Annotated in this window: 54 protein-coding genes, 1 tRNA gene and 1 other RNA gene (1 of these 56 running past the window's edge); 27 read left to right on the plus strand and 29 right to left on the minus strand. The window is 66.4% G+C overall.

The genetic code is table 11. From position 1 onward, the window contains the following. Positions 1-799: 799 nt before the first annotated feature. Positions 800-5,338, minus strand: a complete 4,539-nt coding sequence (gene gltB / locus ACFDS3_RS05010; RefSeq protein ID WP_375261251.1) for a glutamate synthase large subunit — start codon at positions 5,336-5,338, stop codon at positions 800-802. A 271-nt stretch (positions 5,339-5,609) separates the two neighbouring features. Then, on the minus strand, positions 5,610-7,043 hold the full coding sequence (locus ACFDS3_RS05015) for an NAD(P)-dependent oxidoreductase (protein WP_375261252.1): 1,434 nt from the start codon (positions 7,041-7,043) through the stop codon (positions 5,610-5,612). A gap of 232 nt (positions 7,044-7,275) precedes the next feature. Here ACFDS3_RS05015 and ACFDS3_RS05020 point away from each other — a divergent pair, with 232 nt between their 5' ends. Continuing rightward, entirely contained in the window at positions 7,276-8,079 is an 804-nt protein-coding gene (locus ACFDS3_RS05020) for an undecaprenyl-diphosphate phosphatase (RefSeq protein ID WP_375261253.1), read from the plus strand. Positions 8,080-8,123: 44 nt separating this feature from the next. Further along, entirely contained in the window at positions 8,124-8,981 is an 858-nt protein-coding gene (locus ACFDS3_RS05025) for a D-amino-acid transaminase (RefSeq protein ID WP_375261254.1), read from the plus strand. A gap of 12 nt (positions 8,982-8,993) precedes the next feature. Here ACFDS3_RS05025 and ACFDS3_RS05030 read toward each other — a convergent pair whose 3' ends face one another. Together ACFDS3_RS05030 and ACFDS3_RS05035 are read right to left on the minus strand one after the other, a co-directional pair. Further along, a complete protein-coding gene (locus ACFDS3_RS05030; protein ID WP_375261255.1) occupies positions 8,994-9,365 on the minus strand; it encodes a hypothetical protein in 372 nt (123 codons plus the stop codon). Between the two features lie 70 nt (positions 9,366-9,435). After that, positions 9,436-9,963: a TlpA family protein disulfide reductase gene (locus ACFDS3_RS05035; protein ID WP_375261256.1), complete on the minus strand. Its 528-nt coding sequence runs from the start codon at positions 9,961-9,963 to the stop codon at positions 9,436-9,438. A gap of 25 nt (positions 9,964-9,988) precedes the next feature. Between ACFDS3_RS05035 and argH the strand changes: the two genes are divergently transcribed. Both argH and ACFDS3_RS05045 read left to right on the plus strand, forming a co-directional pair. Beyond that, on the plus strand, positions 9,989-11,386 hold the full coding sequence (argH, locus tag ACFDS3_RS05040; protein WP_375261257.1) for an argininosuccinate lyase: 1,398 nt from the start codon (positions 9,989-9,991) through the stop codon (positions 11,384-11,386). Beyond that, positions 11,383-11,541, plus strand: coding sequence for a hypothetical protein (locus tag ACFDS3_RS05045; RefSeq protein ID WP_375261258.1), 159 nt, complete (start codon positions 11,383-11,385; stop codon positions 11,539-11,541). Before argH ends, ACFDS3_RS05045 begins: the two co-directional genes overlap by 4 nt. Positions 11,542-11,545: 4 nt before the next feature. On the opposite strand, the gene ACFDS3_RS05050 is transcribed toward ACFDS3_RS05045, so the two are convergent. After that, on the minus strand, positions 11,546-12,007 hold the full coding sequence (locus ACFDS3_RS05050) for an Lrp/AsnC family transcriptional regulator (protein ID WP_375261259.1): 462 nt from the start codon (positions 12,005-12,007) through the stop codon (positions 11,546-11,548). Positions 12,008-12,141: 134 nt separating this feature from the next. Between ACFDS3_RS05050 and ald the strand changes: the two genes are divergently transcribed. The 3 genes from ald to ACFDS3_RS05065 all read left to right on the plus strand — a co-directional run bounded on the left by ald (position 12,142) and on the right by ACFDS3_RS05065 (position 15,196). Continuing rightward, positions 12,142-13,254 (plus strand): alanine dehydrogenase, encoded by a 1,113-nt coding sequence (ald, locus tag ACFDS3_RS05055; protein WP_375261260.1) that lies wholly within the window; start codon positions 12,142-12,144, stop codon positions 13,252-13,254. A gap of 512 nt (positions 13,255-13,766) precedes the next feature. Then, entirely contained in the window at positions 13,767-14,795 is a 1,029-nt protein-coding gene (locus ACFDS3_RS05060; RefSeq protein WP_375261261.1) for a hypothetical protein, read from the plus strand. Continuing rightward, positions 14,792-15,196 carry a hypothetical protein gene (locus ACFDS3_RS05065; protein WP_375261262.1) on the plus strand — a complete coding sequence of 135 codons (405 nt, stop codon included), beginning with the start codon at positions 14,792-14,794 and terminating at the stop codon, positions 15,194-15,196. Before ACFDS3_RS05060 ends, ACFDS3_RS05065 begins: the two co-directional genes overlap by 4 nt. Before the next feature lie 100 nt (positions 15,197-15,296). On the opposite strand, the gene ykgO is transcribed toward ACFDS3_RS05065, so the two are convergent. Then, a complete protein-coding gene (gene ykgO, locus ACFDS3_RS05070; RefSeq protein ID WP_085854111.1) occupies positions 15,297-15,422 on the minus strand; it encodes a type B 50S ribosomal protein L36 in 126 nt (41 codons plus the stop codon). Between the two features lie 88 nt (positions 15,423-15,510). Next, positions 15,511-15,585: transfer RNA gene (locus ACFDS3_RS05075), tRNA-Val, on the minus strand. Positions 15,586-15,731: 146 nt separating this feature from the next. Between ACFDS3_RS05075 and ACFDS3_RS05080 the strand changes: the two genes are divergently transcribed. After that, positions 15,732-16,607, plus strand: a complete 876-nt coding sequence (locus tag ACFDS3_RS05080) for an N-formylglutamate amidohydrolase (protein ID WP_375261263.1) — start codon at positions 15,732-15,734, stop codon at positions 16,605-16,607. Here ACFDS3_RS05080 and ACFDS3_RS05085 read toward each other — a convergent pair. After that, entirely contained in the window at positions 16,568-17,026 is a 459-nt protein-coding gene (locus ACFDS3_RS05085; RefSeq protein ID WP_375261264.1) for an NUDIX domain-containing protein, read from the minus strand. The two genes, ACFDS3_RS05080 and ACFDS3_RS05085, sit on opposite strands and share 40 nt — an antisense overlap. Positions 17,027-17,037: 11 nt before the next feature. On the opposite strand from ACFDS3_RS05085, the gene ACFDS3_RS05090 reads away from it, so the two are divergent. Next, complete coding sequence (locus tag ACFDS3_RS05090; protein ID WP_375261308.1) at positions 17,038-18,291, plus strand: DNA polymerase IV; 1,254 nt, start codon at positions 17,038-17,040, stop codon at positions 18,289-18,291. 3 nt (positions 18,292-18,294) lie between these two features. Here the strand turns inward: ACFDS3_RS05090 and ACFDS3_RS05095 are convergent, their stop codons facing one another. The 5 genes from ACFDS3_RS05095 to ACFDS3_RS05115 all read right to left on the minus strand — a co-directional run bounded on the left by ACFDS3_RS05095 (position 18,295) and on the right by ACFDS3_RS05115 (position 22,044). Further along, entirely contained in the window at positions 18,295-18,507 is a 213-nt protein-coding gene (locus tag ACFDS3_RS05095; protein WP_375261265.1) for a hypothetical protein, read from the minus strand. 104 nt (positions 18,508-18,611) lie between these two features. Further along, positions 18,612-20,390 (minus strand): acyl-CoA dehydrogenase C-terminal domain-containing protein, encoded by a 1,779-nt coding sequence (locus ACFDS3_RS05100; protein ID WP_375261266.1) that lies wholly within the window; start codon positions 20,388-20,390, stop codon positions 18,612-18,614. 22 nt (positions 20,391-20,412) lie between these two features. Next, a complete protein-coding gene (locus tag ACFDS3_RS05105; RefSeq protein WP_375261267.1) occupies positions 20,413-20,811 on the minus strand; it encodes a MerR family DNA-binding transcriptional regulator in 399 nt (132 codons plus the stop codon). 99 nt (positions 20,812-20,910) lie between these two features. Next, on the minus strand, positions 20,911-21,297 hold the full coding sequence (locus ACFDS3_RS05110) for a MerR family DNA-binding transcriptional regulator (RefSeq protein ID WP_375261268.1): 387 nt from the start codon (positions 21,295-21,297) through the stop codon (positions 20,911-20,913). 48 nt (positions 21,298-21,345) lie between these two features. Beyond that, a complete protein-coding gene (locus tag ACFDS3_RS05115) occupies positions 21,346-22,044 on the minus strand; it encodes an SDR family oxidoreductase (RefSeq protein WP_375261269.1) in 699 nt (232 codons plus the stop codon). Positions 22,045-22,147: 103 nt separating this feature from the next. Here ACFDS3_RS05115 and ACFDS3_RS05120 point away from each other — a divergent pair, with 103 nt between their 5' ends. From ACFDS3_RS05120 to ACFDS3_RS05130, 3 genes are read left to right on the plus strand one after another with little or no spacing between them, the layout of a single operon-like run. Then, entirely contained in the window at positions 22,148-22,579 is a 432-nt protein-coding gene (locus ACFDS3_RS05120) for a PaaI family thioesterase (protein WP_375261270.1), read from the plus strand. Continuing rightward, complete coding sequence (locus ACFDS3_RS05125; protein WP_375261271.1) at positions 22,576-23,091, plus strand: PaaI family thioesterase; 516 nt, start codon at positions 22,576-22,578, stop codon at positions 23,089-23,091. The genes ACFDS3_RS05120 and ACFDS3_RS05125 overlap by 4 nt, the downstream gene beginning before the upstream one ends. Continuing rightward, entirely contained in the window at positions 23,084-24,397 is a 1,314-nt protein-coding gene (locus ACFDS3_RS05130; RefSeq protein WP_375261272.1) for an MATE family efflux transporter, read from the plus strand. Before ACFDS3_RS05125 ends, ACFDS3_RS05130 begins: the two co-directional genes overlap by 8 nt. Positions 24,398-24,401: 4 nt before the next feature. Here ACFDS3_RS05130 and ACFDS3_RS05135 read toward each other — a convergent pair whose 3' ends face one another. After that, positions 24,402-25,442, minus strand: a complete 1,041-nt coding sequence (locus ACFDS3_RS05135; RefSeq protein ID WP_375261273.1) for a quinone-dependent dihydroorotate dehydrogenase — start codon at positions 25,440-25,442, stop codon at positions 24,402-24,404. Beyond that, the gene (locus tag ACFDS3_RS05140; RefSeq protein ID WP_375261274.1) at positions 25,439-25,777 is read right to left on the minus strand and encodes a DUF952 domain-containing protein; all 339 of its coding nucleotides are present in this window, start codon (positions 25,775-25,777) and stop codon (positions 25,439-25,441) included. Before ACFDS3_RS05140 ends, ACFDS3_RS05135 begins: the two co-directional genes overlap by 4 nt. Before the next feature lie 145 nt (positions 25,778-25,922). On the opposite strand from ACFDS3_RS05140, the gene ACFDS3_RS05145 reads away from it, so the two are divergent. Then, positions 25,923-27,488, plus strand: coding sequence for a bifunctional metallophosphatase/5'-nucleotidase (locus ACFDS3_RS05145; RefSeq protein ID WP_375261275.1), 1,566 nt, complete (start codon positions 25,923-25,925; stop codon positions 27,486-27,488). A gap of 36 nt (positions 27,489-27,524) precedes the next feature. Here ACFDS3_RS05145 and ACFDS3_RS05150 read toward each other — a convergent pair whose 3' ends face one another. The 3 genes from ACFDS3_RS05150 to ACFDS3_RS05160 form a co-directional block, all read right to left on the minus strand. After that, positions 27,525-27,995: a hypothetical protein gene (locus tag ACFDS3_RS05150; protein ID WP_375261276.1), complete on the minus strand. Its 471-nt coding sequence runs from the start codon at positions 27,993-27,995 to the stop codon at positions 27,525-27,527. A 64-nt stretch (positions 27,996-28,059) separates the two neighbouring features. Next, positions 28,060-28,869 carry a hypothetical protein gene (locus tag ACFDS3_RS05155; protein WP_375261277.1) on the minus strand — a complete coding sequence of 270 codons (810 nt, stop codon included), beginning with the start codon at positions 28,867-28,869 and terminating at the stop codon, positions 28,060-28,062. 97 nt (positions 28,870-28,966) lie between these two features. Continuing rightward, entirely contained in the window at positions 28,967-30,199 is a 1,233-nt protein-coding gene (locus ACFDS3_RS05160; protein ID WP_375261278.1) for an MFS transporter, read from the minus strand. A 97-nt stretch (positions 30,200-30,296) separates the two neighbouring features. Here ACFDS3_RS05160 and ACFDS3_RS05165 point away from each other — a divergent pair, with 97 nt between their 5' ends. Continuing rightward, a complete protein-coding gene (locus tag ACFDS3_RS05165) occupies positions 30,297-30,977 on the plus strand; it encodes an SOS response-associated peptidase (protein WP_375261279.1) in 681 nt (226 codons plus the stop codon). Here ACFDS3_RS05165 and truA read toward each other — a convergent pair. Next, positions 30,950-31,720 carry a tRNA pseudouridine(38-40) synthase TruA gene (gene truA / locus ACFDS3_RS05170; protein WP_375261280.1) on the minus strand — a complete coding sequence of 257 codons (771 nt, stop codon included), beginning with the start codon at positions 31,718-31,720 and terminating at the stop codon, positions 30,950-30,952. The two genes, ACFDS3_RS05165 and truA, sit on opposite strands and share 28 nt — an antisense overlap. A gap of 9 nt (positions 31,721-31,729) precedes the next feature. Further along, a complete protein-coding gene (locus ACFDS3_RS05175; protein ID WP_375261281.1) occupies positions 31,730-33,082 on the minus strand; it encodes an MATE family efflux transporter in 1,353 nt (450 codons plus the stop codon). A 210-nt stretch (positions 33,083-33,292) separates the two neighbouring features. Here ACFDS3_RS05175 and ileS point away from each other — a divergent pair, with 210 nt between their 5' ends. The 4 genes from ileS to ACFDS3_RS05195 all read left to right on the plus strand — a co-directional run bounded on the left by ileS (position 33,293) and on the right by ACFDS3_RS05195 (position 38,842). Continuing rightward, positions 33,293-36,292, plus strand: a complete 3,000-nt coding sequence (gene ileS / locus ACFDS3_RS05180; RefSeq protein ID WP_375261282.1) for an isoleucine--tRNA ligase — start codon at positions 33,293-33,295, stop codon at positions 36,290-36,292. Between the two features lie 79 nt (positions 36,293-36,371). After that, complete coding sequence (locus ACFDS3_RS05185; RefSeq protein ID WP_375261283.1) at positions 36,372-36,842, plus strand: DUF1203 domain-containing protein; 471 nt, start codon at positions 36,372-36,374, stop codon at positions 36,840-36,842. 63 nt (positions 36,843-36,905) lie between these two features. Then, entirely contained in the window at positions 36,906-38,459 is a 1,554-nt protein-coding gene (locus ACFDS3_RS05190; protein WP_375261284.1) for an AMP-binding protein, read from the plus strand. Then, positions 38,456-38,842, plus strand: a complete 387-nt coding sequence (locus tag ACFDS3_RS05195) for a VOC family protein (protein ID WP_375261309.1) — start codon at positions 38,456-38,458, stop codon at positions 38,840-38,842. The genes ACFDS3_RS05190 and ACFDS3_RS05195 overlap by 4 nt, the downstream gene beginning before the upstream one ends. 3 nt (positions 38,843-38,845) lie before the next feature. On the opposite strand, the gene ACFDS3_RS05200 is transcribed toward ACFDS3_RS05195, so the two are convergent. Genes ACFDS3_RS05200 through nudC form a run of 3 tightly spaced genes read right to left on the minus strand, consistent with a single transcriptional unit; the run spans position 38,846 to position 41,031 of the window. After that, entirely contained in the window at positions 38,846-39,541 is a 696-nt protein-coding gene (locus ACFDS3_RS05200; protein WP_375261285.1) for a CDP-alcohol phosphatidyltransferase family protein, read from the minus strand. A 43-nt stretch (positions 39,542-39,584) separates the two neighbouring features. Further along, positions 39,585-40,034: an SRPBCC family protein gene (locus tag ACFDS3_RS05205; protein ID WP_375261286.1), complete on the minus strand. Its 450-nt coding sequence runs from the start codon at positions 40,032-40,034 to the stop codon at positions 39,585-39,587. A gap of 34 nt (positions 40,035-40,068) precedes the next feature. Further along, positions 40,069-41,031: an NAD(+) diphosphatase gene (gene nudC / locus ACFDS3_RS05210; protein WP_375261287.1), complete on the minus strand. Its 963-nt coding sequence runs from the start codon at positions 41,029-41,031 to the stop codon at positions 40,069-40,071. Positions 41,032-41,180: 149 nt separating this feature from the next. On the opposite strand from nudC, the gene ACFDS3_RS05215 reads away from it, so the two are divergent. Both ACFDS3_RS05215 and ffs read left to right on the plus strand, forming a co-directional pair. Next, positions 41,181-42,971, plus strand: a complete 1,791-nt coding sequence (locus ACFDS3_RS05215; RefSeq protein ID WP_375261288.1) for a 5'-nucleotidase C-terminal domain-containing protein — start codon at positions 41,181-41,183, stop codon at positions 42,969-42,971. Positions 42,972-43,003: 32 nt separating this feature from the next. Then, positions 43,004-43,100, plus strand: an RNA gene (gene ffs / locus ACFDS3_RS05220) — signal recognition particle sRNA small type. An 18-nt stretch (positions 43,101-43,118) separates the two neighbouring features. Here ffs and rnhA read toward each other — a convergent pair. The 5 genes from rnhA to ACFDS3_RS05245 form a co-directional block, all read right to left on the minus strand. Next, positions 43,119-43,577 carry a ribonuclease HI gene (gene rnhA, locus ACFDS3_RS05225; protein WP_375261289.1) on the minus strand — a complete coding sequence of 153 codons (459 nt, stop codon included), beginning with the start codon at positions 43,575-43,577 and terminating at the stop codon, positions 43,119-43,121. Between the two features lie 4 nt (positions 43,578-43,581). Next, on the minus strand, positions 43,582-44,034 hold the full coding sequence (locus tag ACFDS3_RS05230) for a DUF3429 domain-containing protein (protein WP_375261290.1): 453 nt from the start codon (positions 44,032-44,034) through the stop codon (positions 43,582-43,584). Between the two features lie 94 nt (positions 44,035-44,128). After that, positions 44,129-45,079, minus strand: a complete 951-nt coding sequence (gene ispH / locus ACFDS3_RS05235; protein WP_375261291.1) for a 4-hydroxy-3-methylbut-2-enyl diphosphate reductase — start codon at positions 45,077-45,079, stop codon at positions 44,129-44,131. 200 nt (positions 45,080-45,279) lie between these two features. Further along, on the minus strand, positions 45,280-45,687 hold the full coding sequence (locus ACFDS3_RS05240; RefSeq protein ID WP_375261292.1) for a YqaA family protein: 408 nt from the start codon (positions 45,685-45,687) through the stop codon (positions 45,280-45,282). Positions 45,688-45,727: 40 nt separating this feature from the next. Next, the gene (locus ACFDS3_RS05245) at positions 45,728-46,291 is read right to left on the minus strand and encodes an NYN domain-containing protein (protein ID WP_375261293.1); all 564 of its coding nucleotides are present in this window, start codon (positions 46,289-46,291) and stop codon (positions 45,728-45,730) included. Positions 46,292-46,362: 71 nt separating this feature from the next. Here ACFDS3_RS05245 and folK point away from each other — a divergent pair, with 71 nt between their 5' ends. From folK to ACFDS3_RS05270, 5 genes are all read left to right on the plus strand, one after another. After that, complete coding sequence (gene folK / locus ACFDS3_RS05250) at positions 46,363-46,983, plus strand: 2-amino-4-hydroxy-6-hydroxymethyldihydropteridine diphosphokinase (RefSeq protein ID WP_375261294.1); 621 nt, start codon at positions 46,363-46,365, stop codon at positions 46,981-46,983. A 108-nt stretch (positions 46,984-47,091) separates the two neighbouring features. Next, positions 47,092-47,445: a DNA-directed RNA polymerase subunit omega gene (gene rpoZ, locus ACFDS3_RS05255; RefSeq protein ID WP_375261295.1), complete on the plus strand. Its 354-nt coding sequence runs from the start codon at positions 47,092-47,094 to the stop codon at positions 47,443-47,445. A 6-nt stretch (positions 47,446-47,451) separates the two neighbouring features. Beyond that, positions 47,452-49,593 carry a RelA/SpoT family protein gene (locus tag ACFDS3_RS05260; protein ID WP_375261296.1) on the plus strand — a complete coding sequence of 714 codons (2,142 nt, stop codon included), beginning with the start codon at positions 47,452-47,454 and terminating at the stop codon, positions 49,591-49,593. Position 49,594: 1 nt separating this feature from the next. After that, complete coding sequence (locus ACFDS3_RS05265; protein WP_375261297.1) at positions 49,595-50,233, plus strand: DUF2062 domain-containing protein; 639 nt, start codon at positions 49,595-49,597, stop codon at positions 50,231-50,233. Next, entirely contained in the window at positions 50,230-50,976 is a 747-nt protein-coding gene (locus ACFDS3_RS05270; protein WP_375261298.1) for a pyridoxine 5'-phosphate synthase, read from the plus strand. Before ACFDS3_RS05265 ends, ACFDS3_RS05270 begins: the two co-directional genes overlap by 4 nt. A gap of 128 nt (positions 50,977-51,104) precedes the next feature. Here ACFDS3_RS05270 and ACFDS3_RS05275 read toward each other — a convergent pair whose 3' ends face one another. After that, on the minus strand, positions 51,105-52,841 hold the full coding sequence (locus tag ACFDS3_RS05275; protein WP_375261299.1) for a trypsin-like peptidase domain-containing protein: 1,737 nt from the start codon (positions 52,839-52,841) through the stop codon (positions 51,105-51,107). Between the two features lie 167 nt (positions 52,842-53,008). Here ACFDS3_RS05275 and ACFDS3_RS05280 point away from each other — a divergent pair, with 167 nt between their 5' ends. Together ACFDS3_RS05280 and ACFDS3_RS05285 are read left to right on the plus strand one after the other, a co-directional pair. Then, positions 53,009-53,932 carry a glycine--tRNA ligase subunit alpha gene (locus tag ACFDS3_RS05280; RefSeq protein WP_375261300.1) on the plus strand — a complete coding sequence of 308 codons (924 nt, stop codon included), beginning with the start codon at positions 53,009-53,011 and terminating at the stop codon, positions 53,930-53,932. Then, positions 53,932-54,218, plus strand: the 5' portion of a protein-coding gene (locus tag ACFDS3_RS05285) for a DUF6446 family protein (RefSeq protein WP_375261301.1). The gene runs 211 nt beyond the window's last position; 287 of the gene's 498 nt are visible here — the first part of the coding sequence; the start codon lies at positions 53,932-53,934; its stop codon lies beyond the right edge, outside the window. The genes ACFDS3_RS05280 and ACFDS3_RS05285 overlap by 1 nt, the downstream gene beginning before the upstream one ends.

The raw sequence follows: 54,218 nt of genomic DNA on the forward strand, positions 1-54,218 counted from the left end.
GAAGATCTGGCCTCCCCTACCGCGACATCTACCGGCATATCGACTTCTACCACGATCGGGTCAGGAGCAATCGGATCAGGAGCAATCGGATGGAGCCGCGCGCCGATGGAAAGACGCCAGCGATGCGCATCGGCCTCGCACGGGGCCGCGTGCATGAAAGGGATCTGCTATAGAAGGGGCGAGCTTCACTTGGCGTTTTCCGGATCGCCTCAAAGCAGCGAGACAGTCAAGGTATCGCGATGCCCCTCGCAACAAAGAAGCAAAGCCCAGCGTGCGCCATCATGGCGACCACCCAAGATCGCATCCGCTGATCCCGATCTAGGGGTCTCACAATCTCCTTCGCAGCCACCGTCAAGGCCACAAGGCCTGAAACAGCAAGCAGATACTTCGTTACAGCGGGTAGGATGCTGATCGTGCAGCTGAAGATGCCGCGCGCATCTCCGGTGGGATTCCAGCACGGGCCGTAGAGAGATTGGCGAACCCAAATGCCGAGAAGGTCTATGGCAAGAAGCGGCACGGGCCATGCGATAGTCGCTATTATTCGGCGTATTCTGCTTCTTTGCCTCGCAGCGGAGTCCGTTCATTGCATGCAATACCGGATTCGGACCTGGTCCCACCCGGCGCTCGGCGCGAAGCAGCGGACAGCAAGCGGTCCCGAAGCCGGAAGTGTCAGGAAGATCGGTGCAGTCGTATCCGGTCGTGACCACAAAGGAAGAAGCCCGCAGGGTCCCCGCGGGCTTCGACACTTGACGTCAGGGGCTGGAGCCGCAGGACGCCCTTTTTGCTCATTCGGCCGGAATCATTCGGCGGGAATCGCCGCCTCTTCGATCCCGATAGGATGCTCCAGCTTGCCCAGCATTTCCTTCGGGCAGACCTGGACGAATTTGCCCAGCTCGACCTCCCAGTTCTGCAAGAGGCTTGCCGCGCGGCGCGATCCGGTCTCGTCGTGGTGACGCTCGATCAGGCCCTTCAGAAGGTCGCAGTAGTGATCCGTCCCGACAGAGCAGGTCACCAGCGTCTCCTTGTTCATCAGCACCTCGGCGCGTCCCTCGGGGTCGTAAAGGAACGCCATGCCGCCGGTCATGCCGGCGCCGAAATTGGCGCCGATCTCGCCCAGGATCACCGCGATGCCGCCGGTCATGTATTCGCAGCCGTTCGACCCGCAGCCTTCGATCACCGTCCGCGCGCCCGAGTTGCGGACGGCGAACCGCTCGCCCGCGCGGCCGGCCGCGAAGAGGTAGCCGTCGGTCGCACCATAAAGCACGGTGTTGCCGATGATGGTGTTCGCCGCCGCGTCGAGCGGGCTGACCATCGGCGGGCGGACCACGATGATGCCGCCCGACAGGCCCTTGCCGACATAGTCGTTGGCATCGCCCGACACCTCGATCTTGAGGCCCGGAGCGGCAAAGGCCCCCAGCGACTGACCCGCGCTGCCGGTCAGCTTTATGTGCAGGTGGTCGGGCTGCAGCTTGTTGCGCATCCCGAACTTCTGGACGATGTGGCTCGACGTGCGGGTGCCCACGGTGCGATGCGTGTTCTGCACCGCGTAGGACAGCTGCATCTTCTCGCCGTCCTGCAGGAACCGCTGCGCGTCGCGCACGATCTCGGCGTCCAGCGTCTCGTCCGGCTCGTTGCGCGGCTGGTTGTGGTCGTAGCGGATGTCCCCCGTCTCGTCGACCGTGACCAGAAGCGGGTTCAGGTCCAGGTCGTCCAGATGCGCCGACCCGCGGCTGACCTGGGACAGCAGATCCGCCCGGCCGATCACCTCGTGCAGGCTGCGCGCGCCGATCTCGGCGAGGATTTCCCGCACCTCCTGCGCGTAGAAGGTGATGAGGTTCACCACCTTCTCGGCCGTGCCCGTGAACTTCTCGCGCAGCGCGTCGTCCTGCGTGCAGACGCCGACGGGGCAGGTGTTCGACTGGCACTGGCGGACCATGATGCAGCCCATGGCGATTAGGGCGGCGGTGCCGATCCCGAACTCCTCGGCGCCCATCATCGCGGCCATGACGATGTCGCGGCCCGTGCGCAGGCCGCCATCCGTGCGCAGCGTCACGCGGCTGCGCAGGTCGTTCATCGCCAGAACCTGGTGCGCCTCGGTCAGGCCCATCTCCCACGGCAGGCCCGCATACTTGATCGACGTGGCAGGGCTGGCACCCGTGCCGCCATTGTGCCCCGAGATCAGGATGATGTCGGCCTTGGCCTTCGCCACGCCGGCGGCAATCGTGCCGACGCCGCTCGACGCGACCAGCTTCACCGTCACCTTGGCCTTGGGGTTGATCTGCTTGAGGTCGTAGATCAGCTGCGCCAGGTCTTCGATCGAGTAGATGTCGTGGTGCGGCGGCGGCGAGATCAGCGTCACGCCGGGCGTCGAATGCCGCAGCTTCGCGATCAACTGCGTCACCTTCATCCCCGGAAGCTGGCCCCCCTCACCGGGCTTGGCGCCCTGGGCCACCTTGATCTCAAGCTCTTCGCACGCCAGCAGGTATTCCGCCGTGACGCCGAAGCGCCCCGAGGCGACCTGCTTGATCTTGGCTGACCGGTTGTCGCCGTTCGAGTCGGGCGTGAAATCGTCGGGCGACTCGCCGCCCTCGCCCGAATCCGACTTGGCGCCGATCCGGTTCATCGCGATCGACAGCGTCCGGTGCGCCTCGGGCGACAGGGCGCCAAGCGACATGCCCGGCGTCACGAACCGCTTGCGGATCGAGGTGATCGACTCGACTTCCTCCAGCGGCACTGGCGCGCCGAGCGGCTTGAAGTCCATCAGGTCGCGCAGGTGGATCGGCTTCGCGCTCTGCATCTTGGCCGAGTACTGCTTCCACATCTGGAAGCTGCCCTTGTTGCAGGCCATCTGCAGCATGTGCATCGACGTCGATTCCCACGCATGGGTCTCGCCCGTGCGGCGTGCCTTGTAGAAGCCGCCGATGGGCAGCACGTCGCGCCCGCCGCGGAAGCCCCGCGCGTGGACCTCTTCGGCCTTCATCTGGATGCCGTTCACGCCGATGCCGCTGATGCGGCTGTGCATCCCGGGGAAGAACTCGGCGCACATGGCGCGCGACAGCCCCACCGCCTCGAAGTTCAGGCCGCCCCGATAGCTCGAGATCACGCTGATCCCCATCTTCGACATGATCTTTAGCAGACCTTGGTCGATCGCCCGGCGGTACCGCGCCACGGCTTCCGTCAGCGAGCAATCCAGCAGTCCTCGCGCGATGCGGTCGGCCAGCGTATCCTCGGCGAGGTAGGCGTTCACCGTGGTCGCGCCGCAGCCGATCAGCACCGCGAAGTAATGCGGATCGATGCACTCGGACGAGCGCACGTTGATCGAGCAGAACGTCCGCAGCCCCTGCCGCGTCAGCCAGCTATGCACGGCGCTGGTGGCGAGGATCATCGGCATCGCGACGCGGCTCTCGCTCACGCCCTGGTCGGTCAGCACGATATGCCCCGCACCGGACCGCACCGCGTCCTCGGCGGCGTCACGAATACGGTCGAGCCCCTCGCGCAGCGTCCCAAAGCCGCGGCCGGGCTCGAACGTGCAGTCGATCTCGACCATGGGCGCGTTGAACGCCTCGACCATCCGGTCGAATTGCGCATTCCCGACAAACGGCGAATCAAGCACCAGGATCTCGGTCTGCGCGGACGATTCGTCCAGCACGTTTTTCAGGTTCCCGAACCGGGTCTTCAGGCTCATCACCCGGAACTCGCGCAACGAATCGATCGGCGGGTTCGTCACCTGCGAAAAGTTCTGGCGGAAGAAGTGCGACAGCGGCCGGTAGGTCTCGGACAGTACGGCCGAGGGCGTGTCGTCGCCCATCGACGCCAGCGTCTCCTTCCCGTCCTCGGCCATCGGCGCCAGGATCTGCTCGATCTCTTCGAGCGTATAGCCCGCCGCGATCTGCCGGCGCTTCAGGTCGACGCCGTCGAACAGCGGCCGCTCGTCCACCTTCGCCAGTTCGGCGTCCAGCTCGTTGATCTTGCCGACCCACTCGCCGAAGGGCTGCGACGCCGCCAGCCGGTCCTTGATCTGGGCATCGTGATAAAGCGCACCGTCCTGGATATCCACGGCCAGCATCTGCCCCGGACCCAGCGCGCCCTTCTCGACGACCTTCGACTCGTCGACCGGGACCATCCCGGCCTCGGACCCCGCGATCACCAGCCCGTCGCCGGTCACGACATAGCGCATCGGACGCAGCCCGTTCCGGTCGAGGCCGGCGCACACCCAGCGCCCGTCGGTCATCGCAAGCGCGGCCGGGCCGTCCCACGGCTCCATCACCGAGTTGCAGTAGGAATACATGTCCCGCCACGCCTCGGGCAGCTCCTCGGCCTGCTTCGACCACGACTCGGGCACCAGAACCGTCTTCGCCATCGGCGCCGACCGGCCCGAGCGCACCAGAACCTCGAACACCGAATCCAGCGCCGCCGAGTCGCTCGACCCCTGCGGCACGATCGGCTTGATGTCCTCGGCCAGCTCTCCGAACGTGGCGGATGCCATGCGGATCTCGTGGCTCTTCATCCAGTTGGTGTTGCCCTTCAGCGTGTTGATCTCGCCGTTATGGGCCAACATGCGGAAGGGCTGGGCCAGCCACCATTGCGGGAAGGTGTTGGTCGAATAGCGCTGGTGATAGATCGCGAACGCGCTCTCGAACCGTTCGTCCAGAAGGTCGGGATAGAACTCGGCCACGTCCTGCGCCAGGAACATCCCCTTGTAGATGATCGACCGGCAGGACAGCGAGCAGATGTAAAGCTGCCCCACGCCCGCGGCGGCGGCGGCCTTTTCGATCCGGCGGCGGATGACGTAAAGCTCGCGCTCGAACGTCTCTTCATCGACGCCCTTGCAGTTCGAGATCAGGATCTGCTCGATCTCGGGGCGCGTCGCATTGGCCTTCGATCCAAGGCAGGCCGTGTCCACGGGGACGTGCCGCCAGCCGTAGATGAAATAGCCCATCCGCAGGATCTCGGATTCCACGATGGTCCGGCAGGTCTCCTGCGCGCCGAAGTTCGTGCGCGGCAGGAACACCTGGCCCACGGCAAGCTGCTGGCCCTCGATCGGGGCGTGGCCGGTGCGGGCGATCATGTCCTCGAAGAAGGCGCGCGGGATCTGCACGTGGATGCCGGCGCCGTCGCCGGTGCGGCCGTCCGCGTCCACGGCGCCCCGGTGCCAGACCGACTTCAGCGCGGCGATGCCCTTTTCGACGACGCGCCGTTGGCGCGATCCGTCGATCGACACGACCAGCCCCACGCCGCAGGACGAATGCTCGTCCTCGGGGCTATAAAGCGCATTTTCGGCCATGTAGGCGCGCTTGGCTTCCTCGCGGGCAACCCATTCGGCATCGTACTTGGTCATCGCGACATTTCCTTCAGCGGGGAAGGCCGGGCGGTGCGCCCCTCCTTCGTCGATTTCGGTCAAATGCTCCCGGAAGGACCGGGGGCGGGTGCCCCACAAGGTCGTCGGCGGGGGCGGATCATCCTCGCGCGGAAAGGTCACGGTCCGCGACCTTTCCCCTTTCTTACCGTACGCCGGGGGCCAAGCCCTCCGACGCGATGTCTCACAGTTCTCTTACACGATTCTCACGTCGTTCCGACGCATTTCACACGCCGTTCCGACGCCGGCCGGTTTACTCGGCCGCTACGGCCGCGGCCCCCGCGAACTGCGCCATGATCGCCTGCGCGGCCTCGCGTCCATCCCGGATCGCCCAGACCACCAGCGAGGCGCCCCGCTGGATGTCGCCGCAGGCATAGACGCCGGGCAGCGAGGTCTCGTGCGTCTGGAAATCGGCCAGCACGGTGCCCCAGCGGGTCACTTCCAGCCCCTCCACGCCCCAGAGCTTGGGCAGGTCCTCGGGCTCGAACCCGAGCGCCTTGATCACGAGGTCGGCCTCTTCGATATACTCCGAGCCTTCGATGATCTCGGGCACCTGCCGTCCCGTCGCGTCGGGCTGACCCAGCCGCATCCGGCTGACCATCACGCCCTCGATCGTCTCGCCGGTGAAGCCCTTGGGGGCGGACAGCCAGACGAACTCGACACCCTCTTCCTCGGCGTTCTGCACCTCGCGCTGCGAGCCCGGCATGTTCGTCCGGTCCCGGCGGTACAGGCACTTCACGCTGGTCGCACCCTGCCGGATCGCGGTGCGCAGGCAGTCCATCGCGGTGTCGCCACCGCCAAGCACGACGACCTTCTTGCCCGCGGCGTTCAGCTCTCCGTTTTCCATCTCGGGCACGGAATCGCCAAAGCTCTGGCGGTTCGATGCGGTCAGGTAGTCGATCGCGCGCACGATCCCCTTCGCGCCAACGCCCGGCGCCTGCAGGTCGCGCGACTTGTAGACGCCGGTGGCGATCAGCACCGCATCATGGGCCTGCCGCACCTCGTCCCACGAGATGTCGCTGCCCACGTTGCAGTTCATCCGGAAGGTCACGCCGCCATCCTCGAGCCACTTGACCCGCCGCTCGACCACGTCCTTCTCCAGCTTGAAGCCGGGGATGCCGTAGGTCATCAGTCCGCCCGCGCGGTCGTAGCGGTCATAGACCGTGACCTGCACCCCCTGGAGCCGCAGCATGTGCGCCGCCGACAGTCCGCCGGGGCCCGCGCCGATGATGCCCACGCTCTCGGGCCGCTCGCCGGCATTGGCGATCGGCTTGACCCAGCCCTGCTCCCACGCATTGTCGGTGATGTATTTCTCGACCGCGCCAATGGTGACGGTGCCGTGGCCCGCCTGCTCGATGACGCAGTTGCCTTCGCACAGGCGGTCCTGCGGACAGATCCGGCCGCAGACCTCGGGGAAGGTGTTGTTCTCCTGCGCCAGAAGATACGCCTCTTCCAGCCGCCCTTCGGCCGTCATCCGCAGCCAGTCGGGGATGTTGTGGTTCACGGGGCAATGCGCCTGGCAATACGGAACGCCGCACTGGCTGCACCGCCCGGCCTGGTCGCCGGCCTTCTCGTCCGAGAACTCGGCATAGATCTCGTCGAAGTCGCCCTTGCGATCCTCGGCAGAGCGTTTGTCCGGCATCGACCGCGCGATGGTCGTGAATTTAAGCATCTTCTCGTTAGCCAAGGCGCATCCCTCCTGTGACGTGCCTCCCCTACACCGGAATCATCTTTCATAAAAGGGGTGAAATCGCATTTATGACAGCAGCATTGCCCTAAATACTTGACGGCAAGGCGAGCCGGTCGGAGTCCGGGGGCTCTCGGCAGGATAATATGGCCGAAACGGGACATTCTTCGAGATTCCCATGATGTAAGCACCAGCTTATACGGGCCGCGAACATCCCTCGGAGCGCGCTCAAATGCCTCTTCTCTATCTCGTCATTGTCGCCATCGTGCAGGGCATCACCGAGTTCCTGCCGATCTCGTCCTCCGGTCACCTCGTGCTGCTTCCGGCGCTGACCGGGCACGTCGACCAGGGCCTTCTGATCGACGTCGCCGCACATGTCGGCACCCTCGCAGCGGTCGTCCTCTTCTTCTGGGCAGACGTGCGCGCTGCCGTTGCGGGCATACCGTCGCTGCTGCGGGGGCGCATTCATGATCAGGGCGCCTGGCTCACGTTGTGCCTGATCATTGCCACCATTCCTGTCATCATCGCGGGCTTGATCCTGAAGGTCACCGGCCTGTCGGATCTGATGCGCTCTGTCGCGCTGATCGGGTGGACATCCATCATCTTCGGTATCCTGCTGTGGGTCCTCGATCAGCGTGGGGCCGAGGTGCGCACTGCGCCGGAGTGGACGCTCAAGCACGCGCTGATCATGGGGATGTGGCAGATGCTCGCGCTGGTCCCCGGCACCTCACGCTCGGGCATCACCATCACCGGCGGGCGCGGCCTTGGCTACACGCGCACCGACGCGGCGCGGCTGTCGATGCTGATGTCGATCCCGACGATCATAGCCAGCGCTACGCTTCTGTCGCTCGACCTCATAAGCGCGCCCAGTGAAGCGGTGATCCGCGATGCTGCCGTTGTCGCAATTCTGTCGCTGCTCTCGGCGCTTGTTGCGCTGAAGCTGATGTTTCGCCTTCTGAAAAGCGTCAGCTTCACGCCCTACGTCGTCTACCGCTTGATCCTGGGCGCCGGCCTGTTGATCTGGGCCTATACTTGACCGCGGCGGGGGGCTAAACCGCCCTCCGTAAAAGGAGGCCGCTCATGTCCCGCACCGTATATGTCAACGGCGAGTACCTGCCCGAGGAAGACGCCACGATCAGCGTCTTCGACCGGGGCTTCCTGTTCGCCGACGGTGTCTATGAGGTCACGAGCGTCCTCGAAGGCAAGCTGATCGACTTCGACGGTCACGCCGTTCGGCTCGAGCGGAGCCTGGGCGAACTAGAAATGCCCATGCCCATGAGCCGCGACGAGCTGCTCGAGATTCACCGACGTCTCGTTGCCGAGAACGGGATCGAGGATGGCATGGTCTACCTCCAGGTTACGCGCGGCGCCGCGGACCGCGATTTTGCCTATCCGCCCGAGGGCACGCGACAGACCGTCGTGCTCTTCACCCAGTCGAAGCCGGGGCTGGCGGACAGTCCTGTCGCCAAGGCGGGGATCAAGGTCGTTACGCTGCCCGATCTTCGCTGGGACCGGCGGGATATAAAGACGGTGCAGCTTCTCTATCCATCCATGGGCAAGATGGCGGCCAAGGCGCAGGGCGCCGACGATGCCTGGATGGTCGAGGAGGGGGTGGTCACCGAAGGCACCTCGAACAACGCGTACATCGTCAAGGGCGGGGTGATCGTGACCCGAAACCTGGGCCCCGAGATCCTGCACGGCATCACACGCGCCGCGGTTCTGCGTTTCGCCCGCGAGGCGCAGATGAAGGTGGAAGAGCGTGCCTTTACCGTCGAAGAGGCGAAGGCCGCTGACGAAGCGTTCGTAACCTCGGCCACGACCTTCGTGACGCCGGTGGTCGAGATCGACGGTGTTCCGGTGGGGCAGGGAGCGCCAGGCCCGGTGGCGCAGCGCCTGCGCGAAATCTATCTTGAGGAAAGTCGCAAGGCCGCCGTCTGAGGTCGAGGCGGCCTAGCTTTCGGCGATCTTGTCGTGCCAGGTCGCGGCGTCAGCCGGGCTGAGTTTTACCGTCACGCGCGGCACGTCGATGTCGCCCAGATGGATGTTCAAGCCGTCTGAGCCGATGTCGGTCTCGGCCTTGTCGAGGCGCCGCGCGACCCTCCCGCGCCGGCAGATCAGACCGCAACCCCAGTCCGTCTCCACCAGTGCCGTGCGCCCGTCCTCGCCAATGATCGATGCGCGGACCCGGTCGCCGGGATAGACGGCGCGCCACGCATCGCGGGCCGAGTCGGCCGTGTTCAGCGGGCCCTGCCGCCAGCGGCGGAAGGCCGTGATGCCGCTAAAGGCAGCTGCGGCGACGAGAAGAGTGGCAGAAGGTTCCATGAAAGCCCGCAATAGCAAGGGTGCGCGCAGACATGGCGTGCCCGTGCGCGGCTTTCAAGTGCCCGCGCGGCTACTGCCCGAGCGCCTCGATCACGGCCGCGGCCTCGGGGCTGTCCCATTCCGCGCCGCCGGTCAGGCGGGCGACCTCGCGCCCCTCGGCGTCGATCAGTACCGTGACCGGCAGGCCGAGGACGGCCATCTGGCGCGCCTCGCTCTGGTTCGGGTCCAGAAGGATCGGCAGCGCCTCGATGCCCGTTTCATCGAAGAACCGCTCGATCCCGTCGATCGAGTTGCGCCCCGTCGCGACCGTCACAACCTCGGCTGTGCCGGCCTTCTGGATCGCGTCGAGCGCCGGCATTTCTTCGCGGCAGGGGGCACACCATGTCGCCCAGAAGTTCAGGAGGACCGGTTTGCCCGCATATTCGGCCAGCGCAACGCTGTCGCCTTCGGGCGTCTCGAAGGTCAAGGGCGGCACGTCTTGCGGCGTGTCGTGGACCACCAGCTTGCGCATGTCGCCCGACAGTTCGACCCCCGACAGGTCGGCGGCATTTGCAGCGCTGCCAAGCGCCAGATAAAGAACGGCGGCAAGTAGTCTCATCTGCATCCTCCGCGAAAGGTCGTCCATGTCCGATTCCGACAGCACCTCGAACGCCATGTGGGGCGGCCGCTTCGCCGGCGGTCCCGACCAGATCATGGAGGCGATCAACGCCTCGATCGGCTTCGACCAGCGGTTGGCAGCCCAGGACGTCGCGGGCTCTCGGGCCCATGCGGCGATGTTGGCCGCGCAGGGCATTATCACCGATAAAGATGCCGAGGCGATACGGGAAGGGCTGCTCACCGTCTTGTCAGAGATCGAGGGCGGGACGTTCAAGTTTTCGGCGGCGCTGGAAGACATCCACATGAACGTCGAGGCCCGCCTGATCGCGCTGATCGGCGACGCGGGCCGCCGCCTGCACACGGGCCGCTCGCGCAACGACCAGGTCGCAACCGACTTCCGCCTGTGGGTGCGCGACCAGTGCGACGCCGCCATCGCCGGCATCGCGGCGCTGCAAACGGAGCTGGTGGGGCAGGCCGAGCAGGGGGCCGACTGGGTGATGCCCGGCTTCACCCACCTGCAGACCGCCCAGCCTGTGACCTGGGGCCACCATATGCTGGCCTATGTCGAGATGCTGTCGCGCGACCTGTCCCGCTTCGAGGATGCGCGGAAGCGCATGAACGAATCCCCCCTCGGCGCGGCGGCGCTTGCGGGCACGTCCTTCCCCATCGACCGCCACGCCACGGCCGAGGCACTGGGTTTCGACCGTCCCTGCGCCAATTCGCTCGACGCGGTCAGCGACCGGGACTTCGCGCTCGACTTCCTGTCGGCGGCGTCGATCTGCGCGATGCACCTGAGCCGCCTCAGCGAAGAACTGGTGATCTGGTCCTCGGCCCAGTTCCGCTTCGTGGCCATGTCCGACCGCTTCTCGACCGGCTCGTCCATCATGCCGCAGAAGAAGAACCCCGACGCGGCCGAGCTGATCCGTGCCAAGATCGGCCGGATCTTCGGAGCGCAGTCGGCGCTGCTGATGGTGATGAAGGGACTGCCGCTCGCCTATTCCAAGGACATGCAGGAGGACAAGGAGCAGGTCTTCGACGCCGCCGATACGCTGATGCTGTCGCTGGCCGCGATGACGGGGATGATCGGCGACATGGCTGCGAACCCCGACGCCTTGCGCGCCGCCGCCGGGCACGGCTTCTCGACCGCCACCGACTTGGCCGACTGGCTGGTGCGCGAGGCGGGGCTGCCGTTCCGCGATGCCCACCACGTCACCGGCACGCTCGTCGCGAAGGCCGAGGCCAAGGGCTGCGATCTGCCCGACCTGAGCCTCGCGGAAATGCGGGAGGTTCATCCCGCCCTGACCGAAGGCGTGTTCGACGTCTTGGGCGTGGACAATTCCGTCGCCTCACGCAAATCCTTCGGCGGCACCGCGCCCGATAACGTGCGAACCCAGATCGCCGCCTGGAAGGAGCGCCTCGCATGACCCGCCTCGCCCCGGCACTACTCCTGTTGCTTGCGGCCTGTGGGGAAAGTGGCTTGCCCGAGCCCCGAAGCGACGAGGTCCGGGTGACTGGCACCGGCGTTACGGTCGACATCTCGGGCACTGCCGAGATAGGTGTTTCGGGCTCTTACGATTGAGCTGCTAGACCGGCAGTTCGGTCGTCTCGCGCACACGCCGCAGGGAAAAGCTGGACTGCATCTTCGCCACCCCCGGCAGTTTCGCCAGATGGCGACGGTGCAGGCTTGCAAAGTCCTCGCTATCGGCGACCACGACCTTCAACAGATAATCTGCGCTGCCGGCGGTCATGTGACACTCCAGCACTTCGGGGATCTGGCATACGGCCAGTTCGAAAGCGTCGAACGCCTTCTCGGTCTGGCCGGCCAGCGTGATCTCGACAAAGACCGTGACTTGCCGCCCGACCGCATCGCGGTCGAGGAGGGCGACGTACCCGGCGATAATGCCCTCCCGCTCGAGCCGCGCAACCCGGCGGTGGCAAGCCGAGGGACTGAGAGATACCGCCTCGGACAAGTCCGCGTTCGACAGCCGCCCCTTCCGCTGGAGCGCCCGCAGAAGGCGCCGATCCGTCGCGTCCAGCTCGATCATCGTGCAAGCGTCTCCTGGCTGATCGCCCATTCTTCGAAACATCTGCCGATTTGTCGGCCGTGGTGGGCGAAATATCAACCGATTTGCGCCAGCCCGGCGCTACGCTTCGGCCAAAGCTAAGCAAGGAGCGCGCAATGAAGATCGGATGCCCTACCGAGATCAAACCTCAGGAGTTTCGCGTGGGCCTGACGCCCGTCGCCGCGGCCGAGGCGGTCGCCCACGGGCACGAGGTGCTGATCGAAGCTGGCGCCGGTGACGGCGCAGGATATGCCGATGCCGATTACGAGGCCGCCGGCGCCCGCATCGTCCAGACCGCCGAAGAGGTTTTCTCGCAGGCCGAGATGATCGTGAAGGTGAAGGAGCCGCAACCGGGCGAGCGCAAGATGCTCTCCGAGGGGCAGCTTCTGTTTACCTACCTGCACCTCGCGCCGGACCGTGCACAGACCGACGATCTGCTGGCCTCGGGCGCGACGTGCATCGCCTACGAGACCGTGACCGACGCACGCGGTGGACTGCCGCTGCTCGCGCCGATGTCCGAGGTTGCCGGGCGGCTTGCGCCGCAGATGGGCGCCTACACGCTGCAGAAGGCCAATGGCGGCCGGGGCGTGCTGATGGGTGGCGTGCCAGGCGTGGCGCCGGCGCGCGTGGTCGTCATCGGCGGTGGCGTCGTCGGGACGCAGGCCGCCCGCGTTGCGGCGGGAATGGGAGCGGACGTAACTGTGCTGGACATGTCGCTTCCGCGGCTGCGCTACCTCGACGACACTTTCGCGGGTCTCTTCAAGACGGGCTATGCCTCGCGCACCGTCACTGCGGAACTGGTGGCGCGAGCCGAGATGGTGATCGGCGCGGTGCTGATTCCCGGCGCAGCGGCGCCCAAGCTCGTCACCCGCGAGGAACTGTCCTCGATGCATCCGGGCGCCGTGCTGGTGGACGTGGCCATCGACCAGGGCGGGTGCTTCGAAACCGCGAAGCCGACCACTCATCAGGATCCGAGCTTCGAGGTCGACGGCATCATGCATTACTGTGTGGCGAACATGCCCGGCGCGGTGCCGCGCACCTCGACCCAAGCGCTGTCGAACGCCACGATGCCGTTCATGCTGTCCTTGGCGGATCAGGGCTGGCAGGGCGCTTGCCGCGCCGATCCGCACCTTGCTGCCGGTCTGAACGTCCACGCCGGACGTCTGACGAATCGTGCGGTGGGGCAGGCGCAGAATCGCGAGGCGGTCGACCCGGCGGCTGTTCTCTGACTGGCGCGGGGGCAGGAGTCGCATTCTGCCCCCGATGCGACCGATAGCCGATGCGACAAAAGAAAAAGGCCATCCCGGAAAGGCAAGCCCCTTACCAGATGCGTTTTAGAAGATTCTTCGGTTGGCCAGACTCTGGCCAACCTTCCACTTAAAAAGGCCAGCTTGACGCAACCTCACGACGGAGGTGTCAGGTGAAGTCTGTCCTGCAAAAATCTGCGACAGCCGGAAAGCGGCGCGTTCCATTCCCATTTTTTCGGGGTGGATGTGAACCTTCGTCGTAACGCCCAATGCGCCCAGTTCGGCGTTGATCCGGACCCGCGGGACGGCCGAGGGCTCAATCTGTCTGCTGTCAACGCCAATTTCCCTCGTGGGAAAGTGATTGGCACGGGGGACAAGAAAGCCTTCACCTGTCGCTCTTGCGGACAAGAGTCCGTGCTCAAGGACAACTGCGCTACTGTCGAAGAATACACGCGCCTGAGGCGTTCGCAACGCCCTGGTGGCGCGGGTAGATCGTGCCGGATCGCCGGATCGCCGGATCGCCGGATGCGTCTGCCGCGGGAAGCCCGCTGACGATCGACCGGAACCCTACCGCAAGGTCGGCAGGACCTCAGCCCGGCCATCAGCGTTTCCTTTGCAAGCAGTGCGGCTCAACATTCACCGTCGGACATCCCGCACGGAACCACCGCCGACAGTCGAAGAACGGCCAAGTCCTGAAGCTCCTCGTGAATGGCAATTGCCTGTCGCAGATCTCGCAAATTTCCGACCTCGCACCCCGGGATGTAGACCGAAAGCTGGACTTCATCTACGCCCGCATCCGGGAGTTCACCGCGCGCCGCGAGGGCGATCTCCGCGGCGTTGACTGGGAGCGTTACAGCCGTCGTTTTGCCACAGACGGCCAGACCCTGAGCCTTAACTGGCCAAATCGCAAGACGCGCGCCTCGGTGGCGGTGCAGCATCTCTGTACCGCGCACGCGAACTCGGGATACATCGTCCTGGGCCTTCTCCAGTTCGATCCCAGCGGCGATATTGAGCAGGTCGAGATCGACATGGCGATTAACGGAGACGCCAAGAAAGCGCGCTGCTTCCGACGCGGCGGTCGTTTATGGACCGCCACCGAATTCAAGGAGCTCCTCGACGACATCACCGCCGGCGTGGCGGTCGATCCGGAGATCGCGACCGAGGTCTATATGGGTCTTCAACTCCCGCACGAAGGGGGCCTCGTGCGCCAGGCCATTCAGCAGTACGCTCACGCCCTGATGCTCCGGCGAATGACTTCGAAATCGGACTGCCGATTCTACTTCGTCCAGAATCAGGATGCCGGCCTCAGCAAAGCGTTTCTGGCGGCCTTCGCCCCCGAAGTTCAGGCCGGTCGTGTCGATGTCGCCACCGTGGTCTTCGACAAGTATCAGGTGAACGATGTCCGAGAGGTGTTGTGGGCGCAAGGGCGCCGGGACCTGCGCAACGATTTGGAGCTTTCTGCCCACCAGCTCAACTGCTGCCCGAGAAGGTCTTCAACGAGGAGATCGACCGGGAGATCGTGAAGCGCCTTGCCGGCCATCGGCTCGGCACACCGTTCGTCTGGCCCTACCACACGAAGTCGGAGCCTTCGCGGGTCGTCGACCTGAAGACCGATCGGCCTGAACTGACCACCGAACGATGCGCAAGGCTGATTCGGCTCGCGACTTTGCGTAGTGTCGATAGCTACTTCCGCAAGATTCGCAGCAATGTCCGCCCCGCATCCCGTCCAGTGGCGACGCCAATCAGCAACGGCCTGACCCGGGATCGCTATTTCCTCTACAAGCCGGAGATCCTGACCAGGATCGTCGAGATCTACCGCTTTCACCACAACTGGATGGGCACGCGGCAGACGAAGCAGACGCCGGCGATGAAGCTCGGGATCGCAAAGGGGCGGATCTATGAGAGGGATCTCTTCGGCGATTGAACGAGAAAGCGCGCCGCCGAGGCGACGCGCAATCTACAACACATCTGGTAAGGAGCTTGCCGGAAAGGACGGCCTTTTTCAATCCAAGGTCGCAAAGACCTCAGCCCTGGCGGGCTTTGAACCGGCGCTGCGTCTTGTTGATGACGTAGACACGGCCCTTGCGGCGCACAACGCGGCAATCGCGGTGGCGGGTCTTCAGCGAACGAAGCGAATTACGAACCTTCATCGCTTTCTCCCATCTGTCGCGGCGCGGGGCTCGCGCCTTCGGTTGCGGTTCTGCCCCGGACTGATCCGGGGCGGTGAATTCTGTGGCGTGGTGGGCGATACTGGGATCGAACCAGTGACCCCTTCGATGTCAACGAAGTGCTCTACCGCTGAGCTAATCGCCCTTCCGCCAAGTCCCGACCCCTGAGGCCACAGGCGCCGTAACACCTCTGAGCGGAAGCCGGTTCCGCATCGGTGCGCGGTCTATAAAAGGTCGCGCCGGGCTGTTCAAGAGCTTTCCTCACCCCATCTTCCATGCGAGGAGGCGAAGATGAAAAGCGATGTAATAAGTGAGCGTGCCTACGACCTGCACCTGCCCGAGCGGCGGAGCACGGCGCTTGTCTTTGCATCACCCCATTCGGGGCGCGACTATTGCGGTGATTTCGTCCACCAGTCAATTCTGCCGGCCCAGCACCTGCGGTCTTCCGAGGACGCTTTCGTGGACAAGTTGTTCCACGTTGCCACCGACCACGGGGCGCCGCTGCTTGCCGCGCGGATGCCGCGGGCGTGGCTTGACGTGAATCGCTCCGTGGATGAACTCGACCCTGCGCTGATCGAGGGACAGCGTCGCGGTCCGCACAATCCGCGGGTCGCCTCCGGGCTTGGCGTCATCCCCCGCGTCGTCGCGGGCGGGCGGCCGATCTATTCGGGAAAGCTGTCCCAGTCCGAGGTGCGCGCCCGGCTCAGGGATGGCTGGCATCCTTATCACACCGCCTTGCGCCGTCTCGTCGACGACAGCGTATCCGCGTTCGGCCGCTCGATCCTTATCGATTGTCATTCCATGCCGCACGAGGCGCTCGATTATATCTCGGTCGGACGGAAGCGTCCCGACATCGTTCTGGGCGACCGATTCGGCGCTGCCGCGTCGAGCGAGGTCAGCGATCTGGTCGAGGGCGAATTCACGCGCGCGGGCTTTACCGTCTCGCGCAACGCGCCTTTTGCCGGCGCCTTCATCGCGCAGCATTACGGCCGCCCACGCGCGAATCGTCACGTCATCCAAGTCGAGATCGACCGCGCCGCCTACATGGACGAGGCGACACTGGTGCCGCATTCGGGCTACGAGGATGTCAAGGCGCGGATCTCCGAGGTCGTCGAGCGTCTCTGCGCCTACGGCCAGCGCGGAGGCGCGTCGGTCGCGGCCGAGTGACGACGCTCGCGCTCTCCCAGGAAACGCGCCAGCCGGTCCCGTAGCGCCGGAATGGCGTCCGTGCGCAGCAGGAACTCAGTGACCGGCATCAGGGCAAGCGCCTGACCCTCGTCGCCCAGCCGCATGGCTGCCTCGGTGAGGCCCGGCCATTCCGCGCCGAAGAACACGCGGTCACCGTACAAGGCCCGGTGGATGATCCGATCCGGTGACAGCACCAGCCCCGTCTCTTCCCGCGTCTCGCGGATGACGCAGGCCTCGGGCGTCTCGTCCCCGTCGCGCCCGCCGCCGGGCAGGTCCCACATGTCGGGCCACGGGATTCCGGGATCGTTGTCCCGCTTCAGCGTCACCAGCCGGTCGCCCGCCAGGATCGCCACCTTGGCGCCGTTGAAATCATCTATCACCGGAAGGCTGCCTCGCATACATGATGTCCATGCCCTCGATGTGTTGTGATTGCCTGACGACCTTTGAGGCGGGCGCCCGCTGTCCCGCCTGCCGGTCGCCGCGCACCCGTAGCCACCCCGAGCTTTTCGACCTGTCCATCGCCCACATGGATTGTGACGCCTTCTATGCAAGCGTCGAAAAGCGCGACAACCCCGACCTGCGCGACAAGCCGGTGATCGTGGGCGGCGGATCGCGCGGCGTCGTGACCACCGCTTGTTACATCGCTCGGATCAAGGGGGTCCGGTCGGCCATGCCGATGTTCCAGGCGCTCAAGCTCTGCCCCGAGGCGACGGTCGTGAAGCCGCGCTTCGAGGTGTATTCCCAGGTTTCGCGCCAGGTTCGTGCGATGATGGAGGAGCTGACGCCCGCGGTGGAACCCCTGTCGCTCGACGAGGCGTTCATGGATCTCACCGGCACCGCCCGCCTGCACGGGGCGCCGCCGGCCGTGATGCTCGCCCGGCTGGTGCGGCGGATGCAGGACGAGCTGGGAATCTCGGGCTCGGTCGGGCTGTCGCACAACAAGTTCTTGGCCAAACTCGCCTCGGACCTTGAAAAACCGCGCGGTTTTTCGGTGATCGGCGCTGCCGAGAAGATGGACTTTCTGGCCGAAAAGCCGGTGTCGCTGATCTGGGGCGTGGGCGAGGTGACGCGGAAGAGCCTTGAGAAGGCCGGCATCCGCACCTTCACCGACTTGCGCCGCTGGGAGAAGCGCGACCTCGAGGCGCGGTTCGGTGGGATGGGCGGGCGGCTCTGGCATCTCGCGCGGGGCGAGGATGTGCGGCGGGTCAAGGCGAATACGCCGGTGAAGGGGGTGTCGAACGAGACGACGTTCGGCGTGGATACGGGCGATCCCGACATCCTCGACGGGCATATCTGGCGCATGGCCGACAAGGTTGCGGGGCGCCTGAAGGCAAAGGGGGTCGCCGGCCGGATCGTGACGCTGAAGCTGAAGCGCGCTGACCACCGCATCCTCACTCGCCGCACCAGCCTGTCCGAGCCGACGCAGATCGCCGACCGCGTCTACCGCACGGCCCGCGCGCTCTTTGATCCAGTAGTGGGGCAGGGGCCGTTCCGCCTGGTCGGCGTCGGAGTCAGCGACCTTGCCGACGCGGATGGGGCGGACCAGGCGGGCGACCTTCTTGACCCGCAGGCGCTTGCCCGCGCGGGGGCCGAGCGGGCGACGGACGCGATACGCGCGCGATTTGGTGCGGACGCGATCGTGAAGGGGCGGGCGCTTCGATAAGCGTCAGCGCTTGCGGGCCTCAAGCTCTGAATTGAACAGCCGCAGCCGCGCGGTCAGGTTGTCGCCATTCGTGACGCTGTCGAAATGCTCGAAGAGGAAAGATAGCGCTTCGCCCTCGTCCAGACCGGCTTCGGTCGAGAAGCGGCGCAGGCGGCGATAGCCATCCTCGGTCATGGCGACGTTGAACCGCCGGGTCAGGCGAAATCTCTTGGGCATCGCGGCCCCTTTCGCGGTCTGGCTGCTTGGGAGGCAGCATAGCGAGAGCTGTCCTGTGGACGGAAGGTGCACCCGGGAACCCGAAGGCCCCCGGACGAGAGGGATCAGAACTGCTCGACGTCCAGCGCCATGACCGGGGCGGCGCCGCTTTCGATGCGGGCGCGGTGCATCCCGGTCGCGGGCAGCTGGCGCGCCATGTAGTAGCGCCCCGTGGCGATCTTGGTGTCGTAGAAGGCTGCGTTGCCGGTGCCGTTCGCCTTGGCGACATAAGCGGCCTTGGCCATCTGCGCCCACATGTAGCCGAGGCAGACGTGGCCGAAGAGGTGCATGAAGTCATACGACCCCGACAGCGCCTCGTTCGGGTTCTTCATGCCGTTCTGCATGAAATACGTAGCCGCGCCCTGAAGATCCTTGGACGCCGCCTTCAGCGGATCCAGGAACCCTTCCTTCAGCGCCGCGTCCCCCTCGTTCTCCTTGATGTAGCTTTTTATCAGCTCAAAGAAGCCCATGACGGTCTTGCCGCCGTTCAGCCCCAGCTTGCGGCCCACGAGGTCGAGCGACTGGATGCCATTCGTCCCCTCGTAGATCATGGTGATCCGGGCGTCGCGGACGAACTGCTCGAGCCCCCATTCGGTCGTGAAGCCCGACCCGCCAAGGGTCTGCTGCGCCAGGACGGTCGTTTCAAATCCCTTGTCCGTCAGGAAGCCCTTGAGCACCGGCGTCAGCAGCGACACCAGCGCCTCGGACTCGGCATCGCCCGACCGCTGCGACCGGTCGATCAACTGCGCGCCCCACAGGGCGAAGGCACGGGCACCCTCGGTGAAGGCCTTCTGGTCCATCAGGTTCCGGCGCACGTCGGGGTGCACGATGATCGGGTCAGCCACACCGCCGGGGTTCTTGGCACCCGTCACGTCACGTCCCTGCACGCGGTCCTTCGCGAAGGCCAGCGCATTCTGGTAGGCGACGGCGCCCTGGCTATAGCCCTGCACGCCGACGCCAAGCCGCGCCTCGTTCATCATGGTGAACATCGCGCGCATGCCCTTGTGCATCTCGCCGATCAGGAAGCCCGTCGCACCGTCGTAGTTCATCACGCAGGTGGCGTTGCCGTGGATGCCCATCTTGGACTCGAGGCCGCCGCAGCTGACGGCGTTGCGCTCGCCCAGCGAGCCGTCCTCGTTGACCATGAACTTCGGCACGATGAACAGCGAGATTCCCTTCACCCCGTCCGGGCCGCCGGGAATCTTGGCCAGAACCAGGTGGATGATGTTGTCCGTCATGTCGTGCTCGCCGGCCGAGATCCAGATCTTCTGGCCGGAGATCTTGTAGGTTCCGTCATCCTGCGGCTCGGCCTTGGTGCGGATCAGGCCCAGGTCGGTACCGCACTGCGGCTCGGTCAGGTTCATCGTGCCCGACCAAGTGCCCTCGACCATCTTCGGGAGGTAGGTCCGCTTCTGCTCGTCCGTCCCGTGGGTGTAGATCGCGTTATAGGCGCCGTGGGACAGGCCTTGGTACATGTTGAACGCCATGTTGGCCGAGACAAAGATCTCGCCCACGCAGGAGTTCAACAGGTGCGGCATGCCTTGGCCGCCATACTCGGGGTCGCAGTCCAGACCGATCCAGCCACCCTCGCACACCTTGTCATAGGCCGCCTTGAAGCCTTCGGGCGTGCGGACCACGCCGTTTTCCAAGCGGCAGCCTTGCTCGTCCCCGACCTTGTTCAGCGGGTGCAGCACGTCCGACGCGAGCTTTCCAGCCTCTTCGAGGACGGCCTTGGTGAAGTCGGGCTCGAGTTCGTCGAAGCCCGGCACGCCCGAGGTCGAGATCTGCAGCACGTCGTGCAGGATGAACTGCATGTCGTCGACGGGCGCGGTGTAGGTGGTCATCGTTGGGTCCTCCCGGATGTGGTCAGGCTGCCGAGCTTTCGGGCTGGTCTTCGGTCAGCGATTGTTCGACGAGGCCGATCTCGCGCTCGAGATCAGCGATCGCGTCCGACAGCGCTTCGCGCTCTGCCCGCAGCTCTTCGAGGCGGCGCCGCGCGATCTCTTGCGTCTTCTCAAGCTGGATGCGGCGCTGTGGGCCGGGGCCGTAGAGGTCCAGCAGTTGACGGATTTCTTCCAGGCTGAACCCGTAGCGCTTGCCGCGCAGGATCAGCTTGAGCCGTGCACGATCACGGTGGGTGAACAGCCGCTTCTGACCTTCACGAACCGGCGACAGAAGTTCCTTGGATTCGTAGAACCGCAACGTGCGCGGAGTAACGTCGAAGGTGTCGCACATCTCGCGAATGGTCATGAATCGTTCCGTCATTCTCGCCCTCTGAGACTAGCAGCAGCGTCACAGATGAAAGACGGGATCGGGCGATTCAAGCTGGCCTTGGGGTGCCGCGCGGGAAACGTAGCGTCAGAATTACCCGGTTCGTTCCCCAAGGGAACGCGCGACCTCGTCGCGGGTCTCGCGCAGCTCGTCGACGGCCGAGCGCAGCTGGTCAAGCTGCGTCTGAAGTTCGACGATCTGGCGATCGGCCAGGTCGACCCAGGCCTGCATCTGCGCCTCGGTCCCCATCTGGTCGTAGATCAGCAGCCACTGGCGGATGTCCTCGAGGCTGAAGCCCCAGCGCCGCCCGCGCAGGATCAGGGTCATCCGCGCAACCTCGCGCGGGGTGTAGTAGCGTGCGCGACCCTCGCGGATGGGGGACAGCAGCTCGATATACTCGTAGTACCGCAGGGTCCGCGGGGTGACGTCGAACTTCGCGCACATCTCCTTGAAGGACAGGAGTTTTTCGCTTTCCGTCATGGAAGCTCCTTTTGCGCGCCCACACTAGCGGAAACGCCCCGGGGGAGCCTAGTGGGCGATCTCGGCCGCAAGACTGCGGGCACTTTCCGCCGCACGATCCTCGGATCGGGCGATGGCCGGGGTCCTCCGGTCGTAAATCTCCGTTTCGAGACAGTCGAGCATGAAATGCGCAAGATCCGAATGACGTGTCCGGATCAGATCAGGAGCGATCACGTTCGGCGTGATCGTGTAGTCCTGCGTGAGCTCGCCCTCCATCAGCCACCCCGGCCGCACCGCCGTCCACCTGACGGTCGATTGGCGCAGGATCTGCTCCATCTCGCCCATCTGGTCGAAGATCGGGCTGAGCGCCGCGCGCGCGGCAACGCGGAACAGCAGCGGGCCGCGGTCGAGCGTCTCGACGAAACTGGCCGAGATGACCACGAGGCGGTCGATGCCCGTGTCCTTCATGGCGGCCACATAGCGGCGCGCGCTTTCGGTATAAAGCGGCGGCGGGTTCAGCGCGGTGCGGGCGGTGAAGGGCAGCCCGATGCACGAGAGGATCGCATCGCAGCCCTCGGTCGCGGGGGCGAGGTCGTCCTCGAGCACGTTGGCGGTCACCGCTTCGACCCCCTCCGGCAGGTCGGGGTTCTCCGGCCACGACAGCTCGAGCGCACGCACTCGGTATCCGCGCGCGACTGCCTGTTGCACCGCTTGGCGGCCCGTTGCGCCCTTGGCGCCGAAGATCGCGATTTTCTTTATCTCAGCCATGCCCGTCGAACGAACTGGCCAGCGGTTACGTTCCCGTGCTCCGCGAGGCCTTGTCCCCTTCGTGACGGTCGGTCAAAACCACCGGCAACCGAAGGAGCGCGCCATGTCCATCCCTCCCGAGCAGATTGCCCGCCAGTTTATCGGGGCGATTCCCCATGCCCGCGCGCTGGGCATGACCATCGAAGAGATCGGCGACGGCACATGCGTGATCTCGATGCCCTACGACGAGAAGCTGATCGGCGACCCGCGGACTGGCGTGATCCACGGCGGCGCGATTTCCGCGCTGATGGACACCTGTTCCGGCGCCGCGGTGATGAGCCATCCGGCCGGGGCGATGGCGACCGCGACACTGGACCTCCGGATCGACTACATGCGCGCGGCCACGCCGCTGCAGACGGTTCGCGCTAGGGCCGAAGTCTACCACGTCACTCGGTCGGTCGCCTTCATCCGGGCGCGGGCCTATGACGACCAGGAGGACCCGCCTGTCGCGACGGCCGCCGGAGCCTTCACCATCGACGGGGGGAACCGCACATGAGCCGTTCGCGTCCCGAGCCCGTGCAGGTCATCAAGCAGCGGCGCGACGCTGCCCTGGAAGCGCTCGTCGGCGGCATCCCCTATATCCGTTACCTCGGCATCCGGTTCGAGCGCCGGGGGGACGAGCTGACCGGCATCCTGCCCTTCGATGAAAAGCTGATCGGAAACCCGACGCTGCCTGCGCTGCACGGCGGCGTGACGGCCGCCTTCCTCGAAACGACGGCCGTGCTGTCGCTGGCATGGTCGCGGCTGTGGGACGAGGTCGAAAGCGGTCGCCTCGGCCCGGAGTCGATGACGCCCGAGGGCATGCCGCGCATGCCCAAGACCGTGGACTTCACCATCGATTACCTGCGCTCGGGCCTGCCGCGTGACGCCTATGCACGCGCCCGCGTGGTCCGGTCGGGGCGACGCTTTGCCTCGGTCCAGGTCGAAGGGTGGCAGGACAATCGCGACCGGCTCTACGCTTCGGCGACCGGGCATTTCGTCATGCCCCGGACCGGGATGGATGGCTGAGCCGCGCCCCGTCACCCACCGCCGCATCCTTGCGGTGGCGGGACCCATCGTCCTGTCGAACGCAACGGTTCCGATCCTCGGGGCCGTGGATACCGGCGTGGTCGGCCAGATGGGCGAGGCTGCCCCGATCGGCGCGGTCGGCGTGGGCGCGATCATCCTGACGGCGCTCTACTGGGTGTTCGGCTTCCTGCGCATGGGAACGACGGGCTTCGCCAGCCAGGCGCTGGGCCGCGAGGACATGGACGAGGGCGCCGCGATCCTGACCCGCGGTCTCGCCATTGGACTGGCCGGGGGGCTGGCCATCATTGCATTGCAATGGCCCCTGTTCGCGGGCGCCTTCCTGGTGTCGCCCGCCAGCCACGAGGTTGAAGCCCTCGCCCGGCAATACATGGGCCTGCGCGTCTGGTCCGCGCCCGCGCTGATCTCGCTCTACGCGATCACCGGCTGGCTTATCGCGGCCGAGCGCACACGGGGCGTCTTTGCCATTCAGGTGCTGATGAACGGCCTGAACATCGTCCTCGACCTGTGGTTCGTCCTTGGCCTCGGCTGGGGCGTGCGCGGGGTCGCGGCGGCCACGTTCATCGCGGAATGGTCGGGCCTTGCGCTAGGGCTGTGGCTTTGCCGGGATGCCTTCGGGGGGACAGCCTGGCGCGACATGGGGCGCGTGCTCGACCCCGCCAAGCTGCGGCGGTTCGCGCAGGTGAACGGCGATATCCTGATCCGCTCGCTGCTGTTGCAGGCGATCTTCGTCTCTTTCCTGCTTGCCGGCGCCCGGTTCGGGGACGTGAAGCTCGCCGCCAACCAGATCCTCCTGCAGTTCCTCGAGATCACGGCCTTCGCCATGGACGGCTTCGCCTTCGCGGCAGAGGCCATCGTGGGATCGGCCCTTGGACGGGGGCGGCGGGACCTGTTCCGGCGGGGGGCGGCGCTCGCCTCGCTATGGGGAGCGGTCACGGGGTTGTTCCTGGCGGTCCTCTTCCTGACGACGGGGGGCTGGATCATCGATGTGATGACGACCGCGCCGCTTGTGCGCGAAGAGGCGCGCGCCTACCTGCCTTACATGATCGCCGCACCCATCTTCGGCTGCGCGGCCTGGATGCTCGACGGCATCTTCATCGGCGCGACCCGGACGGGCGACATGCGCAACATGATGGGACTGAGCTTCGCGATCTATGTCGTGGCCGCGCTGCTCCTGGTCCCGATTTTCGACAATCACGGCCTCTGGATCGCGTTCCTCGTGAGTTTCATCGCGCGGGGGGTGACGCTTGGCCTGAGATACCCCGGGCTCGAACGCTCGATCGGCTAGAGCGTCAGGTCCAGCGGTCTCGGTCCAGCCCGACCGCCTGAGCCGTGATCAGCCCGTCCTGCAGCAGCAGGTCGTCCAGTTCGCGCGCAATCTGCGCAGCAATCGCTACGCCATGATACACCATCGCGGTGTAAAGCTGCACGGCGCTGGCTCCGGCGCGGATCTTGGCATAGGCCTCGGCGGCCGAAGACACGCCGCCGACTCCGATCAACGGAAGGGGGGACAGCGCTGACAGCTTGGCCAGCACCCGTGTGCTTCGTTCGAACAAAGGCGCGCCGGACAGGCCGCCTGTCTGGTCGCGGTAGGGCGAGCGCAGCCCTTCGCGCGAAAGAGTCGTGTTCGTGGCGACGATCCCCGCGATGCCGACCTCGGTCGCGACACCAGCGATGTCCGCCAGCGCCTGGTCGTCAAGGTCGGGCGCGATCTTGAGGAAAATCGGCAAGCCGCGCTCGTTCGCCTCCATCACGCCGTTCAGCAGCCCGCGCAGCGCCTCGGCCCCCTGCAGGTCGCGCAGCTTTTCCGTGTTCGGGGACGAGACATTTACTGTGGCAAAGTCGATGAACGGCGCGGCGCGGCGCAGGACGGCGGCGAAGTCGGCCGCCCGGTCCGGCGAGTCCTTGTTCGCGCCGAGATTCAGGCCGCGGGGCACGGCGCTGCGCGTCCGCTCGAGGCGGCGGGCGATGACCTCGATCCCGGCATTGTTGAAACCAAAGCGGTTGATCGCCGCGTGATCCTCGGTCAGCCGGTAGAGGCGCGGTCGCGGATTTCCCTCCTGCGGCCGTGGCGTTGCTGCGCCGACCTCCAGGAACCCGAATCCCGTGCGCGCCAGCGGGCGCACTGCCTCGGCGTTCTTGTCGAATCCGGCGGCGAGCCCGATCGGGTTGGACAGCGTCATCCCGGCAAGTGTCGTGCGCAGCCGCGAGGACGTGACGGGGCCGGGCAGGGGCACGAGCCCCGCCCGCAACGCCCGCAGCGCAAGCCCGTGCGCCCGTTCGGGGTCCAGCCGGCGCAGCGCGGCAAGGCCAAGGCGTTCGGACAGGCTCATTCGTCGCCGAGCGCCATGGTGTCCACGCCCTCGCGCGGAAGCTCCCGGTGCCAGACCACCTCGTCCAGCGACAGGGGGCGATAGAGGTGGGGATAGTTCTGGCCGTTCGCCGCCTGCTCCCATTTCAGGTCGCCATCCTGCAGGGCGTCGGCTTCGACCGCTGCAAGGATCAGGCCGTGCTCGCCCTGGAAGTGCTTTGCCAGCGTGCCGCCAAGCTGGTCCTTGGTCGAGAAGTGGATGAATCCGTCGCGCTGGTCGTCGGCGGAGCCCACGGTTTTGCCGGCGCGATCCAGTTCGGCCCATTCGGCAGCCCGGAATACCTTGTAAATGCGCATATCGGTCTCTCCTCTGGGTTCCTTGAGGGGCATATAGCTTTGCCGCGTGCGGGGGAAAATGGGTCATCGCCGTGTCACGCATTCCGGTTTTGACAGGCGCCGGAGACCGGCGCACTCTCGCGGCGCGTCATACAAGGAGAACCGCATGACCATGCGTCTTTTCACGGCCACCGCCGTCGCCGCGCTCTGCGCCGGCGCAGCGCAGGCCGACTATTCCCTCACCATCCTGCACACGAACGACTTCCACGACCGGTTCGAACCGATCTCGGCCTACGATTCGACCTGTTCGCTCGAGGACAACGAGGCCGGGGAGTGCTTCGGCGGCATCGCGCGGATGGTCACCGCCGTCAACGAAGCGCGCGAGAGCGCCGACAACGATGTGCTGCTGCTCGACGCGGGCGATCAGTTCCAGGGGTCGCTGTTTTTCACCGAATATGCCGGCGACCTTGCCGCCGAATTCATGAACCAGCTCGGCTATGACGCGATGGCCGTGGGCAACCACGAGTTCGACAATGACCCCGAGGGGCTGGCCCCGTTCGCCGCGAAGGTCGACTTCCCGATTCTCTCGGGCAATATCGACGTCAGCCGGAACAACCAGCTGGCCGGCGAGGTCGACGCGTCTGCTGTGCTCGAACCTGGCGACCAGCGGATCGGTGTCGTGTCGGTCCTGGCCGAGGACACCACCGAAACCTCGTCACCCGGCGAGACTGTCGTCTTCTCGTCCACCGTGGATGCGGCGCAGGCCGAGATCGACCGCCTGACCGGCGAGGGCGTGAACAAGATCATCCTGCTGACCCATGTGGGCCTGCCCGAGGACAAGCGCCTGGCCGAGGAACTGACGGGCGTCGACCTCATCATCGGTGGCCACAGCCATTCGCTGCTTGGCGACATGGAAGGCGCCGAAGGCCCGTATCCAACCGTGGTGAACGAGGTTCCGATCTTCACCGCCTCTGCTTACGGCAAGTACCTGGGCGAGATCGATGTGACCTTCGACGACGAGGGCAACGTGACCGAGATCGGCGGCCAGCCCCGCCTTCTCGACGCGAGCGTGGCCGAGGACGAAGAGGCCAAGGCGCGCGTGGCCGAACTGGCCGAGCCGCTGGAAGAACTGCGCCAGACAGTCGTGGCCGAGGCCACCGCGCCGATCGAAGGCTCTCGCGAGGTCTGCCGCGCCGAGGAGTGCGAGATGGGCAACCTCGTGGCCGACGCCATGCTTGCGCGCGTGGCCGATCAGGGCATCCAGGTCGCGCTCCAGAACGGTGGTGGTCTGCGCGCGTCGATCGACGAGGGCGAGGTCACGATGGGCGAGGTGCTGACAGTCCTGCCTTTCCAGAACACGCTTTCGACGTTCCAGGTTACGGGCGAGACGCTGATCGCTGCGCTCGAGAACGGGGTGAGCCAGATGGAGGAAGGCGCGGGCCGCTTCCCGCAGGTGGCGGGCATGTCCTTCACCGTCGACCCTTCGGCCGAGGCCGGCAGCCGCGTCTCGGACGTGATGGTCGGTGGTGAGCCGATCGATCCGCAGGCGACCTATGGCGTGGCGTCGAACAACTATGTCCGCAACGGCGGCGACGGCTATTCGATGTTCGTCGATGCCAAGAACGCCTATGATTTCGGGCCGGACGTGGCCGTGGTGACGGCGGACTATCTTGCCGAGAACATGCCCTACGACCCCTATATCGACGGCCGCATCACCATCGCTGGCGAGTAACGCCAGACGCTCGCCCGGAAGTGATCCGGGCGGGCGTTACTCCATCCCGCGCCGGCAGCGCCGCAGCGCGCCAAGGTGCTGATCGGACTCGCCAAAGACCGTTCCCGCCACATCCAGCCGCTTCCGCGAGACCGGCATGAAGATGAACTGCGCACCGGCGCCGTCGTTGACGCGACGGGTCAGGACCGCGATCCGGGACGTGGTTCCGGTGATGGACGCGATCTCGAACATCTCGCCTTCCGCGATCACGTAATACGGCGTCAGGTGGTACGCCCCAAGCGTGCCGATGCAGGTGCCGTTCGCGTCGGCCTTCCACAGCCCCGTCACCGACTCGTAAGCCTGCCGCAGGACCGATGGGTCCGGCGCGGCAACGTTCGGCCTGGGGGCAAGCTGCTGTACCGGGGCTGCGCCGCTGCCGCCGCCGCATTCGGCCCCGACGCACAGGCCGCCGGCCTGGGCAAGCGAGGCGGTCATCAGCGTGAAGATCGTGACGGCGAGGCGCAACATGGCGAACCCTGGGCAAGGAGCTTTCCCGCACCCTGCACCGATGATCCTTAACTGAGTGTTGACCTCAGCAGGGCGACAGGGTGGCCGAAATGCTGTCCCCCCCGGCGACCATCCCGTTGATCTTTGCGCCGGCGCCAGAAGGGGTCACCGTGAACGTCGCCGGAGCGCCGTCCGATCGAAGGGCCTGCACTCCGATCCGGTCCGGCGAGCCGGAGTAGTTCACCACGTCGTAGCTTTCGCCGGCGGCCATGATGCGGCCTTCGGACAGCCGCCAGTCGCAGGCACCGGCGCCGGACGCCCAGGCGCCCGAGAAGCGCGCGGCGAACGCGTCCTCGGCGCTCGTCTCTGCGGTGACGTCGGGACCTGTTCCGATCTCGGCCGACGAATCGCCAAGTGCTTGCCGCAGATCTTCGGCGCTGGGGCCGAACTCGACGGCGTCGCTTTGCGGCTCCTCGTCGAGCGGGCGCGAAGTGATTGCGTCATCGCGGCGCGTGTCCTCGATCGTGGGGGGCGAGAACTGCTGCGCCGTCTCAAGGCAGCGCCTCAGGCTGACTGCGATGCCGCTGCCCGTGACGTCGAGCATGCCGCTCCGCGGTACCAGGTTCAGCGGGACCCGTGCGCCGGAGCCGAGGCTGACAAGATCCACCCGCACCCCCCCCGCCCCGCCGCCGATCCCCAGAAGGTCGAACCGGCTCTGGCCGGCGCGCACGCTGCCCGGGCGGAAGGACCACGTGTCGGTCGGGTTGGCGCAGCTCTTGCCGGGCTCGGCCCACTCGCCCTGAATATCGGCATAGGTACTGCGGGCCTGCGCCAGCACGTCCTGCGCGGCGGCGGTCGTTGCGACAAGGCAGAAGGCGAGGGCAAGACGAAGCATCGGTAGAGCCTTGATTGGTGACACCGAGCCCATATAGGACGGCCGGCCCCAGATCACGAGCCCTTCGATCACGCTGCTGCGACCGGCCGAAGCTGGCCTAGCTGGTGACGAGCTCGTCGGCCAGCACGGCGGTCTGCGGCGTTGTGGCGCGCGCGCTCCCGGTGGGGACGAAGGTGGTCTTTTCCTCGGCGGCGCGGCTCGTCAGGATGCGCAGGACTGCGAAGCCCACGATCAGCACGTGCGACGCAAGGGTCACCACGAACAGGGCGCGGGGCGCGTATTGCATCATGCCCCAGCCCGCCGAAAGCGGCCCGATGATCGAGCCCAGGCCGAACACCAGCAACAGCCCGCCCGAGACGCGAATGGCGGCGCCCTCTCCGGCGTGGTCGTTGGCATGGGCCACGATCACCGGGTACATCGCGAAGATCGCACCGCCCAGGAAGGCCGCGAGCACGAGGTTCGGCCACGCGGCAGTGGGCTGAAGGAAGAAAAACGCGAGGTCGGCGCACAGGGCAACCAGGGCAATCCCCACGAGGACGATGCGGCGATCCATCTTGTCCGACAGGATGCCCACCGGGATCTGCGCGATCGCGCCGGCCAGGATCGGCACGGACGAGAACAGCGCGATCGTGTCCAGCCGCAAGCCGATCCTGTCGGCAAAGACGGGCGCCATCGCTCCGAACGAGGCGTTTGACACGCCCACGAAGAACACGGCGAACACCGCCACGGGCGAGTTGCGCCACAATCCCGGCAGGTCCAGTCGCACCTGCACCAGCGCGTCCGGGTTGCTCGACGTCGAAACGGCCGTGGGAACCAGCGACAGGGCGTAGAAGATGCCGGCCGCCGCAAAAAGCACGAAGCCGGCCGGATCGCCGACGATCAGCATAAGCTGTCCCGCAGTCGACGCGACAAGGTTGACCATCGTGTAGACGCCAAAGACCCGGCCCCGCGTCTCGGCCGGTGACTTGTCGGCGAGCCAGCTTTCCACGATCATCGCAGCCCCTGCAAAGCAGAACCCGCAGAGTCCCCGCAGCAAGATCCAGGCAACCGGCGTCACGTAGATGGCGCTGGCCAACACGCTGATCGCGGCAACCGCCGCAAGGGCGGAGAAGGCGCGGACGTGGCCGACGCGGCTCACCAAGCTTGAGGTGAACATGCAGCCCAGGACGTAGCCGACGGCCCACCCTGTGCCGAGCAGGCCGAGCGACAGCGCTGTGAAGCCTTCGATCCCGCCGCGGATGGGCAGGATCAGGCCGTTGATGCCCCCCGCGAACAGAAGGCATGCAGACCCGAGAAGAAGGGCGCTGACGGGAAGGATCTGTCGAAGCATGTGGTTCTGCCGGGGCGGTGGAATGGGAGGGGGCTTAGGCGGGCGCGGTCAAGCGATCAAGATTGTCTGTCCGTGCGGCGGCATTATCTCGCCGGGCATGTGCGGACGCTTTGCCATCACCCTGCCCACCGACGCCATGGGCCGCCTGTTTGATGCCGAGCCGGCGAACGACCTGCCGCCGGTGCTGAACTACAACGTCTGTCCCACGAATGCGATCCATGCCGTTATGCAGGACGGAGGGCGTCGCCGGCTGCAGGGGATGCGGTGGGGATTCCTCCCCCACTGGGCGAAGTCGCAGACCGATGGCCCGCCCCTGATCAACGCGCGCGCCGAGACGGTCGCCGAGAAGCCCGCCTTCGGCGAGGCGATCCGCCAGCGCCGCTGCCTGATCCCCGCCGACGGGTTCTACGAATGGACGAAGGATACCGATGGCAACCGGCTGCCGTGGTTCATCCGGCCGCAAGGCGGCGGGCCGATGGTCTTTGCCGGCCTTTGGCAGGATTGGGAGCGGGAGGGCACCCGCATCCGCTCCTGCGCGATCGTCACCTGCGCAGCCGAGGGCGCGCCTGCCGAACTGCACAACCGTATCCCGGTGATCCTGCGCCCCGAGGATTGGGCCCTGTGGCTGGGCGAAGAGGGCAAGGGCGCAGCCCGCCTGATGCGTCCGACCCAGCAGGTCGCGTGGCATCGGGTGGGGACCGAGGTGAATTCGAACCGTGCGGCGGGGGAGGGGCTGGTTGCGCCGCTGCGTCAGTCGGCGAATGGATCTTCGGGATAGGTCACGTGCGTCAGGTAGAGCCCCTCGGGTGGGGCCACGGGGCCGCAGGCGGCGCGCTCGCGCGCTTCGAGGGCGCGCGTGACGTCGTCGGCGCTCCACGCGCCGCGACCGACGCGTTCCAGCGTGCCGACGAAACTGCGCACCTGGTTGTGCAGGAAGGACCGTGCTTCCACGTGAAACATGTAGTGCGTGCCGCCGGGAACGGGGTGCGACTCGACCTCCAGCCGATCGAGCGTCTTCACGGGCGAGTCCGCCTGGCACTGGACCGAGCGGAACGTCGTGAAGTCGTGCCGGCCAAGAAGCCGGTCCGCCCCGGCCTGCATCGCCGCGGCGTCGAGCGTCTGGCGCACCCACCAGCTTTTCCCGCGGTCGTGGACCAGCGGCGCACGGCGGATCGTCAGCCGGTACAAGTACCGCCGCCCGCGGGCCGAGAACCGCGCGTGCCAATCCGGGGCGACTTCGGCGCAGGCCGTGATGGCGACCGGCTGAGGCTTCAGGTGGTGGTTCAGCGCCTCGGACAGGCGGAACGGGTCCCAGTCTTTCGCAAGGTCGGCATGAGCCACCTGTCCCGTCGCATGCACGCCGGCATCCGTGCGTCCCGCGGCGGCGATCGAGGGCACGTCCCAATCTAACCGGGCAAGGGCGGTCTCGACCGCGCCCTGAACCGACGGCTGGTCCTTCTGGCGCTGCCAGCCGGCGAAGGGCGCGCCGTCATATTCGATGCGAAAGGCATAGCGGGGCATGGTCGGGACCTACGGCCTCGACGGGTCCGCGGCAAGGCGGGTGCGGCGCCAGAACCGCGTCTGCAACGTGACCGCGGCGACGGTCAGCCCTCCGGCCATGCCGAGCCAGACCCCCACACCGCCAAGGCCGGCCGGGAAACCCAGCAGCCACGCCAGCGGCATCCCGATCACCCAGTACGAGATTCCCGCAAGCCACATCGGCACCCGCGTGTCCTGCAATCCACGAAGGAAGCCCATGGCCATCACCTGCGCCGCGTCGGCAAGCTGGAACAGCGCAGCCGCCGCGAGAAGGCCGCGGCCAAGGGCCAGCACGGCTTCGCGTGCAGGCTCGTCCCGCCCGAGGAAGAGGTCGATCAACGGGTCGGGCAGGAACACCAGCGCGGCCAGCGTCGGCAGGGCCACGCAGCACGACAGCATCAGCGCGGCAAGTGCGCCCTTGCGCAGGCCAGCCGGATCATTGCGGCCGACGGCGTTGCCGGCGCGGATCGTGGCGGCCTGGCTGAGGCCCAGATGCGCCATGAAGATGATCGAGATGATCTGCATCGCGATGCCGTGCGCGGCAAGCGGCACGGTCCCGAGCCAGCCCATCAGGACGGTCGCGCCCGAGAACAGTGCCGCTTCGGCAAGGGTGGCGGTGCCGATGGGCCAGCCGAGGTGAAAGACGCGGGACAACGCCTGCGAGTCGGGCTTCCAGATGTTGCGGAAGAGGTCATGCTCGGGCGTGGCGACCGCCGCGTGGACCGCGAGCGCAAGAAAGGCCACCGTGGTCGAGATCACCGAACCGATCGCGGCGCCCGTGACGCCGAGTTCGGGAAAGCCGAATGCGCCGAAGATCAGGACGTAGTTGATCGCGGCGTTCAGCGCGAACGCGGCGGCCATGGCCCAGAACTGCGCCCGCGTCCGCCCGAGGCCGGACAGGTAGGCGCGGATCACCATGAGGCCGAGGGCCGGAAAGATCGACAGACCCTGGATCGACAGGTAACGCGCGGCTGTCTCGGCGGTGGCGGGCTCTTGGCCCAGTGCCACGAAAAGCGGACCTGCGAGCAGGAAGACCGGCAGGACGACGGCTCCGAAACCGGCGGATAGCCAGAACGCCATGCGGGTCACGCGCCGGATTTCGGTGCTGTGGCCGCGTGCCTCGGCCTCGGCGATGACGGGGGTCACCGACCAGCCAAACCCCGCCCCGAAGAGCAGCGCGATGGAAAACAGGGTCGAGCCCAGCACCTGCCCGGCCAGCGCTGCGACGTCGTAGCGCCCGAGCATCGCCGTATCGGTCAGCTGGATAGCCATCTGCGCCATCAGGCTGCCGATCAGGGGCAGCCCCAGGGCGATGATCCGGTTGATGTGCTGGGTCCAGGTCATGCGCAGCCCTTAGTCGCGGCGGGCGCATCCGGCAATGGCACCTTGTCGACACGGGGTCTCTCTGGCAAGAGAGGCTGCGATATGGCCCGGACTTCAAACATACGGCGAATTACCGGCCCGGCGCGGCCCTGAGCCCGCCGGGACTGAGGCGCCGACACTTCGCGCCGCCATGATGCTGCCCCTGACCTGATAGATACGGGATCGTTCCCCATGTGCGCCGACACGCCTGAAACCCCCGATTATAAAGACACCCTGAACCTGCCGCAGACCGACTTTCCGATGCGGGCCGGTCTGCCCAAGCGCGAGCCCGAGTGGCTGAAGCGCTGGGAAGAGATTGGCGTCTACGACCGCCTGCGCCAGAAGGAGGGCCGCCCGCCCTTCACGCTGCACGACGGCCCGCCCTACGCGAACGGCAACCTTCACATCGGCCACGCGCTGAACAAGACGATCAAGGACATGGTCGTCCGCTCGCACCAGATGATGGGGCATGACAGCCGCTACATCCCCGGCTGGGACTGCCACGGCCTGCCGATCGAATGGAAGATCGAAGAGCAGTATCGCGCCAAGGGGCAGGACAAGGATGCCGTGGACGTGGTCGAGTTCCGGCGCGAATGCCGCGACTTCGCCGCAGGCTGGGTCGATGTCCAGCGCGAGGAGTTCAAGCGCCTCGGCGTCACCGGCGCCTGGGATCGTCCCTACCTGACGATGGACTTCCACGCCGAGCGCGTGATCGCCGAGGAATTCCAGAAGTTCCTGATGAACGGCGTGCTTTACCAGGGCTCGAAGCCGGTCATGTGGTCTCCGGTCGAGAAGACCGCGCTGGCCGAGGCCGAGGTCGAGTACCACGACAAGGAGAGCTTCACGATCTGGGTGAAGTTCCGCGTCTCTGATTTCGAGCTGCCCGAAGCGCAGATGTCCGACGAAGAGCTCGGCCCGAACGAGCGCGAGGCGATCGCCGCCGCGCAGGAAGAGGCCCGCACTGCCTTGGCCGGTGCCCATGTCGTCATCTGGACCACCACGCCTTGGACGATCCCGTCGAACAAGGCCGTCGTGTACGGCTCGGACTACGACTACGGGCTCTACGAGATTCTTGAAACGCCCGAGGAATGCTGGGCCAAGCCGGGCGAGCGCTACATCCTTGCCGACAAGCTCGCCGCAGACACCTTCGCACGCGCGCGGCTGGAAGAGGGCCAGTGGCGCCGCCTGCGGAACGTGACGCAGGTGCAGCTTGGTGCGCTGACGCTTGCCCATCCCCTGGCCGGGGCCGAGGGCGGAAACGGCGAATGGGACGAGCCGCGCGACTTTCGCGCCGCCTCGTTCGTCACCGATGAAGAGGGCACCGGCTTCGTCCACTGTGCGCCGTCGCACGGGATGGACGAGTTCGAGCTTTACCGCGAGCTTGGCATGCTGCCGCAGGTCATCACCTACAACGTCGAAGAGGATGGCAGCTTTCGTGCGGATCTGCCCTTCTTCGGCGGGAAACGCATCCTGAAGGAGAACGGCAAGGAAGGCGACGCGAACAAGGCGGTCATCGACAAGCTGACCGAGGTGGGCGGGCTGCTGGCGCGCGGCAAGATCCGCCACTCGTACCCGCATTCCTGGCGGTCGAAGGCGCCGCTGATCTACCGCAACACGCCGCAATGGTTCGCCGCCATCGACCGCGAGGTCGGCGACGGGCGGGACCAGTACGGCAAGACGATCCGCAAGCGCGCGCTGCGTTCGATCGACGAGCTGGTGACCTGGACGCCCAAGGGTGGGCGCAACCGCCTTCATTCGATGGTCGAGGCGCGGCCGGACTGGGTGCTGTCGCGACAGCGGGCGTGGGGCGTGCCGCTTACCTGCTTCGTGAAGACGGGTGCCAAGCCGACCGATCCCGACTTCCTGCTGCGCGATCCGGCCGTGAACGCCCGCATCCTCGAGGCGTTCGAGGCCGAGGGCGCCGATGCCTGGTATGCCGAGGGCGCCAAGGCACGATTCCTCGGCACCGACCACGACCACGACCACGATGAGTGGGAGCAGGTCTTCGACATCCTCGACGTGTGGTTCGACTCGGGCAGCACTCACGCCTTCGTCCTGCGCGACCGCGAGGACGGGACCGAGGACGGCATCGCGGACGTCTATCTCGAAGGGACCGACCAGCACCGCGGGTGGTTCCACTCGTCGCTGTTGCAGGCCTGCGGCACGATGGGCCGCGCGCCCTACCGTAACGTGGTGACGCACGGCTTCACGCTCGACGCCAAGGGCAACAAGATGTCCAAGTCGGTGGGCAACACCGTCGCGCCGCAGAAGGTCGTGGATCAGTATGGTGCGGATATCCTGCGCCTGTGGGTCGCGCAGTCGGACTATACCGGCGACTTGCGCATCGGGGACGAGATCCTCAAAGGGGTGGCCGACAGCTATCGCCGCCTGCGCAACACCCTGCGCTTCATGCTGGGCAACCTGCCCGCCGAAGTGCCGGACGTCGCGGTCGAGGACATGCCCGAGCTGGAGCGTTGGGTGCTTCACCGCCTCGCCGAACTGGACGACACGGTGCGCGCCCGCTACCGCGCCTTCGACTTTCAGGAGGTGTTCCAGGCCGTCTTCACCTTCGCCACGGTGGACCTGTCTTCGTTCTACTTCGATATCCGCAAGGACGCGCTTTACTGCGATCCCGCCGACTCGATTCGCCGGCAGTCGGCCGAGAAGGTGCTGGACCTGCTGTTCCACCGGATCGTCACCTGGCTGGCCCCGATCCTCGTCTTCACGATGGAGGAAGTCTGGCTCGAGCGTTTCCCGGGCGAGGACAGCTCGGTCCACCTGCAGGACATGCCGGATACGCCCGCGGGCTGGCGGGACGAGGCGCTTGCCGCCACGTGGTCCGAGGTCCGTCAGGCCCGGCGCGTCGTGACAGCCGCGCTCGAGGTGCAGCGGCGCGACAAGACGATCGGCGCGTCTCTCGAAGCCGCTCCGACCGTCCATGTGGCGACGGACGAACTGGCGCAGGCGCTGGGACAGGTGGCCTTCGACGATGTCTGCATCACCAGCGACATCAGTGTGACCACCGACCCCGCCCCGTCCGAGGCGTTCCGCCTGCCTGAGGTCGAAGGCGTCGCGGTCGTCTTCGAGAAGGCCGAAGGCGAGAAGTGCCAGCGCTGCTGGAAGGTGCTGCCAGACGTCGGCACGCACGCCCATCCGGCGGTCTGCAGCCGCTGCGATTCGGCGCTCGACTAGGCCGATTGCGCGCGATCCGGGTCGCCGGTTCGCGCGGGGTCTCCGATCTTGGGGTGACATTGCCTCACGGAGACCCATCATGACCTTCCAGATCGTGGCGCTGCCTTACGCGCCCTTCGCCTCCCTGTTCACCCGGCCCGAGACCGAACTTGCCCGGTATCGCGCCCGCCGCTTGATGGCGGACTCCCGGCCGGGATATCCCTGCCGCGTCAGTCTCAGCGACGCCGAAATCGGCGAAACCCTGATCCTCGTGAACTACACGCATCTGGGCGGTGCGACCCCCTATGCGGCGAACCACGCGATCTACGTCCGTTCCGGCGCGGCCCGCGCCTGCCCGAAGCCGGGCGAAGTGCCGGACATGCTGACCAGCCGCCTGCTCAGCGTCCGCGGCTTCGACGCGGACGGGTTGTTGCAGCATGCCGAGGTGAAGGAGGGCGCGGCCCTCGCCCCGGTGCTGGAGGACGTCCTGTCCGATACCGGGATCGCCCATGCCGACATCCATTTCGCCGGGCCAGGGTGCTTTGGCGCGCGTGCGATGCGGGTGGCCTGATCCCTACCGGCAGGCCCGATTCGTGCTACGCTATGCGCGGATCAGACCTTCGGAGGAGACAGCATGACCGTATACCGCAGCCCGCATGATGACATCGAGATCCCCCCGATCTCGATCACCGAGCAGCTGTTCCAGGGGCTCGACCTCGAACCGGGCGGCGTCGTCCTGGTGGACGGGCCCTCGGGACGCGAGCTGACGGCGGGGGCGCTGAAAAATCAGATCCGCCGCTTCGCCGGTGGTCTGACCGCGCGCGGTTACGGGGCGGGGACGGTTGTGGCCATGATGGCGCCGAACATCCCCGAATACGCGACCGTGTTTCACGGTGTCGCCTGGGCCGGGGGCACGGTCACCACGATCAACCCGGTCTACACGGCGCACGAGGTGCGCAAGCAGCTGGACGACAGCGCGGCGAAGGTCCTGGTCGTGCCCTCAGTGTTTCTCGACACGGCGCGGAAGGCGGCCGAGGGCGGGACGGTCGAACTGATCGTGGTGATCGACGGGGCCGAAGGCGAGACGTCGCTGGCTGACGTGATGGGCGATCCGCTCGAGTCGCAGGCGATGGTGGATCCAGCCACCCATGTCGTCGCGCTGCCCTATTCCTCGGGCACGACCGGACTGCCGAAGGGCGTGATGCTTAGCCATCGTAACCTTGTGGCGAACGTCGCCCAGATGCGGCAGGCGCAGCCGCTGACGCCCGAGGATTGCACGATCGCCTTCCTGCCGTTCTTCCACATCTACGGCATGACGGTGCTGATGAACTGTTACCTGTCCGCAGGCGCTAAGCTCGTGACCATGCCGCGCTTCGACCTCGAGATGTTCCTGCGCCTCATCGCGGACCACAAGCCGCGGCGGCTTTACGTCGTGCCGCCGGTGGCGCTGGGCCTCGCCAAGCACCCGCTGGTCGAGCAGTTCGACGTCTCGTCCGTGGAGCAGGTCTTCTCGGGCGCAGCGCCTCTGGGTGGCGAGATTGGCGACCAATGCGCCGCACGGATGAGCGCGGTGATGACCCAAGGCTACGGCATGACAGAGCTTTCGCCCGTCAGCCACACCACCCCGCGCGCCGCCCCGCGATCCGGCTCGTCCGGGGTGCTCGTGCCGAACTGCGAGGCGAAGGTGGTCGATCCCGGAACGCTGGAAGAGAAGGGGCCGGGCGAGGAAGGCGAGCTGTGGGTGAAGGGTCCGAACGTGATGCTGGGCTACCTCAACAACGCTGAGGCTACCCGCGACGCAATCACGATGGACGGCTGGCTGCGCACCGGCGATCTCGCCGTGGTCGATGCAGACGGCTACCTGTTCGTTCGCGAGCGCGTGAAGGAGCTGATCAAGTTCAAGGGGTTCCAGGTCGCGCCGGCCGAGCTTGAGGCCGAGCTTTGCAGTCATCCCGGGATCGCGGACGCCGCCGTGCTGGGCCGGAAGGATGACGAGGCGGGCGAGGTGCCCGTGGGGTTCATCGTCAAGGCGGCCGGCGTGGACCTCAGCGAGGACGAGGTCAGGGAACACATGCGGGGGCGGCTTGCGAGCTACAAGCAGCTTGCCGAGGTGCATTTCGTGAACGAGGTGCCGAAATCCGCAAGCGGCAAGATCCTGCGCCGCCTCCTGAGGGACCGGATTGACTGACGCTCGCGGTCGCGGATGTGGATCGCGCCGCCCGGTTCTACCGCGACCTCCTCGGGCTGCACCTGCGTGCGCTGTGGCCCGAGGGCGCGTATCTGGAGGCTGGCACGCTCTGGCTCTGCCTGTCGCATGATCCGGCGGCGTCGGCTCAAGCCCGGGGTGACTACACACATATCGCTTTCGACGTCGCGCCCGACGCGTTCGACAGGCTTGCGGAAGCTGTCGCGAAAGCCGCACCGATCTGGCGCGAGAACTGGTCCGAAGGCCGGTCGCTCTACGTCCTCGATCCCGACGGGCACAAGATCGAGCTGCATGCCGGAACGCTGGAGTCGCGCCTGAACGCTTACCGGCACGACCCGTCCAAGGGCGTCACGGTCTTCGACTGATCCCTAAGAGTCGTCGCCGTACATCACCTGCTGCACGATGCCGACCACGGTCAGGTAGGTCGAGGTCACGATCAGCCCGATCTCGACCGGGCGCCACGGGTGGAAGTCCTGCCATGCCGCGGCAAGGGCCAGGGCGACCCACACCAGCGCGATGGGCAGGGACAGGGCGCGCCACCGCTTCGTGCGAACGGGGTGGATGAATTTCAGCGGCAGGAACATCGCGATCGCCAGAAGGATCGTGACGATCATGATGGTCCACCAGCGCGGCTCGACCGCGAAGAACACGAGCACCGCCATGTTCCAGCAGCCCGGAAAGCCCGAGAACGAGTAGTCCTTGGTCTTCATGCGCGTGTCGGCGAAATAGACGACGCTGGTGTAGGTAATGACGATGATCGCGATCCAGCCGGTCCAACCCGGTAACAGTCCGCTGGCGAACAGCGCGTAGGCCGGGATGAACACATAGGTCAGGTAGTCGATGATGAGGTCCATCAGGACCCCGTCATATTCCGGCGCGTTCGTTCCGACGTCATAGCGACGGGCGAGCGGCCCGTCGACGCCGTCCACCGCGAACGCAATGACCAGCCAAAGCCACATCAGGCCCCAATGCGCATCCGTGGCGGCCAACATGGCCAGCATGGCGAAGACGGCGCCTGTGGCCGTCAGGAAATGGACGGCAAGAGCCTTGGGTCGATCGGTCATGGCGAAAGGATGACAGTCGGCGGACGCCGGTGCAATGGGGCGCTCACGTTTGTTCGACGTGCCGGCCAAAACGCCGCAACCGGCCCTCCATGCGCTTCTCGAGCGTGGACCGGGCGAGCTTCAGGGACTGCACCAGAAGCCGCGCCTTCATCGTCGCAGGGGTCAGGTCGATGATCGCGCTGATCCGGGTCTGCCGGTCCGACAGCGGGATGAGCTCCAGCCTGACGCGGGCCGACAGCCCGTCGCTTTCGCCGCGCAGGGCAAGCTGCTCGTCAGGCTCGAAATCCACAACGCGGGCCTCGGTATGCCTGAGCCTGCCGCGGAACGGAAAGCTGGCGCGCCAGGCGGCATCGGCGGGGGCCGTGCCGTCGTCGAGACGCTCGATCTCGGCGCCGCGGTTGCGTGCCGCGGCTTCGATGCGGTCGAAATCGGTCAGGTGCCGGAAAATCTTGTCGGCCGGTGCGGCGACATCGGTGCGGGCGCTGAGTTTCAAGTGGGTATCCTGGTGCTTTTACCCGAGCGTCCGATCAATCCAGACGATCCGCAAGCCAGTTCTTCAGAAGGAAATGCGCAATAGACCCCGGGCGTGCCGGTTTGACATCATGTTCGCCTGCCATTGCCTGGGCGACCTCTTCGCGGCTGAGCCACCGAGCGCTCTCGATCTCGTGCGGGTCGACCGTGATCTCGCGCGTGGTCGCGTGACCACGGCATCCGATCATCAGCGAAGCCGGGAAAGGCCAGGGCTGGCTTGCGAGGTACTCGACGCCATCCACGCGGATGCCGGCTTCTTCCCAGGTCTCGCGGCGCACGGCGGCCTCGACCGTCTCGCCCGGCTCGATGAAGCCTGCAAGCAGCGAGTGCATCCCCTCGGGCCATCCCGCCGATCGGCCCAGCAACACCGCATTCCCGTACGTGATCAGCATGATGACCACCGGATCGGTTCTGGGGAAGTGCCGGCGTCCGCATGCGGTGCAGAGCCGCTCCCACCCAGCGGCGTGAGAGCGGCTTTCGCCGCCGCAGCGGGCGCAGAAGCCGTGGGTTCGGTGCCATTCGAACAGGGCGCGCGCGGTGGCTGTCAGTTCGGCGGCGCGTGCCGACATCTGCGTCATCGCGTTGCGCAGTTCGACGAAGACGGCGTCGGGCAGCTCCGGGTGCGTCTGGGTGGACGGATCGGCGAAGGCGCCCACCGTGTCGGGCACCTCTTGCGGCTCCCAGGCCGATAGCTCGGTTGCGAAGGTCGGCACCTCTCCGTCCCGTCCGAGGAGGAGGCGCAGCCCCCCATGCGCCAGCACCGGGTGGTCGAGCGGCACGCGTGCCAGGGTATAGCCGTTGGATTCGGCGTCGTGCATGACGCAGGCCTTGCCGCGCCACAGAAGGATCGTCCGGGCCTGCGACGAGGCTGCCAGACCGGCCTCGCACTCTTCCGTCCGTTCGAAGGCCGCCCGGTCGAGGCCGGAGCCGCCAAATGTCACCAGTTCCGCGTCACGCATTCGTTCTGTTTCCAACGGCCCAACAACAGGTGCCGATTTCTTTGTTCTCGGTGATAGACATCCGGCTTTTTCATTTACAACCTGTGGGCGACACAAGATTTATCGCAAAGAGTGTTCATGGCCCCGGTCCTGTCCTGCGCGGAGTACAAATGGCCCAGCTGAAGCTGATTGCCACGTCTGATCTGCACGGAGAGCTGCGCGACTTCGACTATGCGCGGGGCAGGAACGATCCGACCCGTGGGCTCAGCCGTGCAGCGGGCTTGATCGACCGACTGCGCGGCGAGGCTGATGCAAGCGTCCTGGTGGACTCCGGCGACTTCCTCTTCGGGCGCCCCTACGCCGACTTGCCCGATGGCGGCGCCGGTGCGGTGATCGAGGCGATGGATTCGGTCGGCTACGACGTGGTCACGATCGGGAACCACGAGTTCGACATGGGCCTGCCGGTCCTGGAGAGGGCGCTCGAGACGGCGCAGATGGCCGTGGTCTCTGCCTCGCTCGTGCGGCGGTCGGACGGCGCGCTCTGGCGGCCGACCTGCACCATGATCGAGCGCGAGCTGCCCGAAGGCACGATCCGCATCGGCGTGACGGGCGTCCTTCCCCCTACGGCTGTTCCCGCACCGGTTGTTCTGGAGCGGGCGGGCCTCGACCTACTTTGCGCTGAGACGGCTCTGAGGCGTGCAGTCGCCGAACTGCGCGAGCAAGGCGCCGACATCGTCGTGGCTCTTTGCCACGAGGGCGTCTCGCGCCGGAATGGCGGAGCCGTGATCGAGCCGCTGGCCAGGATCGAGGGCATCGACGCCATTGTGTTGGGGCACCTCCACGATGTCTTTCCCGGCCCCAACGGACCGGTTTCGGACACCATCAATCCCAGCCGCGGGTCGGTCTGCGGCGTTCCGACGGTGATGCCCGGCTTCCGTGGTCAGTACGTCGGGTGCATCGATCTGAACGTGCGCCGCACCGAAGGGCGCTGGCGCGTGTGCGCCGCGCAGGTCGATGTTCATCCCGTCCTGCCGGCAGGGTCGCAGCGGTCGCGGCCGAACGCGCTCCCCGTGCTCAGGGCCAGCCAGGCCGCGCACGCGACCGCGCTTCGCCTGTCACGCGAAGTGGTGGGAATGTCCGAGCAGCCACTGCACACCTTCTTCTCGTATCTCGGGATATGCCGGGCCACGCACCTGTCTGCCGAGGCCAAGCGCACCACGATCCGCGCCGCGATCGCAGCGCAGGGCAGCGACACGCCGGTCGTGGGACTCGCTGCGCCGATCCTGAGCGGCGGGTATGGCGGGCCGTGGGACTACGTGGACATCGTGCCGGGCCCCGTCACACGCGGCGACGTGCAGCGCCTCGCGCCTTATGCCGACAACATCGTCGGCGTCCGCACGCGCTGTGCCGATCTGAAGCTGTGGCTCGAACGCAGCGTGAGTGTGTTCCAGCGGATCATCCCGGGCGAACACGCGATGCGCTTGCTCGATCCCAGCTTTCCCCCGACCTGCTTCGATCTGCCGGCCGGCGCTTCGTTCGAGATCGACCTGTCTCAGCAGGCGTTGTTCGATGCCGGCGGAGTGCGCCTGGCAGAGGGTCCCGGGCGGATTCGCAATCTTAAGGTTGCAGGACGCGAAGTAGAGGACGGCGATGCAGTCGTCATTGCCACCACCCATCACCGGCGCTCCGGGGGCGGGCAGTTTCCGATCCCCGAGGGCTCCTGGGTCGAGACCGGCCTGCGCATCGACCGCGCCATCGAGGCCCTGCTGGCGACCGAGCCACACATGGAGGCAACCCGGACCTTCCGCTTCGCTCCTCTGCCGAACGCGCGCGCGGTCTTCGCCACCTCGCCACGCGCGAACGCGCTCCGGGGGGATGCGCCATTTCCGGATGCGATGTGGTTGCAGCTAAACGACGAGGGCTTTCAGGAACTGATCGTGCCGCTCGACACCACGGGTTGAAAGCCGGCGCGGGGTTGCGTATCTGGGCGGTCGAGAGGCTGGCGCGGGCAGGCGCCTCGCCAACCCGGTCAGGTCCGGAAGGAAGCAGCCGCAACGAGCCCCGTCTGGGTCGCTGTCCAGCCTCTCACCCTATCCCCTCACGCTGGATCACCGCGTCTTCTTGTAGGGCGCCATCCCTGCGCGGGCCAATTCGTCCGCACGCTCGTTCTCGGGGTGGCCCGCATGGCCCTTCACCCATTGCCATGTCACGTCATGGCGATGCCCGGCCGCGTCGAGGCGCTTCCACAGATCCTCGTTCTTCACCGGCTTCTTTGCCGAGGTCTTCCAGCCGTTCCGCTTCCAGCCGTGAATCCAGCTCGTGACGCCGTTCTTCACGTATTGGCTGTCGGTGACCATCGTGATGCGCGAGGGACGGTTGAGTGACTCGAGCGCCGAGATCGCGGCCAGAAGCTCCATCCGGTTGTTGGTTGTCACCGCCTCGCCACCGTTCAGCTCGCGGCGCTTCTTTTCGGCCTCGCCCTCGCGCGCGATCAGTAGCGCACCCCAGCCACCGGGGCCGGGGTTCCCTGAACAGGCGCCGTCGGTGTAGGCAAACAACTCGGTCATGGTATTATCCGAAAATCACAGGGACGAGGGTCAGCACGACAACCACGGTCAGGAGAATCCGCAAGCTCAGCCACCAGTCCGGCGCAAGCCCCTGCTTCTCGAACATGAAGTCGAGCCCGAGGATCCCGACGAATCCCAACGCCAGCCACGTTGCCGCCGAGACCGGTCCGCCGCCCATGAAGAAGAACGCCCAGAGCGCCGGCAGGACCGAAAGCGCATAGCCGCTGGCCGCGACCGCGCCGGTGGCTTTCGTGGCGAACCCCCAGAGCACACCCGACATGAAGCTGAGGATCACCGTCCCATAGGCGAGCTGGACATATGGCCCGACAAAGCGGGGCGACAGCGTCTGCGCCGTCCACTGACCCAGCGCGGGGACGAACAGCGTGAGGGCCCCCCAGATGAACGGGAGCAGTCCGGCAAGGCCGAGTGCGAGCGGTGCGGCGGGAATGCGGGTCATGCGCGCTCCATGGCGTGGCGAAGGTCCGGTGCGACCGGGGCAGACCTGCTGATGCCACGGGTTCGGGGCGATGGAAAGCGCGAGCGGCCTCGGGTCAGGCGGGCTCGCGCAGGACGCGGGGCACCTTGAACTCCACGTTCTCGACCGCGGTCTCGACGATTTCGACCGAAACGTCATAGCGGTCGCGGAAGGCGTCGATCACTTCGTTGATCAGCACTTCGGGCGCCGACGCCCCCGCCGTGATCCCCATCGAGGTGATGCCGTCGAGCGCGCGCCAGTCGATATCGCTCGCGCGCTGGACAAGCTGCGCATAGGCGCAGCCAGCGCGCCGTCCGACCTCGACCAGGCGCTTGGAATTCGACGAATTCGGCGCGCCCACCACCAGCATCGCGTCGATCCGGGGGGCCATGGCCTTCACGGCCTCCTGCCGGTTCGTGGTGGCGTAGCAGATGTCTTCCTTGTGGGGACCGATGATGGCCGGAAAGCGGTCGCGCAGGGCGGCCACGATCTCGACCGTGTCGTCCACCGACAGGGTCGTCTGGGTGATGAAGGCCAGCCGCTCGGGGTCGCGAACCTCGATCGTCGCCACGTCGGCGGGCGTTTCGACCAGCAGAACCTCGCCCTCGGGAAGCTGACCCATCGTGCCCAGCGTCTCGGGGTGACCGGCATGGCCGATCATGACCATCTGCAGCCCGTTCTGGTGGTGACGCTCGGCCTCGATATGGACCTTGCTGACAAGGGGGCAGGTGGCGTCGACATAGACCATCTCGCGCGCGCGGGCCTCGGCCGGGACGGCCTTCGGCACGCCATGGGCCGAGAAGATCACGGGGCGGTCCGCCGGCGCCTCGTCCAGTTCCTCGACGAAGATCGCGCCCTTGTCGCGCAAACCGTCGACGACAAAGCGGTTGTGGACGATCTCGTGCCGCACGTAGACCGGCGCGCCCCACTTCTCGATCGCCATCTCGACGATCTTGATCGCCCGGTCCACGCCCGCGCAGAATCCACGCGGCGCGGCAAGATAGAGTTCGAGGGGCGGTTTGGTCATGGGCGGTCTCCTTGCTGCCAGACCTAGGGACCCATGCGCGAAGCGTCCAGTGCCGGCTGCGACGGAAGGAACTGCTGGATCGGATGGCGGACGCAAGGTAAGATGCGCCTACTGCACAGTGAAGAATTTTGAACGGAAGATTTTGGCGGGCTTTTTCAGAACGGTGGCCGTGGACCCTCGCGTTCCACGGCCTTTTCCTTCTACAAGACGCCTGCCGTCACACCCGCGAGAACGGCATATCGTCCCGCCTTGGCAATGCTCACGAGGCCGAGAAACACCCACCAGCGTGTCCGCAGGATTCCCGCAACGACCGTGATGCCGTCAGCGAAGGGCGCCCAGCTAAGCAGCAGGCTCCAGACGCCCCACCTGCGATACCAGTCCTGCGTGCGGTCCAGCTGCGCCTCGGTCAGCGGGAACCAGCGGCGGTGCCGGAACTGCTCGATCCCCCTGCCCATCAGGTAGTTGACCGCGGACCCCAGGATATTGCCGACGCTCGCGACGGTCAGCAGCAACCACAGTGGCACGGCATCCCGCGCCTGAAGCCCGACGAACAGGATTTCGGACTGCGCCGGCAGGAGCGTCGCCGCGCCGAAGGCGGTGACGAACATCGCAAGCAGAGATAAGGCCGCCTCCACGGGCCAGACGGCCTCAGGCGGTGGCGCGGTCCTGCGGCTGTTCGACGTGGCGCGGCGGTCGCCCGATCACGTCGCGCAGCTCTTCGAGTTCGATGAAGTTGTCGGCCTGGCGGCGCAATTCGTCGGCAATCATCGGCGGCTGCGAGCGGATCGTCGACACAACCGAGACGCGAACGCCGGCCCGTTGAAGCGACTCCACAAGCGGGCGGAAATCGCCGTCGCCGGAGAACAGGACGGCATGATCCATCCGGGGCGCAAGCTCCATCGCATCGACCGCGAGTTCGATGTCCATGTTGCCCTTGACCTTACGTCGCCCCTGGCTGTCGGTGTATTCCTTGGCCGCTTTCGTCACCATCGTGAAGCCGTTGTAGTGCAGCCAATCCACCAGCGGACGGATCGGAGAATACTCTTCGCTGTCAAGCAGCGCGGTGTAGTAAAAGGCCCTCAGGAGCTTTCCGCGCCGCATGAATTCCTGCCGCAAGAGCTTGTAATCAATATCAAAGCCCAGCGACTTCGCCGCCGCGTAGAGGTTCGACCCATCAATGAATAGCGCAAGCCGCTCGTCGCGGTAAAACATCAAACTTCCCTTCTCAAAAACACGCGCCTACCTCGTGAAAACCAAATGGCCCGGGCAGAGGAACATTGCGCGTGACATCGCGGGAAATTGATCCTGGTTCCACCAGGCGGCAACATATCCTTACGGATAGAGAGGGAACCGAAGCGCTACTCGCCTTAGGGGCGAACTTGCCCGGTCCAGCCGGGCCGCCGCGTGCCGCCGTCGAGGCTGCGCTGGAACGGCTCGCTCGGCAGGTCGGCCCTTTGAAGGTCAGCCGGCTTTTCGAGACGCCCGCCTTTCCGCCCGGTTCGGGGCCGCCCTTCGTCAACGGGTGTGCCTCGGTTCGGTGGGACGGCGAAGCCGAGGCGTTGCTGGCCCGGCTGCACGATGTGGAAGCGGCATTGGGCCGCACCCGCGCCGGCCGGTGGGAGCCGCGGGCGATCGACCTGGACCTGATCGCCGTCGGCCCCGCCGTGGCCCCTGACCCCCCGACGCAGGACGCGTGGCGCGGGTTGCCGCCGGATCGGCAGCGCGTGCTTCGCCCGGACCGTCTCGTCCTGCCCCATCCACGGCTGCAGGACCGGGCGTTCGTTCTGGTGCCACTGCTGGATATCGCGCCGGATTGGCGTCATCCGCGCACCGGCCGGTCCGTGCGCGAGATGGTCGCCGCGCTGGATTCCGCCGACAGGGAAGCAGTCCGGCCGATCCGATGAGGCAAATTCACGGGGAGTTCGGGTTGTCAATAGAACGCGACTCGCATATTTCCACAGCTTCAGTCCGGCGTCCGTACGCGCCGCGCCCGCATTCAGCAGGAGACCATCATGGCCCGCGTGACCGTCGAAGATTGCGTCGATAAGGTTCCGAACCGGTTCGAGCTTGTCATGCTCGCCGCGCATCGCGCCCGCGAGATCACCGCCGGCTCCGCACCCACCGTGGACCGCGACAACGACAAGAATCCGGTCGTCAGCCTTCGCGAAATCGCCGAAGAGACGCAGCAGGCCGACGGTCTGCGCGAGCGGATGATCGAAAGCCACCAGACCCAGATCGAGGTGGACGAGCCCGAAGAGGACGCCATGGCGCTTCTCATGGGCGGCGAGCAGGACAAGCCGGCCGACGACGACATGTCGGAAGAAAAACTGCTGCGCGCCCTGATGGAAGCCCAGCAGCAGAAGTAACCTTGCATGGATGACGGCGCGATCTGGCTTGAGGATGCGGAACGGCTTGTCGCCCGCGTCCGTGCCTACAACCCCCGCGCCGATTTTCAGAAAATCCGCGCCGCCTATACCTACGGCGCGGAGATGCACGAGGGGCAGTATCGCCACTCGGGCGAGCCCTACATCACCCATCCCGTCGCGGTGGCGATGATCCTGGCCGAGCAACAGCTCGACGACGCCACCATCATCACCGCGCTGCTCCACGACACCATCGAAGACACCCGCTCGACCTATGGCGAGGTGGCCAAGCGCTTCGGACCCGAGGTCGGCGACCTCGTGGACGGGGTGACGAAGCTGACCAAGCTTCAGCTTTCCTCGACCGAGACGAAGCAGGCCGAGAATTTCCGCAAGCTCTTCATGGCGATGAGCCGCGACGTGCGGGTGATCTTCGTCAAGCTGGCCGACCGCCTGCACAACATGCGCACGATCAAGGCCATGCGCCCCGACAAGCAGGCCCAGAAGGCGCGCGAGACGATGGATATCTATGCGCCGCTGGCCGGTCGCATGGGCATGCAATGGATGCGCGAAGAGCTCGAGGACCTGGCCTTCGGCGTGCTGAACCCCGAGGGGCGGCGGTCCATCATCACGCGCTTTGCCACGCTGCGCCGCGAGACGGGCGACGTGGTCGAGAAGATCACCGGCGACATCCGGCTGGAACTCGACAAGGCCGGCATCAAGGGCGAGGTGCAGGGGCGGGCCAAGCGGCCGTTCTCGATCTGGCGCAAGATGGAAGAGAAGAACGTCGGCTTCTCGCGCCTGTCCGACATCTACGGCTTCCGCGTCATCGTCGCGACCGAGGCCGAGTGCTACGCCGTCCTGGGCGCGATCCACCACCGCTGGCGCGCGGTGCCGGGCCGGTTCAAGGACTACATCAGCCAGCCAAAGTCGAACGGCTATCGCTCGATCCACACTACCGTGTCGGGCCGCGATGCCAAGCGGGTCGAGGTGCAGATCCGCACCCGCGCGATGCATGAAGTCGCCGAAACCGGCGTGGCGGCGCACTGGTCCTATCGCGACGGCGAGCGGGTGCAGAACCCCTTTGCCGTCGATCCCGCGGGCTGGGTCAGCGCGCTGATCCAGCAGTTCGACGCGGCCGACGACCACGACGAGTTCCTCGAAGCCGTCAAGCTCGAGATGTACCAGGACCAGGTGTTCTGCTTCACGCCAAAGGGCGAGGTCGTGAAACTGCCCAAGGGGGCGACGCCGCTGGATTTCGCCTACGCGATCCACACCCGGATCGGCGAGCGCGCAGTCGGGGCCAAGGTGGATACGGTGCGCGTGCCTTTGTGGCACCGGCTGCGGAATGGCCAGTCGGTCGAGATCCTGACGGCCGAGGGCGGGACGCCGCAGGCGGCCTGGCTCGACCTCGTGGTCACGGGGCGGGCGAAATCGGCGATCCGCCGGTCGCTGCGCCACGCCGACCGCAAGCGCTTCATCAAGATCGGGACCGAGCTTGCCCGCGTCGCCTTCGACCAGATCGACCGGCGTATGACCGACAAGGCCCTCACCGCCGCTGCCCGGACCCTGCGCCTGCCCTCTTCCGAAGAACTCCTGGCGCGGCTCGGTTCGGCCGAACTGGAAAGTCGGCAGGTGATCGAGGCGCTCTATCCCGGCGTCGTGCCCCGCCCGGGCGACGAGATCGAACCGACGGCCGCCATCGTCGGCCCGCAGCCCGACCTGACCTTCCGTCGCGGTCCGTGCTGCCAGCCGGTGCCGGGCGAGCGGATCGTCGGTATCTCGTACCGGGGGCAGGGCGTGCTGGTCCACGCGATCGACTGCGAGGCCCTCGCCGGCTTCGAAGAGCAACCCGAGCGGTGGATCGACTTGGCCTGGCACGCCGGGAACCATCCGGCGGTGCATGACGTGACCTTCGAGCTGACCATCGTGAACGACGCGGGCGTGCTGGGGCGCATCTGCTCGATCATCGGCGGGCAGAAGGCCAACATTTCGGACCTGAGGTTCCTTGACCGGCGGCAGGACTTCTTCCGCGTGCGGATCGACGTGGAGCTGTGTTCGGTCGAGCATCTGCATGCGCTGCGGATGGCTCTCGAATCCGAACCCGACGTGGCCCTCATCGAGAGGGTGCGAGATCCGGCACTGAGTCCCTGACATGTTCAAGCGCCGTACGCCCCGGTCCACGCTCGCACAGATCGGCCGTACGCTTTGGCCGCGGGGCGGATGGCTGCGGGCATTGCGCTACGTGGTCTATCGCATCCGCCGACTGCCGGACCCGGCCTACAAGATCAGCCGCGGCCTGGCGGCGGGCGTCTTCGCCTGCTTCACCCCGCTCTTCGGCTTCCATTTCTTTGTCGCGGCGGGGCTGTCCTGGATCATGGGCGGCAATATCCTGGCTGCGCTTTTGGCCACCTTCTTCGGAAACCCGATCACGTTTCCGATCATCGCCGCCATCTCGGTCGAGCTCGGCAGCTGGATCCTCGGCCGCCCCGAGCCGATGCCCCTGGGCGAGGTCTTCAACGCCTTCTCACATGTCTCGGTCGAGCTGTGGGATAACACGCGCGCCATCTTCACGCCGGCCACGGTGGCCTGGGCGGACATGTCGGCGTTCTTCGACATGGTGTTCCTGCCCTACCTTGTCGGCGGCATCATTCCCGGTCTCATCACCGCCGTGGCAGTCTATTGCGTGTCCCGGCCCATCATCGCGGCCTACCAGAAGGCGCGCATCAACCGCCTCAAGGCCCGTTTCGAAAAGCGGCACGACATCCGGGTGCCAAGGGAGAAGAAGATATGAGCGAGCGGCTGCGTCTTGGTGTGAACATCGATCATGTTGCCACGGTGCGGAACGCGCGCGGCGGGGACCTTCCCGACCCGCTGCGGGCGGCGAAGCTGGCCGAGGCCGCGGGCGCGGACGGGATCACGGCGCACCTGCGCGAGGATCGGCGGCACATCTCGGACCGGGACATCGACGGGCTGATGACCGCGCTGTCCGTTCCGCTGAACCTTGAGATGGCCGCGACGAAAGAAATGCAGGCGATCGCATTGCGGCACAAGCCGCACGCGGTCTGCCTCGTGCCCGAGCGGCGCGAGGAGCGGACGACCGAAGGCGGGCTGGAGATTGCGCGCGACGAGAACCGGCTGGCCCATTTCATCGCGCCCCTGGCCGATGCGGGGTGCCGCGTTTCGATCTTCATCGCCGCCGACCGGCCGCAGATCGAAGCCGCCGCACGGATCGGCGCGAGTGTCGTCGAACTGCACACCGGCGCCTATTGCGACGCCCATGCCGAAGGCCGTTTCTCTGATCGCGACGCCGAACTCGAACGCATCACCGACATGGCGACGTATGCGGATGAGCTCGGGCTCGAGGTGCATGCGGGCCACGGCCTGACCTACGAAACGGTGCCTCCCATTGCCGCGCTGCCCCAGGTTCGCGAGCTGAACATCGGGCATTTCCTGATCGGCGAGGCGATCTTTCGCGGCCTCGATCCATCCATTCGCGAGATGCGCCGCGTGATGGATGAAGCACGAGGGCGGTAAAGCAGCCTCGACCGACGGACCCGTCAGAACCCCACCTGACGCTAGAGCGGCAGGCGCAGCCTCGCGCAGGGGAAACCGGCGGTCGAGCTACCGCACGCGCTTCCAAGGCGGGGCCGAGGCCCGCCCGGTTATTTCCAGCAGCCGACCAGAACGGTCATGTCGGTCGCCCGGCGCTCCATCTGGCCCAGGGGCAGGTCCTCGCCGCTGGGTTGGGTGGTGGGGGTCAGGCCCGCGCCACTCAGGAAGCCTTCGACCGTCTCGACATCGGTGGCGAAGGCGACGTTTTCGGGCAGGGTCCTGCCGAAATTTCCCTCGGGCTGCAAAAGGCCCAGCACCTGTCCGGTGGTGTCGAAGATCGGGCCGCCGGCATCGCCCGAACGTGCGTCGATCGTGTAGCGCCGCACGTCCTCGGCCCCGTCCAGCCCGTCCATCGCGGCAAGCGTGCCGTAGGTCAGCGACGGGGCGCCAAGTTGCCCCTCGAAGGAGTATCCCGCCAGCACGACACTGGCGTTCAGCCGCGGCACACCGTCGCGGAAGCTGGCATATTGGCGCGGCGCGAGCGGCTGGCCGGGCTCCAGCAGGGCCAGGCCGGACTCTTCGTCGACGGCGCTGACCTTCGCCTCGATCTCGTCCTCGATCGTGATGCGCTCACATTCCTGCGTGACATCCGCCGTCGTCAGCACGTCTCCGCGGCGCGACACGAAGAAGCCCGAGCGGACCACCGCAGGGCGACGGATTTCCAGGCCGGCCAGCAGGTCCACGCTCTGGTTTTCGGTCGGCTCGCCCATCTGGTCGGGCATCACCACGCCCGGCGTCATCTGGAAACTTGCCAGCATCTCGTCCACGACGCGGGTGCGGCGATCCTCGTCACTCGCGGGCCAGATCAGGGTGAAGCCCTTGATCTCTCCGTTTTCCAGCCGCGCCTCGGTCTGGCTGACGATTTCGTCGCCGCGGCCGATCAGGGTGAAGCCGGACTGCCGAAGCTCGCGCTCGCCCTCGGTCGGCACGATCTCGAGTGTCTGCATGATGTCGTAAAGCCCGTTCAGATCGGCCTGCTCGCCCTGCTGCGAGATCAGCAGGACCTGCGCTTCGGGCTCGGCCCCGTCCACGGGTTCGTAATGAGCGAAGGGCGGCTGATAGCGGTCGAACGCGACCAGCTCGGTCGGGATCTGCACCGTGATCCCGGCGGTGCTGTCGGTCACCGGCGCAAGGCCCAGCCCGTCGAGCACCGAGTTGTACTGGTCCAGAAGCTCCTGCCGCTGGCGGGTGGTCAGGACGCCGGTGTCGTCGTAGCCATTCGCGGCCTGCCATTCGCTCATGGCGGCACGGGTGCCGCGGCCGAAAGCGGCATCGATGGCGGCGTCGTAGAAGCCGGCCCATTGCAGCGCGATCTGAAGCGCCTCGCGCTCGGCTCGGGTCAGGTCGGCCTCGCTCTGGCGCGCCTCGGCGACCGTCTCCTGTGGCTCGGGCTGGGGTTCTGGGTCGGGAACGTTGATCCGCGCGGCATCGGAGCTTGTGTCGTCCTGCTGCGCAAGCCCGGCCACGCCGCCCTCGGGCCAGATCGCCTCGCCGTAGATCGAGCCGTCGGCGGTGAAGCTGTCCGAAGGAATCAGCCGCTGCGCGCGCAGCGACCGGCGCTGCTGGGCCGCCTCTTCAGGGGTGAAGGGGCCGATGGCGACGGCGAACCACGAGGATTCGTTCAGGTCGAACGCCGCCACGCCGTCGATCTGTTCGGCAAAGTCGCGGGCCGCCTCGATCGCGGCCTGGGCGTTCGACTGCGCCTCGACCTGAAGCCACGTCTCCTGCGCCCATGCCGGCACGGCCAGGCTGGCCAGCACGGCGCCCATGGCGGTTGTCGCTCTCATGTCACTCGGTCCCTGTCGATCTTGCACAATGGCCCGCGGGCCGGTTCGCAGGACAAAAGGAAGGATGCGCGCCGTGGCGTCAAGAAACGCGGGGTTCACGGTTGCGTCACGATTGACCCTTGTTGCCCTTCTGCCTATTCAGGCCCCGCTTTCGCGAAAGGGCTGACATGGCCAAGCCGACCTGTTTCCAAGACATCATTCTCGCACTCCAGGGCTACTGGGGCCGGCAGGGCTGCGCCGTTCTGCAGCCCTACGACATGGAAGTCGGCGCGGGCACCTTCCACCCTGCGACGACCATGCGCGCGCTCGGTCCAAAGGCCTGGGCCGCGGCTTATGTGCAGCCCTCGCGCCGCCCGACGGACGGGCGCTACGGTGACAGCCCGAACCGGCTGCAGCACTATTACCAGTACCAGGTCATCATCAAGCCGTCGCCGCCGGACCTCCAGGCGCTCTACCTGGGCAGTCTCGAGGCGATCGGCGTCGACGCGAACCTGCACGACATCCGCTTCGTCGAGGATGACTGGGAAAGCCCCACGCTGGGCGCCTGGGGCCTTGGATGGGAGGTCTGGTGCGACGGGATGGAGGTTAGCCAGTTCACCTATTTTCAGCAGGTCGGCGGCCACGACTGTGACCCTGTCTCGGGCGAGCTGACCTACGGGCTCGAACGGCTGGCGATGTACGTCCTCGGCGTCGATCACGTCATGGACATGCCCTTCAACAGCCCCGGCAGCCCTCAGCCCCTGACCTATGGCGACGTCTTCCGCGAGGCCGAGGCGCAGTATGCCCGCTTCAACTTCGACACCGCCAATACCGACGTGCTGCTGCGCCACTTCGAAGAGGCCGAGGCGGAATGCGCAAACCTTCTCTCCCAGCCGGCGGTGGACCCGCGCACGGGACGGCGGATCGTCATGGCGCTGCCCGCCTATGACCAGTGCATCAAGGCCAGCCATATCTTCAACCTGCTGGACGCGCGCGGCGTGATCTCGGTCACCGAGCGTCAGGCCTACATCGGCCGGGTCCGCGGACTGGCAAGGCAGTGCGCCGACGCCTTCCTGATGACCGAGGCCGGCGGCGACGCCGGGGCGCAATGATGGGCAAGGTCATCGCCATCGTGCTGGCGGCCGTCGCGGTGATCGCCGCAGTTGGCCTCTATTACCTGCAGGTCTTCCACTATTACGAGCGGGTCTCGCCCCGCGGCTTCGTCCTTCAGACCGCAAGCGGAGAAATCCCGGCCGAGGCCACGAACATCGAGGCGATCGACGCGAACTCGTCGCCGATCCGCTTTCGCGCCTGCTTCGACACACCCCTCGGCCCCGACGTCGCGGCCGAGCGCTATGACAGCGCCGATCCTCTGAACGCCCCGTTCTGGTTCGATTG

The sequence above is a fragment of the Palleronia sp. genome (assembly GCF_042089775.1).
Classification (GTDB): domain Bacteria; phylum Pseudomonadota; class Alphaproteobacteria; order Rhodobacterales; family Rhodobacteraceae; genus Palleronia.

What these genes read in the sequence shown, in the direction of transcription:
- ACFDS3_RS05230 (WP_375261290.1), bottom strand. Translation starts at nt 44,034, where the DNA reads ATGACCCGCATTCCCGCCGCACCGCTCGCACTCGGCCTTGCCGGACTG.
- ACFDS3_RS05045 (WP_375261258.1), top strand. Translation starts at nt 11,383, where the DNA reads ATGACCCGCCTCGCCCCGGCACTACTCCTGTTGCTTGCGGCCTGTGGG.
- ACFDS3_RS05130 (WP_375261272.1), top strand. Translation starts at nt 23,084, where the DNA reads ATGGCTGAGCCGCGCCCCGTCACCCACCGCCGCATCCTTGCGGTGGCG.
- ACFDS3_RS05265 (WP_375261297.1), top strand. Translation starts at nt 49,595, where the DNA reads ATGTTCAAGCGCCGTACGCCCCGGTCCACGCTCGCACAGATCGGCCGT.
- ACFDS3_RS05215 (WP_375261288.1), top strand. Translation starts at nt 41,181, where the DNA reads ATGGCCCAGCTGAAGCTGATTGCCACGTCTGATCTGCACGGAGAGCTG.
- ACFDS3_RS05095 (WP_375261265.1), bottom strand. Translation starts at nt 18,507, where the DNA reads ATGCCCAAGAGATTTCGCCTGACCCGGCGGTTCAACGTCGCCATGACC.
- ACFDS3_RS05260 (WP_375261296.1), top strand. Translation starts at nt 47,452, where the DNA reads ATGGATGACGGCGCGATCTGGCTTGAGGATGCGGAACGGCTTGTCGCC.
- ykgO (WP_085854111.1), bottom strand. Translation starts at nt 15,422, where the DNA reads ATGAAGGTTCGTAATTCGCTTCGTTCGCTGAAGACCCGCCACCGCGAT.
- ACFDS3_RS05135 (WP_375261273.1), bottom strand. Translation starts at nt 25,442, where the DNA reads ATGAGCCTGTCCGAACGCCTTGGCCTTGCCGCGCTGCGCCGGCTGGAC.
- ald (WP_375261260.1), top strand. Translation starts at nt 12,142, where the DNA reads ATGAAGATCGGATGCCCTACCGAGATCAAACCTCAGGAGTTTCGCGTG.
- ACFDS3_RS05085 (WP_375261264.1), bottom strand. Translation starts at nt 17,026, where the DNA reads ATGCGAGGCAGCCTTCCGGTGATAGATGATTTCAACGGCGCCAAGGTG.
- ACFDS3_RS05165 (WP_375261279.1), top strand. Translation starts at nt 30,297, where the DNA reads ATGTGCGGACGCTTTGCCATCACCCTGCCCACCGACGCCATGGGCCGC.
- ACFDS3_RS05125 (WP_375261271.1), top strand. Translation starts at nt 22,576, where the DNA reads ATGAGCCGTTCGCGTCCCGAGCCCGTGCAGGTCATCAAGCAGCGGCGC.
- ACFDS3_RS05155 (WP_375261277.1), bottom strand. Translation starts at nt 28,869, where the DNA reads ATGCTTCGTCTTGCCCTCGCCTTCTGCCTTGTCGCAACGACCGCCGCC.
- ACFDS3_RS05240 (WP_375261292.1), bottom strand. Translation starts at nt 45,687, where the DNA reads ATGTTCGTCACCGCCTTCGGCGCGGCGACGCTCCTGCCGGCGCAGTCC.
- ACFDS3_RS05110 (WP_375261268.1), bottom strand. Translation starts at nt 21,297, where the DNA reads ATGACGGAAAGCGAAAAACTCCTGTCCTTCAAGGAGATGTGCGCGAAG.
- ACFDS3_RS05185 (WP_375261283.1), top strand. Translation starts at nt 36,372, where the DNA reads ATGACCTTCCAGATCGTGGCGCTGCCTTACGCGCCCTTCGCCTCCCTG.
- nudC (WP_375261287.1), bottom strand. Translation starts at nt 41,031, where the DNA reads ATGCGTGACGCGGAACTGGTGACATTTGGCGGCTCCGGCCTCGACCGG.
- truA (WP_375261280.1), bottom strand. Translation starts at nt 31,720, where the DNA reads ATGCCCCGCTATGCCTTTCGCATCGAATATGACGGCGCGCCCTTCGCC.
- ACFDS3_RS05245 (WP_375261293.1), bottom strand. Translation starts at nt 46,291, where the DNA reads ATGTTTTACCGCGACGAGCGGCTTGCGCTATTCATTGATGGGTCGAAC.
- ACFDS3_RS05145 (WP_375261275.1), top strand. Translation starts at nt 25,923, where the DNA reads ATGACCATGCGTCTTTTCACGGCCACCGCCGTCGCCGCGCTCTGCGCC.
- rnhA (WP_375261289.1), bottom strand. Translation starts at nt 43,577, where the DNA reads ATGACCGAGTTGTTTGCCTACACCGACGGCGCCTGTTCAGGGAACCCC.
- ACFDS3_RS05120 (WP_375261270.1), top strand. Translation starts at nt 22,148, where the DNA reads ATGTCCATCCCTCCCGAGCAGATTGCCCGCCAGTTTATCGGGGCGATT.
- ACFDS3_RS05275 (WP_375261299.1), bottom strand. Translation starts at nt 52,841, where the DNA reads ATGAGAGCGACAACCGCCATGGGCGCCGTGCTGGCCAGCCTGGCCGTG.
- ACFDS3_RS05090 (WP_375261308.1), top strand. Translation starts at nt 17,038, where the DNA reads ATGCCCTCGATGTGTTGTGATTGCCTGACGACCTTTGAGGCGGGCGCC.
- ACFDS3_RS05200 (WP_375261285.1), bottom strand. Translation starts at nt 39,541, where the DNA reads ATGACCGATCGACCCAAGGCTCTTGCCGTCCATTTCCTGACGGCCACA.
- ACFDS3_RS05030 (WP_375261255.1), bottom strand. Translation starts at nt 9,365, where the DNA reads ATGGAACCTTCTGCCACTCTTCTCGTCGCCGCAGCTGCCTTTAGCGGC.
- rpoZ (WP_375261295.1), top strand. Translation starts at nt 47,092, where the DNA reads ATGGCCCGCGTGACCGTCGAAGATTGCGTCGATAAGGTTCCGAACCGG.
- ACFDS3_RS05100 (WP_375261266.1), bottom strand. Translation starts at nt 20,390, where the DNA reads ATGACCACCTACACCGCGCCCGTCGACGACATGCAGTTCATCCTGCAC.
- argH (WP_375261257.1), top strand. Translation starts at nt 9,989, where the DNA reads ATGTCCGATTCCGACAGCACCTCGAACGCCATGTGGGGCGGCCGCTTC.
- ACFDS3_RS05105 (WP_375261267.1), bottom strand. Translation starts at nt 20,811, where the DNA reads ATGACGGAACGATTCATGACCATTCGCGAGATGTGCGACACCTTCGAC.
- ACFDS3_RS05035 (WP_375261256.1), bottom strand. Translation starts at nt 9,963, where the DNA reads ATGAGACTACTTGCCGCCGTTCTTTATCTGGCGCTTGGCAGCGCTGCA.
- ACFDS3_RS05020 (WP_375261253.1), top strand. Translation starts at nt 7,276, where the DNA reads ATGCCTCTTCTCTATCTCGTCATTGTCGCCATCGTGCAGGGCATCACC.
- ACFDS3_RS05050 (WP_375261259.1), bottom strand. Translation starts at nt 12,007, where the DNA reads ATGATCGAGCTGGACGCGACGGATCGGCGCCTTCTGCGGGCGCTCCAG.
- ACFDS3_RS05190 (WP_375261284.1), top strand. Translation starts at nt 36,906, where the DNA reads ATGACCGTATACCGCAGCCCGCATGATGACATCGAGATCCCCCCGATC.
- ACFDS3_RS05140 (WP_375261274.1), bottom strand. Translation starts at nt 25,777, where the DNA reads ATGCGCATTTACAAGGTATTCCGGGCTGCCGAATGGGCCGAACTGGAT.
- ACFDS3_RS05025 (WP_375261254.1), top strand. Translation starts at nt 8,124, where the DNA reads ATGTCCCGCACCGTATATGTCAACGGCGAGTACCTGCCCGAGGAAGAC.
- ACFDS3_RS05175 (WP_375261281.1), bottom strand. Translation starts at nt 33,082, where the DNA reads ATGACCTGGACCCAGCACATCAACCGGATCATCGCCCTGGGGCTGCCC.
- ACFDS3_RS05080 (WP_375261263.1), top strand. Translation starts at nt 15,732, where the DNA reads ATGAAAAGCGATGTAATAAGTGAGCGTGCCTACGACCTGCACCTGCCC.
- ACFDS3_RS05160 (WP_375261278.1), bottom strand. Translation starts at nt 30,199, where the DNA reads ATGCTTCGACAGATCCTTCCCGTCAGCGCCCTTCTTCTCGGGTCTGCA.
- gltB (WP_375261251.1), bottom strand. Translation starts at nt 5,338, where the DNA reads ATGACCAAGTACGATGCCGAATGGGTTGCCCGCGAGGAAGCCAAGCGC.
- ispH (WP_375261291.1), bottom strand. Translation starts at nt 45,079, where the DNA reads ATGACCAAACCGCCCCTCGAACTCTATCTTGCCGCGCCGCGTGGATTC.
- ACFDS3_RS05270 (WP_375261298.1), top strand. Translation starts at nt 50,230, where the DNA reads ATGAGCGAGCGGCTGCGTCTTGGTGTGAACATCGATCATGTTGCCACG.
- ileS (WP_375261282.1), top strand. Translation starts at nt 33,293, where the DNA reads ATGTGCGCCGACACGCCTGAAACCCCCGATTATAAAGACACCCTGAAC.
- ACFDS3_RS05150 (WP_375261276.1), bottom strand. Translation starts at nt 27,995, where the DNA reads ATGTTGCGCCTCGCCGTCACGATCTTCACGCTGATGACCGCCTCGCTT.
- ACFDS3_RS05280 (WP_375261300.1), top strand. Translation starts at nt 53,009, where the DNA reads ATGGCCAAGCCGACCTGTTTCCAAGACATCATTCTCGCACTCCAGGGC.
- ACFDS3_RS05115 (WP_375261269.1), bottom strand. Translation starts at nt 22,044, where the DNA reads ATGGCTGAGATAAAGAAAATCGCGATCTTCGGCGCCAAGGGCGCAACG.